The organism is Acidovorax sp. GBBC 1281 (genome assembly GCF_028473645.1).
Lineage (GTDB): Bacteria > Pseudomonadota > Gammaproteobacteria > Burkholderiales > Burkholderiaceae_C > Paracidovorax.
The window spans coordinates 4331232-4387546 of sequence record NZ_CP097269.1 but is presented as its reverse complement, the minus strand read 5'-3'; the positions used below and the strand labels follow the sequence as shown (position 1 = coordinate 4387546).

Sequence of the window (56315 nt, the reverse complement as noted above, 5' to 3'; positions counted from 1 at the left end):
GGCACCGTGTCGCCGGTGGGCGGGGCGCAGGCGGCGCTGCCGCTGTTCGCCGCGCTGCAGCGCGCCCAGCCGGGCGGCTATGCCGCGTGCATCGACGGTGGTGCCGAGCAGATCCTGTCCGTCTCGCCCGAGCTGTTCTTCGACTGGCGCGGGGGCTCGCTGCTGGCGCGGCCCATGAAAGGCACGGCGCCGCGCGGCGCCACGGCCGAGGACGATGCCGCGCAGGCCGCCGCGCTGCGCGCCTCGCCCAAGGAGCGCGCCGAGAACGTGATGATCGTGGACCTGCTGCGCAACGACCTCTCGCGCATCGCCGAGCCGCACAGCGTGCGCGTGCCCGCGCTGTTCCACACCGAGGCGCTGCCGGCCGTGTGGCAGATGACGTCCGACGTCGAGGCCAGCACCCGCGCCGGCACCACGCTGGCCGACGTGTTCGCCGCGTTGTTCCCGTGCGGCTCCATCACCGGGGCGCCCAAGGTGCGGGCGATGCAGGCCATCCACGCGCTGGAGCCCGCGCCGCGCGGCGTGTACTGCGGCGCGGTGGGCATCGTGCGGCCGGACGGTGAGGGCGCCGTGGCCGCCACCTTCAACGTGCCCATCCGTACCGTGACGCTGCGCGGCCAGGACGCGCGGTGCGGCATCGGCAGCGGCATCACCTCCGGCGCCCAGGCCGCGGCGGAGTGGCAGGAGTGGCAGCACAAGAGCGCCTTCCTGCAGCGCGCCAGCGCCCCGTTCGACCTGCTGGAAACCCTGGCGCTGGAGGACGGCGTGCTGCGCCACCGCGCCGACCACGTAGCGCGGCTGGCCGCCTCGGCCGCGCACTTCGGCCATGCCTTCGACGCGGCGCGCGTGCACGCCTGCCTGAACGCGCTGGCCCAGGCCCACCCCGCCGGGCTGTGGCGCGCGCGCCTGCTGCTCGATGCGGCGGCCCACCCGCGCGCCGAGGCCTGGGCGATGGCCCCCACTGCCGTGCCGGTGCGCCTGCAATTGGCCACGCGCCCGCTGGAAGGCGCGCACGGCGAATTCGTGCGCCACAAGACCACGCGCCGGGCGCACTACGACGCCTTCACGCCCGAGGCCGAGGGCGTGTTCGACACGCTGTTGTGGAACGAGGCCGGCGAGATCACCGAATGCACGCGTGGCTGCATCGCGGCGCTGCGGGCCGACGGCCGGTGGGTCACGCCGCCGCTGTCCTGCGGCCTGCTGCCCGGCGTGGGCCGCGCGGTGGCCCTGCGCGAAGGCCGGGTGACCGAGGCCGTGCTGCGCGTGGAGGAGGTGCCACAGGTGCGGGCCTGGGCGTTCGTGAACAGCCTGCGGGGCTGGCTGGACGCCACGCTGCAGGCCTGAAGCCGGCGGGGCCGAAGGCCCCTGGCTCTGGGTTGTGCTACTGATTTTGTAGCGGCATGCCCTAGTACTGATTGCGCTGGAGCCCTGTCAGGCTTCAAGGCAAATCAGGGGCTGCAGTCCGGGCCATCCCTCGGAGAACCGGTTCAGAGCGGGGCCAGGCCTGCTTCCTGAAACGAGCGGTAGATCTTGACCAGAAAGACGTGGATCTGGCCGTTGGAGGCGCTGATCCCCGGCAGCAAAGAAGCGAAGTCGAATTCAGGATGCTCTGCCGCGAAACGCAGGCTCGCGATGATGCCGGCGGTTTCGTCGGGCGTGTATTCCTCGGGCAGCGAGGCCAGCTGTTCGGCGGTCAGGCCCTGGAAGGCATCGAGGTCGCCGACGTAGTCGATCATGCTCAAGGGGATGCGAAGGAATTTGACGGTATCCATGTTTTTCTTTCCTGCTACTGAATCTTCTGGTCGACCACGAAATTGCTCAGGCCCTGGGAGCTGAGGTTGTGGGCCACTTGCTCCAGCTGGGCTGCGCTGGGGCGGTAGTGTCCGCTGTTGCGGGTCAGGGACTGGATCTCGCCGTTATGCACGGTGATCTCGCCCGCTCCTGCGACTGGCTGGCCGGCCAGGAAGCTCGAATGGTGGAACTTGCCGGGCGCATGGTAATTGGACGCATACAGGTTGCCATCGTGATCCATGACGAAGATCGCCTTGCCCGCGCCTCCGCCGAAGCATGCCGTCTTGCCGTTGCGGGTGTCGAACGGCTTGCCCTCCGCGTCAAAAATCTTTCCGTCTTTCACCGTCAGCTTGAATTGCTGCCGTTGCTCTGCATTGAGATAGGTGACGGACGTCGCCCACGTCTTGTTGCCCTGAAGGTGCTCGCCGTCGTACTCGGCAAAGAGGGCAACGTTGTGCTGGAACTTGGCCGTGGGCGGCACTGCGGGCGATGAAAGGCGCTTGTCCTCAAAGGGATCGACATGGGGCGTGGGCGGGTTGGCCGGATTCCAGATTTGCGGCGCTTCATGAACGGCCTGCGAGGGGGCAGGACCTGCCGTGGTGGCGCCTGGCAGCATGGAGGCCAGACCGACGGCGTGCTCGGCGGGAGGCCAGGGCGAATTCCCCGGTGCGCCCTGCAGGCCGTGGGGGGCTTGCTGCAGCACGGGGGCGAAAGCGGGCTGCGGACCGCCCGGGAACAGCGAAGCGAAGCCGGTGAAAGGCTGGTTTTGTGGCGGATGCAGCGGGTGTGCCGGCTGGGGCGGTGTCTGAAAGCCTGGGTGAAACGCCATGGTCGGGGCGGCCTGAGGCGGTGGATGACCCATCCAGGGCATCGCCAGCACAGGCTCTTCCTGTGGCGGCAGCGGCGCAGGTGCGGCCTGCGCTGGAAATCCTCCTTGCGGTGCGCTGGGTTGCGGCCGCGCCTGCGGCAACACCGTTGCGACGGCCCCGCCGTCCGGGAGCTGCGAGGTCGGTTTCATCGACTGCAGGACCGATGCGGCGCTGATGCGCCCCGGCGCGGTGCCGGCTGGCGCGGCAATGCTCGGCTTCTGGGCGGCAGAGAGCAATTTCATCGCATCGTTCAGCGAGATCTTGGCCCCACTGCTGAGTTTGATCTGGATGCGCGGCTGCAGGGAGGACGCGGTTTCCAGTTTGGGCCGGGGCCTGAGCGGCCCTGGCAATGGCGGCTCAGACGTGCCCGTAGCGGGCTTCTCTGGCTTGACGGCTGCCAGTTGTGCAGCCTGCAGCGCCGAAGGGCGTACCTGGGTGAGCCGGGTGGCGATCGCATTGGGTAGAGGTCTCATGGCAGCCCTGTGGCTTGGGTTTCCGAATGATCATCATCATCCGAGAAGCGCCATGGAATCTCTCGCAGGACCCGAATCTCCGATGGGGTTTGCGAAGCCGTCCTGACCCGGCAGGCGGGATGGCTCACCGGTGCGACCCACTCTCGCGCTTTGGACGGATCGCCCGGCGCAAAGTGATTTGCTACTTATTTTGTAGCAATATGCCCTAGTGTTGATTGCGCTGGAGCCCTGTAGGGCTCAAAGCCGCTTTTTCACGTAGGACCCGCGGTCCATGTCCACGATCTCCACGCTGAGCTGCACCATCACGCCTTCGGGCCGGGGCGTGAGGCGGCGCAGCACGTCGGCCACGCGGCCGGCGAGGTCCTGCTTGGTCTCGGGCGAGCGGCCGGACAGCAGGCGCAGTTGCGCATGCACGAACGCGCGGCCGGCGGGGGCGGTGCCGATCTCGAAGCGGTCGGTGCGCAGGAAGCGGGATTTGAGGTCCGCCTCGTCCAGGATTTCGGGACTGGCCGTCAGGGACCGGTTGAGTTCGGCCAGCATCTGGGCTTCCGGAAGGCCGGACAGGTTCTGGCTGACTTCGATGACGAGGTGGGGCATGGCGAATCTCCTGCGGGATGGATCAAGGGATGGAAGAAGAACGAAGGGCGGCGGTGCGGGAACCGGCGGCGGTCAGCCCCGCGGCGGCGCCAGTTCCAGCACGCAGCCGTCGCCCAGCGCCTCGCGCCACACGCGCACGCGGCTGGCGGGCGGCTGCATGCCATCGAGCGCCTGGGCGATGAAGCGGCACAGGTTTTCCAGCGTGGGCGTGCCCAGGCCCGGCACCTCGTCCAGCCAGTGGTGGTCGAGTTGCTCGCGCACGGCGGCCAGGCGCTCGCGCAGGTGGCCCAGGTCGATGACCATGCCGGTGGCGGGATCGCGCGGGCCGGTGACGGCCACCTCCGCGTGGTAGGTGTGGCCGTGGATGCGGCGGCTGCCCTCGGCCTCGATCTCGCGCTGCAAGGTGTGCGCGGCATCGAAGAAAAAGCGCTGGTGGACGGTGAACTGCATGGTCGGCGAACGGGCGGGAACGGGGCGAAAAAACGGTACGGAGGAAAAGGGCTCAGCGGATGCCCGTGAGCTTGTGGGTCTGCAGGCTCAGTCGCCACGCGGGGCGCTCCAGGCAGGCGGCGATGCAGCGCCCGGTGTTGGCGGCCTGCTCCGGGCCGTCCATGGGCTGCAGGAAGCGGTGCGTGAACTGCGTCTGCGACTCGAGCGCTGCCAGGTCGAAGCCGGGCTGGGGCCACACCAGCTTGAGTTCCTGCCCGCTGCGCTGCACCCAGGGCGCACCGGCCTTGGGGCTGATGCACAGCCAGTCGATGCCGGGCGGCGCGGCGACGGTGCCGTTGCTCTCCACGGCGATGCGAAAGCGTCGCGCGTGCAGGGCGTCGATGAAGGCCGGGTCCACCTGCAGCAGCGGCTCGCCGCCCGTCAGCACCACCAGGCGGTGCGCGGCATCGTGCGCGGGCCACTGCGCGGCGATCACGTCGGCCAGCGCGTCTGCGGTGGCGAACTTGCCGCCCAGGGTGCCGTCGGTGCCCACGAAGTCGGTGTCGCAGAAGCGGCAGACGGCGCTGGCGCGGTCTTCCTCGCGGCCGCTCCAGAGGTTGCAGCCCGCGAAGCGGCAGAACACGGCGGGCGTGCCGGCCTGGCCGCCCTCGCCCTGCAGGGTGTAGAAGATTTCCTTGACGCTGTAGGTCATGCCAGGGCCTCCACGGCGGCGGGCGCCAGCTCGGCCAGCGCCTGCAGCAAGCGGTCCACGTCGGCCTCGGTGTGCGCGGCCGACAGGGCGATGCGCAGGCGCGCCGTGCCCTCGGGCACGGTGGGCGGGCGGATGGCGGGCACCCACAGGCCGCGCTGGCGCAGGCCTTCCATGGCGGCCAGGGCCTCGTCGTTGGCGCCGATCACCACGGCCTGCACGGCGGTGCGCGAGTCGCCCAGCTGCCAGTGCGTGCCCTGCAGCAGCGGCGCGAGGCCGCCCCGCAGGCGCTGAACGAGGCGCGCGAGGTGCTCGCGGCGCGAATCCTCGGCCTCGATGAGCGCCAGGCTGGCCTGCAGCGCGCGCGCCAGCAGCGGCGGCGCGGCGGTGGCGAAGATGTAGCTGCGCGTCTTTTGCAGCAGCCATTCGATCAATGCGTCGTCGCCCGCGACGAAGGCGCCGGCCACGCCCGCGGCCTTGCCCAGCGTGGCCATGTACAGCACGCGCCGCGAGGCCTGCGCGCCGACCAGCCCTGCCTCGGCCAGCGCGCCGCGCCCCTGCGGCCCGAGCACGCCGAAGCCGTGCGCGTCGTCCAGCAGCAGCAGCGCGTCGTGGCGCTCGCACAGCGCCAGCAGCGCGGGAATGTCGGCCACGTCGCCGTCCATGCTGAACACGGCATCGGTGATGACCAGCTTGCGGCGCGCGGGGCTGCTGGCCAGCGCGGCCTCCAGCGCGGCCAGGTCGGCATGCGGGTAGCGGTGGATGCGGGCGCGCGACAGGCGGGCGCCGTCGATCAGGCAGGCGTGGTTGAGCGCATCGGAAAACAGCGCATCGCCCTCGCCCACGAGCGCGGGCACGATGCCGGCGTTGGTGGCGTAGCCCGCGTAGAAGTACAGCGCGCGCGGCAGGCCCACGAAGCGGGCGAGGTCGGCCTCCAGCGCCGCGTTGGCCGCGCTGTGGCCGCTCACCAGCGGCGAGCCGCCCGAGCCCACGCCGAACTCGCGCGCGCCCGCGCAGGCGGCCTCGGCCAGCGCGGGGTGGCCGGCCAGGCCCAGGTAATCGTTGCTGCAAAAAGCCAGCATGGGCGCGCCATCGACCAGCAGGTGCGCGCCGCCGGCCGGCACCACGGCGCGGCGCCGGCGGCGCAGGTGGGCGGCGTCGAGCGCGGCGATGCGTGCCGGAAACTCGTCGATCCAGGAGGCGGCGTCGGGGCGGGGGCTCATCGGGTCGTCCATGCGGCGGGAAGGTCGAAGGGCAGTGCACGGGCGTCCGGCACGGCCTGGTAGGGAATGTCGGCCAGCAGCGGGGCGCGCAGGCGCTGCGCGAGCCAGTCGAGGTTTTCTTGCGGCGCCCGCATGTGCGGGTCGATGCGGCTGGCGATCCAGCCGGCCAGCGGCAGGCCGCGCGCGCGCACGGCATCGGCCGTGAGCGCGGCGTGGCTGAGGCACCCCAGCCGCAGGCCCACCACCAGCACCACGGGCAGGCCCAGGGCCTGGGCGAGGTCGGCGCCGGTCTCGGTGTCCGACAGCGGCACGTGGAACCCGCCCGCGCCTTCGACGACGACCGCATCCGCCTGCGCCGCCAGCGCTTCGTAGCTGCGCACGATGTGCGCGATGTCGATGCGCGTGCCCGCGCGCTCGGCGGCGATGTGGGGCGAGAGCGGGTCGGGCAGCAGCACGGGGTTGTCCAGCGCCGCGGGCACCGCGATGGTGGAGGCGGCGCGCAGGGCGAGGGCGTCTTCGTTGGCGAGCTGGCCATGGTGCCATTCGGCGCCCGCGGCGATGGGCTTCATGCCCACGACGCGCGCGTGGTGGCGCGCCAGCGCGTGCAGCAGGCCGGCCGAGGCCAGGGTCTTGCCCACGCCGGTGTCGGTGCCGGTGACGAAGCAGGCGAATGCCGGGGTCGGGTTCATGGGGCGGTCTCCTCGGCCAGGGTGGCCTGCAGTGCGGCGAAGGCGGCATCGCCCAGGTGCTGCACGGCCTCGTCGTCTAGCACGTAGGGCGGCATGGCGTAGAGCGTTTTGCCGATGGGGCGCAGCACCAGCCCGCGCGCCATGGCGTGGCGGTGGTAGCGGCGCGAAAAATCGGGCAGGGAGGTCTCCACGTCCCACGCCCACACCATGCCCAGCCGGCGCGCATGGCGCACGCGCGGGTGCTGCGTGATGGGCGCGCAGGCGGCGTCGATGCGCCCGGCCAGCGTGGCATTGGCCGCGAGCGGGTCGAGCTGGTCGAACAGCTCCAGCGTGGCCAGCGCCGCGCGGCAGGCCAGCGGGTTGCCGGTGTAGGAGTGCGAATGCAGGAAGCCGCGGGCCACGTCGTCGTCGTAGAACGCGGCGTACACGGCCTCGGTGGTGAGCACGGCCGACAGCGGCAGCGTGCCGCCCGTGAGGCCCTTGGACAGGCAGATGAAATCGGGCCGGATGCCGGCCTGCTGGTGCGCGAACATCGTGCCGGTGCGGCCGAAGCCGGTGGCGATCTCGTCCACCACCAGGTGCACGCCGTAGCGGTCGCACAGCGCGCGGGCCTGGCGCAGGTATTCGGGATCGTGCATCGCCATGCCGGCGGCGCACTGCACCAGGGGCTCGACGATCAGCGCGGCGGTGCTCTCGTGGTGTTCGGCCAGCCAGACCTCCAGCGCCTGGGCCGCGCGCCGGGCCACATCCAGCGCGCTCTCGCCGGGCTGCGCGCTGCGCGCATCGGGGCTGGGCACGGTGGCTGCCAGGCGCACCAGCGGGGCGTAGGCCTCGCGGAACAGGGCGATGTCGGTCACGGCCAGCGCGCCCACGGTCTCGCCGTGGTATCCGCCGGCCAGGCCCACGAAGCGGCTCTTGCCCGGCCGCCCGGCGTTGCGCCAGCAGTGCGCGCTCATCTTGAGGGCGATCTCGGTGGCCGCGGCGCCGTCGCTGCCGTAGAAGGCGTGGCCCAGCCCGGTGAGCGCGCCCAGCCGCTCGGACAGCTCCACCACCGGCGCGTGCGTGAAGCCCGCGAGCATCACGTGGTCCAGCCGCGCGAGCTGGTCGGCCAGCGCGGCCTGGATGTGCGGGTGGCTGTGGCCGAAGAGGTTGACCCACCACGAGCTGATGCCGTCCAGGTAGCGCCGGCCATCGGTGCCGTGCAGCCACGGGCCGCGGGCGCTGGCGATGGCCACGGGCGGGTCGGCCTCGTGGCGCTTCATCTGTGTGCACGGGTGCCAGACGCTGGCCAGGCTGCGGGCGACGAGGGTGTCCTGGTTCATCGTGGGTGGCCTTTCACAGGGCCTGCGTGGGCACGTGGTGGCGCAGTTCCACCTGGCGGTTGGCGGCGTCCACGAACACCAGTTGCGGCTGGTGCGCGGCCACCTCGGCCTCCTCGACCTGGGCGAAGGCGGCGATGATGAGCAGGTCGCCCACGGCGGCGCGGCGCGCCGCCGAGCCGTTGACCGACACCATGCCGCTGCCGCGCTGGCCCTTGATGGCATAGGTGACGAAGCGCTCGCCGTTGTCGATGTTCCAGATGTGCACCTGCTCGTTCTCCACGATGTTCGCGGCGTCGAGCAGGTCTTCGTCGATCGCGCAGGAGCCTTCGTAGTGCAGCTCGCAGTGCGTGGCGGTGGCGCGGTGGATCTTGGATTTCAGCAGGGTGCGTTGCATGGCGGGAGGGGCGAAGAAAACAGGTAGAGCTTGCGGTGGGGCGGTGGGGCGGTCAGCGGACCGGCGGGACCAGGATGGTGGGCGCGGCCGGAGCGGCCCGCTCGGGGTAGTCGCGGCTGTAGTGCAGGCCCCGGCTCTCGCGGCGCATCTGGGCCGAGCGCACGATGAGTTCGGCCACCTGCACCAGGTTGCGCAGCTCCAGCAGGTCGCGCGTGACGTGGAAGTGGGCGTAGAACTCCTCGATCTCGGCCTGCAGCAGCGTGATGCGGTGCGCCGCGCGCTCCAGGCGCTTGTTGGTGCGCACGATGCCCACGTAGTCCCACATGAAGCGGCGCAGCTCGTCCCAGTTGTGGGAGATGACCACGCACTCGTCGGCATCGGTCACGCGGCTGTCGTCCCACGGCGGCACGTCGGGCACGGCTTCCGCGCTGGCGGCGGTGATGGCCTGGGCGGCCGCGCGCGCGAAGACCATGCACTCCACCAGTGAGTTGCTGGCCAGCCGGTTGGCGCCGTGCAGGCCGGTGCAGGCGGTCTCGCCGATGGCGAACAGGCCGGGCAGGTCGGTGCGGCCGGCCAGGTCGGTGAGCACGCCGCCGCAGGTGTAGTGCGCGGCGGGCACCACGGGAATGGGCTCCTTCGTGATGTCCAGCCCCAGCTCGGCGCAGCGCGCGAGGATGTTGGGAAAGTGCTCCTGGATGAACGCCGGGCTCTGGTGCGAGATGTCCAGGTGCACGCAGTCCAGGCCGTGGCGCTTCATCTCGTAGTCGATGGCGCGGGCCACCACGTCGCGCGGGGCCAGTTCGGCGCGCGGGTCGTGCTGCGGCATGAAGCGCGTGCCGCCGGCCGAGGGGGGCAGCAAGAGCCGCCCGCCCTCGCCGCGCACCGCCTCGGTGATGAGGAACGACTTGGCGTGCGGGTGGTACAGGCAGGTGGGGTGGAACTGGATGAACTCCAGGTTGGACACGCGGCAGCCCGCGCGCCAGGCCGCGGCGATGCCGTCGCCCGTGGCCGTGTCGGGGTTGGTGGTGTACAGGTACACCTTGCCCGCGCCGCCCGTGGCCAGGATGGTCTGCGGCGCGCGGAAGGTCACGACCTCGTCGGTGCCTTCATCCAGCGCATACAGCCCCAGGCAGCGCTGCGGCCCGCCGCGGCGCAGCTTGTGCGGGGTGATGAGGTCCACCAGCGTGTGCTGCTCGAACAGCGTGATGCCCGGCGTGGCGCGCACGGTGTCGATCAGGGTGCGCTGCACGGCGGCGCCGGTGGCATCGGTGGCGTGCACGATGCGGCGAGCGCCGTGGCCGCCCTCGCGTGTGAGGTGCAGGGCGCCGTCCTCCTGCGAGAACGGCACGCCCAGGCCCTGCAGCCAGTGGATGGCCTCGGGCGCGTTCTCCACCACGAAGCGCGTGGCGGCCAGGTCGCACAGCCCAGCGCCCGCCACCAGGGTGTCCTGCACGTGGGCCTCGTAGGTGTCGCCCTCGGCCAGCACGGCGGCGATGCCGCCCTGCGCCCAGGCGCTGGCCCCGTCCTGCAGCGCGCGCTTGGTGATGACCGCCACGCGGTGCGTGGGTGCCAGGTGCAGCGCGGCCGACAGCCCGGCCAGCCCGCTGCCGATGATGAGAACGTCGAAATCGTGGGATGGCATGGTGGTGCGTGTGGGCGTGTGGGGCGTTCGGGCCGGGGCGCCCGGCCGTGGCGGTGAAGGGCGGCGGCTCAGACCGGCGTGTACGCCAGCCGCACGTAGATGGGCGCGAACGCCTCGGCCTGGGTGATCTCGATCAGGGTTTCCTTGGCCAGTTCCAGCAGCGCGATGAAGGTCACCACCAGCACGGTGCTGCCTTTTTCGGGCTCGAACAGTTCCTCGAACTCCACGAAGCGCCGGCCCTGCAGCGTCTTGAGCACGGCGCTCATGTATTCGCGCACGCTCAGTTCCTCGCGCGTGATGCGGTGGTGCTGCACCAGCTTGGCGCGCCGCAGGATGTCGCGCCAAGCCTCCTGCAGGTCGGCCACGTGCACGTCGGGAAAGCGCGGCTGCAGGCTCTGCTCGATGTGCACCTGCGCCCGCAGGAAATCGCGCCCGTACTGCGGCATGCGCGAGAGACCGGCCGCGGCCAGCTTGATCTGCTCGTATTCGAGCAGGCGGCGCACGAGTTCGGCGCGCGGGTCCTCGGGCTCGGCGCTGCCTTCCTGCTTCTTGGGCGGCAGCAGCATGCGCGACTTGATCTCGATGAGCATGGCCGCCATCAGCAGGTACTCGGCCGCCAGCTCCAGGTTGCGGCTGCGGATCTCGTCCACGTACACCAGGTACTGGCGCGTGACGCCCACCATGGGGATGTCGAGGATGTTGAAGTTCTGCTTGCGGATGAGGTACAGCAGCAGATCGAGCGGCCCCTCGAACGCTTCGAGGAACACCTCCAGCGCATCGGGCGGGATGTACAGGTCGGTCGGCAGCGCGAACAGCGGCTCGCCATACAGGCGCGCCAGCGCCACCGCGTCCACGACCTGGGGGGAGGCGCCCTCGGCACCCCCAGCGGGCAGGGCGGGGGCGGAGGCCCTGTCCGCGGCGGTGCTCATGATCTGCTATTAAAAATATAGCTGCCCGCGCTACGTGCCATTGCGCTGGAGGCCTTTCGGGAGCGGATCAGCCCTGGGTCTGGTAGACGTAGGGCTTTTGCGGCACGCTGGCTTCGTCGTACTCGCCCCAGAGGCTGCGGTCCACGCGCTTGTCCCACAGCAGCGCACGGCCGGCCTGCTGCTGCGCGTCCAGTTCGGGCTTCTCGGTCTTGAGCTGGTTGATGAACTGGGTGGTGTCGGACTGGTAGTCGGGGCGGCGGAAGAAGGACATGGCGGTGGTGCAGTCACTGTAGGGAGGCGGCGATTTTAGCGGGCGCCGCCCTTGGCCGGGCGCCGCCGCCTCGGCGCGCTACAGTGCGGACCCCGACACTGCCCCGGAAAGGACCCCCCATGAACACCCCCCGATGGAGCGCCCCGGCGGCCCGGGCGCTGCGCGCCACCGGCCTGGCCTGCACGCTCGGCGTCCTGGCGGCCCTGCTCGCCGGCTGCGATCCGCAACGCATCAGCGAACTGGAGGAGGGCAGCTCCACCGAGGCCGACGTGCGCTCGCGCTTCGGCGAGCCCGAGCGCGTGTGGGACGAGCCCGGCGGTGCCCGCACCTTCGAATACAACCGCCAGCCGGCCGGCCACCAGAACTACATGATCACCATCGGCCCCGACGGCCGCATGAGCGCGCTGCGCCAGGTGCTGGCGCCGCACAACTTCGAGCAGATCGTGCCCGGCATGGCCATGGACGACGTGCGCCGGCGCCTGGGCAAGCCCATGAAGGCCATGACCTACGAGCGCAAGGGCGAAACCGCCTGGGACTGGCGCTGGAACGACGGCGGTAACCAGCCCATGATCTTCACTGTGTACTTCGACGGCCAGGGCCGGGTGCTGCGCAGCGGCAGCGCGCTGGAGATCCGCGAGGGGCGATAGCCCGGCGCCGGCACCGCCAGCACGGGCTGGCGCGTTGTTTGCATGGCCTGCCGGTGTTGGAGTAGCCTGTGACACCCATCCGCCCCGCCATGCCCGAAGCCCCCTTGCCACCCCCTGCGCCCCCGGCCTCGGCCGCGCCGCCGCCTTCCGCGCCGCTGTACCCCATGGGGTCGCTGCGCCACGGGCATTACGAAGACGTGCAGGCGCTCTTCGCCGGCACGCTGTTCGTGGCCATGGCGCTCATGCTGTTCGGCCAGGCGGGGCTGCTCATCGGCAGCACGGCGGGCATTGCCTTCTTGCTGCACTACGTGACCGACATCTCGTTCGGCAAGCTGTTCTTTGCCATCAACCTGCCGTTCTACTGGTTCGCCTGGACGCGCATGGGGCGGGAGTTCACCATCAAGACGTTCCTGTCGGTGGCGCTGCTGTCGGTGCTGACGGAGCTGTTTCCCCACGTCATGCACGTGGACTACCTGAACCCGCTGTTCGCCGCCGTGCTGGGCGGGCTGCTGCTGGGCACGGGCTGCCTGTTCCTCGCGCGCCACAAATCCAGCCTGGGCGGCGCCACCATCGTCTCGCTGTACCTGCAGCAGCGCTACGGAGTGCGCGCCGGCAAGGTGCAGATGGCAATCGATTGCACCGTGGTGCTGCTGGCGCTGGTGATCGTGCCGATCGAGCGGGTGGCGTATTCGGTGCTGGCGGTGGTGGTGATGAGCGGGTTTTTATGGATCAGCCACCGGCCGGGGCGGTACGTGGGGCATTGAGCGCCAGCCTGTCACGCTTGCGACCGAGAGACGCCTCCTCTTGGCCCACTCCATCGGCGAAGCAAGTTTTTTCCAAGTTTCAAGTGGTCCTCGCCATGGAGGCATGGCGGTATCAAGCCGCGGTTACCCCCTGGTCACATGACGGTGACCCGAGTCGTAAGAAAGCCAAGGAATCCCCCTCATGCCGCCGTTTCAATTGCCTTTGTTGCTATATTTTCAATAGCATTTGAAGTGAGCCCGTTGCTCTGTACGGGGCCGCTAACGCCGTGGTTGCCCACGCCGCAGGCGGATCGGATGCCGGAGCCAAACCCTCCGGTGCCATCCCTCGAAAAAAAAGCCTGGGGCCGGCCAGCCCCAGGCTTTTCTGCTCATCGCAAGTCCGTTCACTGCCAATGCGCGGCAACGACCTTCCATGGCCCATCCTGCGCCGCCGCCACGCCCCTGGCGTCGATGGCGGCAGGTGGAGCGAACTGCGCCATTGCGTCCGTCAGCAGTTGGGCCTGGCGGTCCACTGATGCGGATGCACCATCCATCTGCACCGTTTGGAACAACGGTTTCCACTGAATCGCTGCGAAAGAATCCAAGGGTGCGACGCTCCAGCCGGTCGGCGCCACTGCGTCGATCAATGGCTCTTTCTCCTGCGGCTTCAGGGTCACGAAGTCCGCATCGTCCAAGCCAGTGAACGCGTAGGGCTTGTTGACGCCGGCCATGGAAACGCCATCGTCGAACACATACGGCTTTTCGCTGTTCAACTCCATCGAGTCGGAGGCAATGGCATCCTTGTTCGCTTGCGTCGCCGCGGAGGCTGACAGTTGGGTTTCAATCGCTGAAAGATCCCACGTCGTGCCATCGGCGAACTGGAACCGCTGCACCGAGCTGTAGGGCGCGCCGGGATCGTCGCCATAGAAAAATCCCTGGATGGTCACCTTGTCGGCCGTGCCGTTGATCGACACCTCCAGCGAATAACCGCCGTGCACGGTGTCGTGGACCTGGCGCAGCCCCAGGTCAGCGGCGGTCACGCCGTCCTTGAACTGCAGCACGCCGGGCTTGCCGTCGCGAACACCGCTCTTGAACGCAATGGTGTCCTGGCCGTCGCCCCGGCCGAAGCGGTAGGTGTTGGAGCCCGTGCCGCCCTCCAGCCAGTCGCGGCCCGCGCCGCCGTCGATTACATCGTCGCCCGCATCGCCATAGAGGCCGTCATCGCCATCGCCTCCGATCATCGTGTCGTTGCCGTCACCGCCCCACAGGTTGTCGTTGCCCGAGCCGCCATTGAGGGTGTCCGCTGCTGCCGTGCCGACGAGGCTGTCATCCGAAGCCGTGCCCGCGAACAACTGGGCCTTGATGCCGGCCATGTCCCACGATGAGCCATCGGCGAACTGGAACCGCTGCACCGAGCTGTAGGGCGAGTCGGGATCGTCGCCATAGAAGAACCCCTGGATGGTCACCTTGTCGGCCGTGCCGTTGATCGACACCTCCAGCGAATAACCGCCGTGCACGGTGTCGTGGACCTGGCGCAGCCCCAGGTCAGCGGCGGTCACGCCGTCCTTGAACTGCAGCACGCCGGGCTTGCCGTCGCGAACACCGCTCTTGAACGCAATGGTGTCCTGGCCGTCGCCCCGGCCGAAGCGGTAGGTGTTGGAGCCCGTGCCGCCCTCCAGCCAGTCGCGGCCTGCGCCGCCGTCCAGCGTGTCGTCGCCCGCATCGCCATAGAGGCCGTCGTCGCCATCGCCTCCGATCATCGTGTCGTTGCCGTCACCACCCCACAGGTTGTCGTTGCCCGAGCCGCCGTTGAGGGTGTCCGCTGCTGCCGTGCCGACGAGGCTGTCATCCGAAGCCGTGCCCGCGAACAACTGGGCCTTGATGCCGGCCATGTCCCACGATGAGCCATCGGCGAACTGGAACCGCTGCACCGAGCTGTAGGGCGAGTCGGGATCGTCGCCATAGAAGAACCCCTGGATGGTCACCTTGTCGGCCGTGCCGTTGATCGACACCTCCAGCGAATAACCGCCGTGCACGGTGTCGTGGACCTGGCGCAGCCCCAGGTCAGCGGCGGTCACGCCGTCCTTGAACTGCAGCACGCCGGGCTTGCCGTCGCGAACACCGCTCTTGAACGCAATGGTGTCCTGACCATCACCCTTGCCGAAGCGGTAGGTGTTGGAGCCCGTGCCGCCTTCCAGCCAGTCGCGGCCCGCGCCGCCGTCGATGACATCGTCGCCTGCCTCGCCATAGAGCCCGTCGTCGCCATCCCCGCCCAGCAGCGTGTCGTTGCCGGCGGCGCCCCACAGGTTGTCGTTGCCCGAACCGCCACGAAGAGTGTCGGCTGCGTTGGTGCCGAAGAGGGTGTCGGCCGAGGCCGTGCCCGCGAATAACTGGGCCGTGATGGTGGCAATGTCCAACGCCGAGCCATCGGCGAACTGGAACCGCTGCACCGAACTGTAGGGTGCGTCGGGATCGTCGCCATAGAAGAACCCCTGGATGGTCACCTTGTCGGCCGTGCCGTTGATCGACACCTCCAGCGAATAACCGCCGTGCACGGTGTCGTGGACCTGGCGCAGCCCCAGGTCAGCGGCGGTCACGCCGTCCTTGAACTGCAGCACGCCGGGCTTGCCGTCGCGAACACCGCTCTTGAACGCAATGGTGTCCTGACCGTCGCCCCGGCCGAAGCGGTAGGTGTTGGCGCCCGCGCCACCTTCCAGCCAGTCCCGGCCCGCACCTCCGTCCAGGGTGTCGTCGCCCGCATCACCGTACAACCCGTCATCGCCATCCCCACCCAGCAGCGTGTCGTTGCCGGCACCGCCCCACAGGTTGTCGTTGCCCGAGCCGCCGTGCAACTGATCGTCGCCCGCATCCCCATGCAGAGCGTCGGCGCCCTCGCGGCCCATCAACACGTCGTTGCCGTCGCCGCCGCGCAGCGTGTCATTGCCAGCGCCGCCATCCAGTTGGTCGTCACCCGCGCCCGCCGCGAAGGCATCGTCGCCCGCGCCGCCCAGATAGATATCGCTGCGTGCCGATCCTTCGGCCGCACCGGACAGGATCACGCCCAGCCCGCTCAACTCCCCGCGCAACGCATCACCGGCCGGCAGGGCCTCGACCCACTGCGACAGCATGCCCAGCCCATCGAATCCCACGGCGGTGAGCAGCTTGCCCTGGTAGCGGTTCAGCTCCACCAGGTCGATCAGCCCCTCACGCTCGCTGCCCGTCTTGCGGGCATCCAGCATGGCAGACAGCCCGGTGGTGTCGAAGCCGACGCCTTGGTCGTCAATGGTGAGCGCCACGCTGTCCAGGTAGGGCTTGAGGCGCGTCTGCACGACCAGGGCGCCATAGACGCTTTCGCGCAGTTCGTCGTAGCTTTGGTTGAGCAAGGCGGCCTGGGGGGCGGAAAGGGTGGCCGTGTAGCGACTGATGCCATCCGACTCGCCGCCCGAGCCGCCGCCGCCCGGGGACGCCGCGCCGCCCCCACCGCCACCGGAGCCGGTCTGGAACGGAATCTGGAAGAACTTGGTGCCGTTGAAGACCTCCAGCACGTTCATCCGGCGCAGCAATTGGCGACCGGCTTCGCCCAGGATTTCATCTGACTGGCCCGTGCCGCCGGCCTGGGGGTTGGGCACCATCATGCCGGCCACGGAAGTCAGGTTCAGCATTGCCGTGGTGACGTAGGTCGGGTCGGCATCGGGCTTGTCGGCGGTGACCAAACTGCCATGGCCGTCCGATACCAAGTCATAGCTTGCAATGCCGTGGATGAGTTTTCCCGAGGTACCGGCCCAGTCGGCGAGCAACTCGTCGATCAGCGCCATCTGCGCATCCCGCGTGCCCGCTGCCGCGAACCGCCCCACGCTGTCCTGCAGGCCCTGCGCCGCCTCGCCGGGCAAGCTCATTGCCTCGCGCAGATCACGCACCCAACCACTGCCGCCCATCTGGGGCAAGGCGCCCGCCGCCGCCGTCACGGCCGGGTCGTCGGTGAACTCGCGGTAGAAGTTGTTGGAGGCTAGTGTCCTGTCCCGTTAATTCGCCCGCATAGTCTGGCGAGTTTTTCGAGGATGGAGTCTGCTGTAGCTGTCCAAGTAAACGGCTGGCAGGACTGGTTGTAATTCGCGATGAATGTGTCGATCTTGTTGATCAGATCCTTCACGCTGGTGAACGAGCCACGGCGGATTGCCCGCGTGGTGATGATCGAGAAGAAGCGCTCGACCTGATTGAGCCAGCTTGAATAGGTCGGAACGAAGTGCATGTGCCAGCGAGGCCGCTCGGCCAACCAAGCGCGCACCTTTGGATGCTTGTGGCTGGCGTAGTTATCAGCTATGCAGTGCACATCCAGTTCGTCGGGCACTGCCTTGTCGATGGCGCGCAGGAAGGCAAGGAACTCTTGATGACGATGCCGGGGCCGGCACTGCGCGATCACTTGGCCATTCATCACGTTCAGGGCCGCGAACAAGGTGGTGGTGCCGTGGCGCACGTAGTCGTGCGTGACACCTTCGACATAGCCAAACCCCATTGGCAGCATCGGCTGCGTACGCTCCAAAGCTTGGCATTGGCTCTTCTCGTCCACGCACAGCACCAGCGCGTTGTCAGGTGGGTTCAGGTACAGCCCCACAACGTCGCGCAGCTTCTCGATGAACAGCGGATCGGTCGACAGCTTGAAGCTGTCGGCCCGGTGCGGCTTGAGGTTGAAGGTCTGCAGATAGCGCGCCACCGTGCTCTTGCTGATGCCCGTATCGGCGGCCAGCGTGCGGGTGCTCCAGTGGGTACCCCCATCAGCAGGCTTGGTGTGCAACGTCTTGGTAATCAACTCAGCAACACGCTCGTCATCTACCGTGCGGGGGCGACCCGGGCGCAACTCGTCGTAAAGCCCTGCAATGCGATGGCGCGCATAGCGCCCGCGCCACTTGGTGACAGTGCTACGACTGATCCCCAGAGCCTGCGCAACCGCGGTGCTGGCTTTATCTGTGCCTTCGCAAGTCAGCACGATGCGCGCCCTGAGCGACAACGCCGCTGGCAGCGAACGTGATCGCGCCATGGACGTCAGTTCCGCGCGCTCCACTTCACTAAGCGCAATTTCTGTTCGGGTCGTTGCATTGGGCATGGCGGCACCTCAAGGATGGCCCGAAACCATGCAGCTATCGTGCCTGCGAATTAACGGGACAGGACACTAGCAGCAGGCTACCGGTGACCTCGGCCACGCCGCTCGCGCCGGTGGTGCCGTCGGTGCGGGTGAAACTGCCGCTCAAGGGCTGGGTGTTGCCGTTGCCCAGGTTCACATTGCTGGCAGTGCCCGCCACGCCGATGCGGGCGATGCCCAGGTCGGCCAGGGTGTGCAGTTCGCCCGCCTGGGAGATTCCATCCTGGTTGGTGTCCTTCCAGATGCGCAGTTGCGAATACACCGCATCGTTGGCGTCGATCACCTTGTCGCCGTTGCCGTCCTCTGCGGCCAGGGCTTCGTAGCCGTTGGCATAGGCCAGCGTTCGGCCATAGATGTCCACGGGTTTCAAGGTCTGGTCGCCGAACAGTTCGCGCCCGGAATCGATGACCCCGTTGCCGTTGCGGTCCAGCACGACGAGGCCGTCGTCGCCCTTGATCCAGCCGGTGGCGTTGCGCGTGCCGTCGCCGTCGTGGTCGAACAGGATGGGGCGGGCGGGGTCGATGCCGACGGCTTCGATGCCGTCTCCGTCCAGGTCCAGGACCAGGGGGTCGCGGGGGGTGACCCAGTTGCGGGCGCTCAGGTACAGGTCGTTAGCGATCCAGGCAATCATGCCGCCCACATCCGCTAGCGTGCCGCCCCAATCGGCGAGGGTGCCGGACCATGCCTTGGAGAACACCTCGGTAAAGCGCCCGATCTGGGCCCAGTTGGCCACGCCGGGCACCTTGTCGATCCAGTCCTGCGCCATCTGCCGGATATCCGCATCGGGCGACACGCTGGCGTGGCCCACGGTGTTGGCCAGCCCGGTGCTGATCAGCAAAGCGTCGATGCCATCGCCTCCGGTGTCCCGGATGCGGGTCCACAGCTCTTCCACCGCCTGGTCACCCTGCTGGCGGCGGATGATTTCCATGGGGACGTTCAGGGTCCAGTTTTCCAGGGTGAGGCCGCTTTCTTTGAAGGCATCTTCATGAAATCTGGCTGTCTCACTAAAACGGACGTCTCTGCTCAAAATCCCTTCTTTATCTGCGATATCGATCAGCGTATTAATATATCCAAGCGACATATCCATGCGAATCTTGTCGATTTGGGCGGGCGTCAGATTGCGGCAGGCATCGCCGCCCAATCCGATCATGGCCGTGCCGCCCAGATAATCCAGGGCCGACTGCCCAGTAATGGTGTTGCCGGTGGCGACGCCCAAGGCCCAGCCTGCGTAGTTGTAGCCCTGAGAATAGAGATCGGAATACACCTCCCGAGCGGCGCTCACGCCTCCCGCATTGATGGCACTGCGATACGACGTCAATTGCGAAACTGTCAGGTTGTTCATGACTTGCTTTTTGAAATATAAAAATCACTTCTGCTCGTTCACTGCAAAACCCAAAACGGTCTTTTTGACCTTTTCCTGAATCTGCTGCCATTCGGGGAGCAAGCCACGCCGATAACTCACGGTGACCGATGCATGCATTTCCGGGTCCAACTCAAAATGATGAGTGCATGGGGCTGATGGAATTTCTCGATTGCTACAAGAAATATAGGTCGTTACTTGGTCTTCGTTGTTTTTCTTGAAAAAAATGTCCTTAGCATTTTCATGCTCTCGATGGAATTTTCCGGTTTCAGTATTCATTCCTGGATGTGCATAAACTTCCAATCCGTGTTCATCTTCTTTTAGTTTTTCATAAATATTCCACCAATGCTTGGCATCGGATTCGGATGATCTATTTTGGACGCCCTGCGCCATTCGATTAATTCCTCCGGCATTTTTATAATCTTCCCCAGAGCTAAGACCTACTCTAATCCACTGGTCTGTTGCCAGCCTCCTTTTTCTATAGTCATCCCATAATTCAGGCGTACTCTTGCCCACCATGTCGGGATAGCGCACATCAAAGCCGAAACTTCTGATCTTGGAATCCGGTGTTCTGACAGGTTTCGGCCCCTTCCGATTTTCTCCCCAACCGGGGTCACCGTCATATTCCACGTACTCCGCAAAATACGGCGGAATCGCCACGGGCACCCCACCCAGATTCGCGCGCACCGTGCGGTCGGTGTATTGCGCCGCCGCCATTTCCGGTGGCTGAAAGCCTGCGGCAAAGGCGTTGTTTCCGACTCTGGCCAACCGCCATGCCACATAGCCCATGTACAGAATCATCAACGCCAGCACGACGATGATCCATCGCCCCTTGCGCGGCACCTTGCTTTTCTTAAAAACCGAATCCATTACCAGAACTCCCTTTCACGTTGAAACACCGTTGAGAAATTATTCAAGATTCACATTCCTTCCGTTTCATCGAAACCCGATTTCAAAGCACTGGCGGTCAACCCGCAAGGCTTTGAAACCGGTTCCAGTTCACAAGGCGCTCGGATTTTCCGCGTTCGTCCGGGTGTTTTCGAGGTTTTTTGCATGAAATCCCTTTCATCCCGGCGTATCGATTGCCTACCTTGCTCTTTTTTCGATAGCAATTTCCTAGCATGAGGCGCCAGCGACGCCGATAGGGGGGGCCGGACCCACCGGGACACCGCGCAACCATGACGCGCTTCCAGTGGCTGGGATGTTCATGTGAACAATAAATTACGTTACTTTGAAGTCTACATCCTTTGCGTTGCATCGAAACCCATTTCAAAGCCCTGTCGGCCTGCCTGCAAGACTTTGAAATGGGCTCTCGTTTGCTTTTTGCATGAAATCCCTCTCATGCCGGCGTATTGATTGCTTGTTTTGCTCCTCTTTTGATAGCAATCTGATATGGGCTGCGCCGCCTCGCCGGGCAATCTCATCGCCTCGCGCAGATCGCGCACCAAGCCGCTGCCGCCCATCTGAGGCAAGGCACCCGCCGCTGCCGTCACCGCCGGGTCGTCGGTGAACTCGCGATAGAAGTTGTTGGAGGCCAGCAGCAGGCTGCCGGTGACCTCGGCCACGCCGCTAACCCCGGTGGTGCCATTGGTGCGGGTGAAGCTGCCGCTCAAGGGCTGGGTGTTGCAATTGCCCAGATTCACGTTGCTGGCGGTACCTGCCACGCCGATGCTGGCGATGCCCAGATCGGCCAGGGTGTGCAGCTCGCCCGCCTGGGAAATCCGGTGCTGGTTGACGTGCTTCTAGATGCGCCGTTGCTAATACACCGCATCGTTGGCGTCGATCAACTTGCCGCCGGTGCCATCTTCCGCTGCTAGGGCCATTGGCGTAGGCGAGCGTTTGGCCGTAGCTGTCCACGGGTTTTAGAGTCTGATCGCCGAAGAGTTCGCGCCCAGAGTCGATCAGGCCGTTGCCGTGGCGATCCAGCACGACCAAGCCGTCGTCGCCCTTGATCGAGCCGGTGGGTTGTGCGTGCCGTCGCCCTCATGGGGCTACCAGGGTTTAAGTTGGCTTCTGGTTTTCCGGCGAGTTAGATGACAGAACTGCCTGGGCCCGCTCAGCGAACGCGCATACCTGGCGTGGCGCCAGGCCAGGGTTCCAGCACGTGGATACCCGGATGGGCCTTCTCATCACCATGGCTGGCGGCCAGCACCATGCCCTCGCTGATGCCGAACTTCATCTTGCGCGGGGCGAGGTTGGCCACCATCACGGTGAGCTTGCCGATCAGGTCGGCGGGCTGGTAGGCGCTGGCGATGCCGCTGAACACATTCCGGTGGCGGCCTTCGCCCACATCGAGCGTCAGGCGCAGCAGCTTGGTCGAGCCTTCGACCGGCTCGCAGTTCACGATCTGCGCGATGCGCAGGTCGATCTTGGCGAAGTCGTCGATGGTGATGGTGGGCGCGATCTCCTCGCCGCCGGGCACGGTCTTTTCGGGCTCAGGCGCCGCGGGCGGCTCGAACAGGGCGTCGAGTTGCTTCACGTCCACGCGCTGCATCAAATGCTGGTAGGTGCCGATGGTGTGGCCGGCGCCCAGCAGCGTCTGCGCATCGGCAAAGGCGAGCGGCGCGACGTTCAGGAAGGCTTCGACCTGCGCGGCCAGGGCGGGCAGCACGGGCTTGAGGTAGATGGCGAGCACGCGGAAGGCCTCGATGCAGGTCGTGCACACGTCCTGCAGGCGCGCGTCCATGCCGTCCTGCTTGGCCAGTTCCCAGGGCTTGTTTGCGTCCACGTACTCGTTCACGCGGTCGGCCAGCAGCATCACCTCGCGCAGGGCGCGGGCGGTGTCGCGCTTTTCGAGGGCCTCGGCGATGGTGCCGCCCTGGCCCGCCAGCGTGGCGAGCAGGGCCTGGCCGTCGCCGCTCATGGCGCCCAGCTGGCCGCCGAAGCGCTTGGCGATGAAGCCTGCCGCGCGCGAGGCGATGTTGACGAACTTGCCGATCAGGTCGCTGTTGACCCGGGCCATGAAGTCTTCGGGGTTGAAGTCGATGTCCTCGTTGCGGCCATTGAGCTTGGCGGCGATGTAGTAGCGCAGCCATTCGGGGTTCATCGACAGGCCCAGGTACTTGAGCGGGTCCAGGCCCGTACCGCGGCTCTTGCTCATCTTCTCGCCGTTGTTCACGGTGAGAAAGCCGTGCACGCAGATCTTGTCGGGCGTCTTGCGGCCGCTGAACTTCAGCATGGCGGGCCAGAACAGGGTGTGGAAGGTGACGATGTCCTTGCCGATGAAGTGGTACTGCTCAAGCAGCGGGTCGGCCATGTAGGCCTCGTAGTCTTCGCCGCGCTTTTCCAGAAGGTTCTTGAGCGAGGCGAGGTAGCCCACGGGTGCGTCCAGCCACACGTAGAAGTACTTGCCCGGCGCATCGGGGATCTCGATGCCGAAGTAGGGCGCGTCGCGGCTGATGTCCCAGTCGCCCAGGCCCTCGCTGGTGCTGCCGTCCGGGTTGGTGCGCACGGTGAACCATTCCTTGACCTTGTTGGCCACCTCGGGCTGCACGTGCACGCCGTTCTGCGTCCATTCCTGCAAAAAATCGACGCAGCGCGGGTCGGAGAGCTTGAAGAAGAAATGCTCCGAGCTTTTCAGCACCGGCTTGGCGCCCGACAGCGCCGAGAAGGGCTGGATGAGGTCGGTGGGCGCATAGACGGCGCCGCAGTTCTCGCAGTTGTCGCCGTACTGGTCCTTGGCATGGCACCGGGGGCATTCGCCCTTGATGAAGCGGTCGGGCAGGAACATGTTCTTCTCGGGGTCGAAGAACTGCTCGATGGTGCGCGTCTCGATGAGGCCGTTGGCCTTGAGGTCGCGGTAGATCTGCTGGGCGAGCGCGTGGTTCTCGGGCGCGTCGGTGTTGTGCCAGTTGTCGAACGCGATGTGAAAACCGTCCAGATAGGGCTTGCGGCCGGCGGCGATGTCGGCCACGAACTGCTGGGGCGTCTTGCCGGCCTTCTCGGCCGCGATCATGATCGGCGCGCCGTGGGCATCGTCCGCGCCCACGAAGTTCACCTGGGCGCCCTGCATTCTTTGATACCGCACCCAGATGTCGGCCTGGATGTATTCCATGATGTGGCCGATGTGGAAGTTGCCGTTGGCATACGGCAGGGCGGTGGTGACGAAGATCTTGCGTGCGGTCATCGGGTGCGGGCGTTCGGGGTGGGCCGCGAAAAACGCGGACAAGCCGCGGATTTTAGGCGCTCGCCCCGGCCCGCGCGGCCTGGGCTGCCCGCAGGGGCCTCATGGCCGCTCGCGCGGCGTCACCCGGGGCTCCAGCGGCTGCGGCCGGTACCCGGGCAGGAACCGGCACTCGCCGCCGAACGTCGCCTGCACGCCCGGGCATTGCGCGGCGATGCCCGCCGGCGTGGGGGGCGGGCCGCCGCGCACCCACTGGCCGAGCGCCGCCAGCAGCGTGGGATAGGCGGCATCGGTCAGGTAGCTGTGGGATTTGTCGGCCGTGAAGGTCTGCACCAGGTGGCCGGCCGTGCCGGCGCGCTCCATCGTGCGGCGAAAGCTGTCCTCCATCTCGACGAAGGCGGTGGGATCGTCCACGCCGTGCACGGTCAGCACCGGCACCGGGATGCGCCCGTCGGGGTCGGTGTCGCGCGCGAAGGTGGCCACGGCCTGCGGATCGGCGCGGTAGCGCTGCACGCTGCGGTTGAGCGCGGCATCGTCGCTCGAGCCGGTGTACACCGCGCCCCGGTTGCCGAAGGGGTTGGCGCCGCCGGTGCGCCGCTGCACGATGTCCTGGAAGTGCCAGGTGGCCCAGTTCAGGTGGCCGTGGATGGCGCTTTCGCGGATGCGCACGGTCTGCACGATGGTCTGGACGCGCGACTGCTGCGCGGCCGTGCGCTGCGCCGCGGGCCGGTCCAGGCCCAGGCAGCCGTCCACGCGGCGTTTCAGTTCGGCGGGTTTCAGCGTGGCATCGGGCAGCAGGCCCATCCACAGCGGGTACTGGGCTTCGGCGGGCAGCGGGTGGTTGGCGCACAGCGCCTGGTAGATCACCCGCAGGTCGAGCCGGAAGTCGTACGCCCGGCTGCCGCCGGCCAGCACGCCGCTGGTGAGCAGTACACCGTCGTAGGGGCGTTTGCCGTGGCCGTCGTCGGTGAAGAGCGATGCGCCCACGGCGGCCACGCTGGCGCCCCACGACTGGCCGTGCAGCAGCGTCATGCGCGGCGCGGCCACGTGCTGCACGAAGATGCGCCGCAGCCGCTCGGTGTCTTCGGCCGCGGCATGCACCGCCACGCCGCCCTGGCGGTAGGTGGAGCCGGCCCAGGCGTAGCCGGCGCGCGGCACGACGGCCCAGCGCTCCAGGTCTTCCTCCGTGCGCGACAGGCGTGGAGCGCCGAGCGTGGGGCCGCCGTGGGCGTGCAACACCAGCGTGCCGTTCCAGTCCGCGGGGATGGCGATCAGGTAGTGGGCGCCGGCCGAGTCCTGCCCGCTCAGGCAGCGCGTGGCGGCGGGCAGGCCTTTGGGGCACGGGGTGGGGGCGGGTGGGGCTTCGGCCGTGGACAGCGGTGCCGCGGCAGGAGCGGCGGCAGCCGCCTTCGGGCCGGCCGGCGGATGCGTGCAGCCGGCGGTCAGCGCGGCGATCGCGGCCGCCGCCAGGCTGGTGCGGGCCGTGCGGGCGATGGCCGATGGAAAGTGGGGGCGGGGCGCAAAGGGCATCGGTTGTCTCCGATAGGAGGGGTGACTCCGGGCCGGGTGTGCGGGCTCAAACGGCAGGCGCCCGCACCGCGTTGCCCGCGTCGGCCCAGCCGAAGAATCGGCAGATCTCGCTGCGGCGCGCCAGGGCGTCCGCCCGGCCAAGGGCCATGAGTTCGCGCGTGTAGCCGGCCTCGAACAGCAGGTAGCTGGCCAGCGCGGCGCCGCGCACGTCCTGCATGTTGGAGGTCACGCCCAGGCCGCCCAGCAGCGTGCGGATGGGGCGGGGCAGCTCGCCCACGTAGCGGGCGGCCACCGCATCCAGGCGCTGCGAAGGCGCGATCACCAGCAGTTCCAGCGGGCGCAAGGGGCTGTGCGCGCGCACTTCGGGCGGGATGAGGGACAGCGTCTGGTTGATGCGCTGGGCGCGCTCCACATCCACCGACAGGGCATCCAGGAAGATGTTGGACAGCGTGTGCCCGGCGATCTGCGCGAGCGACGGGTAGGCCGGCGCATCGCTGTGCAGCGCCTCTCCCGCCGGTTCGTGCATGCGGCCCGCGCCCACCACCAGGATGCGTTCGGCGCCCAGATGAATGGCTGGCGCGATCGGGGCGGACTGACGCATCGATCCGTCGCCGAAGTATTCGGTGTGGCCGTCGATGCCCAGCGCCGTGGCGGGAAAGACGAACGGAATGGCCGACGACGCCAGCAGGTGGTCGTGCGTGATGCGGTCGCGCGTGGCCTTGCGCTGCGAGCGCACCCAGGGCTGCTGCGCCTGCGCGGCCTCGAAGAAGGTCACGTGCTCGCCCGAGCTGTAGCTGGAGGCGGTGATGGCCAGCGCCTGCAGGTGCCCCTGGCGGATCAGCCGGGGCAGCCGCACCAGCGGCACCAGTTGCGTGAGCAGGCCGGTGAGCGGCGAGTTGTCCAGCAGCGAGCGCGGCCGCATGCGCCGCCAGCGCGCCAGCAGCCAGCCCAGCGACATGAGGGTGAGCCAGCCCGCGCCGCTGCGCATCACGCTCAGCGAGTCGGCCCGGTACACCTGTTGCGCGTGGAAATTGCGCCACACGCGGGCGATGCGGCGCACGGCCCGGTCGAACTGGTCCGCCCCGCAGGCGAGGGCGGCCGCGTTGATGGCGCCGGCCGAGGTGCCGGTGATGATCGGAAACGGGTTGGGTTCGCGCCCCGCGCCGCACGCCATGCGCAGGTCGGAGATCGCCTCCAGCACGCCCACCTGGTAGGCCGCGCGGGCCCCGCCGCCGGTCAGCACCAGGCCGATGGGGCGGGACGAGACGGGTTTGGCGGCGGGGGCAGCGGCGGAAGAGGGCATGGCGGGCCTCGGCGGATCGGTGGTCGTACCCGGCGTCGGATCACCGGGCGGTTGCGGTGCGGGGCGCCTTCAGCAGCAGGGCGGCCAGGGCCTCCCCCTCCATCAGCGTGATGCCGTGCTCGCGGGCATAGCCGCGGGCGTTGTCGCTCACCGTGCCCTGCATCGCGATGTAGGTGCTGGCCGGCACGTCCTGCGCCCGGGCGGCCGCCTGCAGGTCGCGCAGCGGCTCGATGCCATGGGTGGCGGCCTTCCAGCGGCGTGCGCTCACCAGGGCCGTCTGGCCCGCTTTCTCCAGGTGGAAATCGGCTTGCAGGCCGGTGAGGCGGCGCACCGCGTAGCCCTCGGCCTGCCAGGCGCGCTCCAGCGCATCCGCAAAGGTGCGCCAGGGCATCTCCGCCGCCTGCCCCAGCACGGCCTGCACCCGCGCGCTGCTGGGCGCGCGCCACTGGCGCCAGGCGGCCAGGCAGCCCACGCCGAAGATCGGCAGGGCGCCCACCGCGGCGTACGGGGCGATGTGCGAGGGCAGCAGGGCGCCGCACACCAGCGCGATCAGACCGGCCACCGACCAACTGATCCACCAGGGCGAACGCAGCAGGATCGCGAACAGGGAGTTGGGGGCCATCTTGAGTTTCACGGGAATCCTTGTGCTGAACGGGTGGGCAGGCGCGGCAACCGTGCATTGTCCTCGGCCCTGCGGGGTTGGAAGATCAGGGAATAGACTACCGGCCCCTCAAGGAGTTATTGGCATGGCAGTCACAGAACAGGCGCTGTTGGCGGCGCTCGCGAGCGTAAGCGATCCGCACACCGGCAAGGATTTCGTCAGTGCGCGGGCGGTGCGCAACGTGCGCATCGCCGGTGGCGACGTGGCGTTCGACGTCGAGCTGGGCTACCCGGCCAAGAGCCTGGTGCCCGAACTGGAACGCCAGTTGACCGCGGCGGCCCAGGCCGTCGCCGGCGTGGAGCAGGTGGCGGTGCGCATCACCAGCCAGGTCGTCGCCCATGCGGTGCAGCGCGGCGTGCAGTTGCTGCCGCAGGTCAAGAACATCATCGCCGTGGCCTCCGGCAAGGGCGGCGTGGGCAAGAGCACCACCGCCGCCAACCTGGCCCTGGCGCTCGCGGCCGAGGGCGCCAGCGTCGGCGTGCTGGATGCCGACATCTACGGCCCCAGCCAGCCCATGATGCTCGGCATCGAGGGCAAGCCCGAAAGCGCCGACGGCAAGACCATGGAGCCGATGCGCAACCACGGCGTGCAGGTGATGTCGATCGGGTTCCTGATCGATGCCGACCAGGCCATGATCTGGCGCGGCCCCATGGCCACCCAGGCGCTGGAGCAGCTGCTGCGGCAAACCAACTGGAAGGACCTGGATTACCTCATCGTGGACATGCCGCCCGGCACCGGCGACATCCAGCTCACGCTGAGCCAGCGCGTGCCCATCACCGGCGCGGTGATCGTCACCACGCCGCAGGACATCGCGCTGCTGGATGCCAAGAAGGGCATCAAGATGTTCGAGAAGGTGGGCGTGCCCATCCTTGGCATCGTCGAGAACATGGCGGTGCACGTGTGCAGCCAGTGCGGCCACGCCGAGCACATCTTCGGCGAGGGGGGCGGCCAGCGCATGGCGGCCGAATACGGCATGGCCTACCTCGGCGCGCTGCCGCTGGACATGCAGATCCGTCTGCAGGCCGACACCGGCGCCCCCACCGTGGTGGCCGACCCCGACGGCGAGGTGGCCCGCATCTACAAGAAGATGGCGCGCGACGTGGCGGTCAAGGTGGCGCAGCAGGCCAAGGATTTCTCGTCGAAATTTCCCACCATCTCCATCAGCAAGACCACCTGATTCGGCCGCTGCCGTACGGCCGGCCGTTTCGCCTGCACTGCTGTCCTTTCTGCTTCCTGACAGCGCGGAAAAACATGTCGCGTTGTGTGCAATGTGTCTTGACGTAGCTCAAGCAATGCGCTGACACTGGTTTGAGAGCCCGTGCCAGGGTGGCGCGCGGACGTCGAGAAAGAGCACAGCAGAGAGGAGTGGCATGTCATCCACACAACCCGGTTTTCTGGACAAGGAACGCATCATTGCCGGTCCCGGCTTCAACCGGTGGCTCGTTCCTCCGGCGGCCTTGGCGATCCACCTTTGCATCGGCATGGCTTACGGGTTCTCCGTGTTCTGGCTGCCGCTGTCCAAGGCCCTCTCCACAGCCGGCACCGGCGCCGCCTGCCCCAAGGACATGAGCTTCTTCGCTGAGCTGTTCGCCTCCGGCTGCGACTGGCGCGTGGCCACACTGGGCTGGATGTACACCCTGTTTTTCGTGTTCCTGGGCTGCTCTGCCGCCATCTGGGGCGGCTGGCTTGAACGTGCCGGTCCGCGCAAGGCGGGTGTCGTGTCCGCGGTGTGCTGGTGCGGCGGCATGCTGCTGTCGGCGCTGGGCATCCACCTGCACCAGTTCTGGCTGATGATCCTCGGCTCGGGCGTCATCGGCGGGATCGGCCTGGGGCTGGGCTACATCTCGCCGGTGTCCACGCTCATCAAATGGTTTCCCGACCGGCGGGGCATGGCGACCGGCATGGCCATCATGGGCTTCGGCGGCGGCGCGATGATCGGCTCTCCCCTGGCGGTGGACCTGATGAAGCGGTTTTCCACCCCCACCGACGTGGGCGTGATGCAGACCTTCGTGGTGATGGCGCTCCTGTATTTCGTCTTCATGATGGCCGGCGCCCTGGGCTACCGCGTGCCCGCCACGGGCTGGAAGCCGGCCGGCTGGACCCCGCCGCCGCCCAGCGCCAACACCATGATCACGCAGCGCCACGTGCACGTGAAGCGCGTGTGGGGCATTCCGCAGTTCTGGCTGGTGTGGGTCGTGCTGTGCATGAACGTGAGCGCGGGCATCGGCGTGATCGGCATGGCCTCGCCCATGCTGCAGGAGGTGTTCGGCGGCGCGCTCATCGGTGTGCCGCAGAAATTCGGCGAACTCGACAAGGCGCAGCTCGCGGCCATCGCCGCCGTGGCCGGCGGCTTCACCGCGCTGCTGTCGCTGTTCAACATCGGCGGCCGGTTCTTCTGGGCCAGCCTGTCGGACAAGCTGGGCCGCAAGATGACCTACGTGGTGTTCTTCGTGCTGGGCGGCCTGCTGTACGCCAGCATCCCCAGCTCGGCCGGGGCCGGCAGCAAGCTGCTGTTCGTGGGGGCGTTCTGCATCATCCTGTCGATGTACGGCGGCGGTTTCGCCACGGTGCCGGCGTACCTGGCCGATCTGTTCGGCACGCAGTTCGTGGGCGCCATCCACGGCCGCCTGCTCACCGCCTGGGCCACCGCGGGCATCCTGGGCCCGGTGGTCGTCAACTACATGCGCGAATACCAGCTGGGCCTGGGCCTGCCGCGTGAGCAGGTCTACAACCAGACCATGTACATCCTGGTGGGCATGCTGGTCATCGGCCTGATCGCCAACCTGCTGGTGCGCCCGCTGGCCGACAAGTGGTTCATGACCGATGAAGAGCTGGCGCACGAGAAAAAGCTCGCGCACGAGAAATCGCTGGCGGCCGAGGTGGGATCGGGCACCGGGGCCGGCAGCTCCACCAGCCCGGCACTGGTGGCGTTCGCCTGGGCTGCGGTGGGCATTCCCCTGGCCTGGGGCATCTACAAGACCCTGGTGAGCGCGGCCAAGTTCTTCCAGTAAGGGCCGGGCACCATGGTGCTGCCAGGCTCCCTTCACCGGCGGATCAACGCCGCCGCGGCGCGGTTCGCCACCGAGCACGCCGGCAGCTTCACGCTGGAGCCACCGCAGGGCGGCGCCGCGCAGGCGCCGCTGCTGCGCTGTGCCGGGCGCCTGCTGAACGGCGACTTCTCGGTGGCCGACCGCTTTACCGCGCAGACCGGCGTGCGCGCCACCGTGTTCGCCCGCCAGGGCAACGACTTCGTCCGCATTGCCACCTCGGTGCGCAAGCAGGACGGCGAGCGCGCGGTGGGTACGCTGCTCGACCGCTCCCACCCGGCCTATGCCAACCTGCTCGCGGGGCGGGCCTATGCCGGCTACGCCACGGTGTTCGGCCGGCAGAACATGACCCGTTACGACCCGGTGCGCGATGCGTCTGGACACGTTGTGGGCGTGCTCTACGTGGGCCTGGATGTCAGCGAGATTCCCGCGTTGAACCTGGCGGGCCGGCTGGCCCTGCTGGTGCTGGCGGTGCAGTACGCGCTGTGGGCGCTGGCCTGGCTGGTGCTGGCGCCGCTGCCTGCCAGTTGGGTGGCGGTGGTGGCGGGCCTGCCGCTGCTGGCGGCTGCGGCGATCTACGGCATGGTGCAGCGCGGCATTGCCCGGCCCGTGGCGCAGGGGCGCGCGGCGGCGCAGCGCATCGCCGCCGGCGACCTCACCACCCAGATGCACGTGGCCCGGCGCGACGAGGTGGGGCAGATGCTGCAGGCCATCAACGGCATCGGCGTGGGGCTGGCCGGGCTGGTGGGCAACGTGCGGCGGGGTGCGGACGGGCTGCGCCTGTCCACCAGCGAGATCGCGGCCGGCAACGGCGATCTGGCCACGCGCACGGAGCAGCAGGCCGGCGAGGTCAACAGCGCCGCCTCGGCGCTGGAGCAGCTCACGGCCACGGTGGGGCAGAACGCCGAGCACGCGCGGCGCGTCAACGGGCTCATGGGCGCGGTGTCGCAAGCGGCCGGGCAGAGTGGCGCGGCGGTGGACCGGGTGGTCGCCACCATGGGCGACATCCGCGAGGGCGCGCATCGCATCCGCGACATCATCGGCATCATCGATGGCATCGCCTTCCAGACGAACATCCTGGCGCTGAACGCCGCGGTCGAGGCCGCCCGCGCGGGCGAGCAGGGCCGGGGCTTCGCGGTGGTGGCGGGCGAGGTGCGGGCGCTGGCCCAGCGCTCGGGTGACGCCGCGCGGGAGATCCGCGGCCTCATCGCCGCCTCGGTCGAGCGGGTGGACGCGGGGGGCGGCCTGGTGGACGATGCGCGCCAGTCCATGCAGGGCATTGCCCACTCGATCGCCGAGGTCACGCACCTGATCGAAGGCATTGCCGCAGCGAGCGGCCAGCAAAGCAGCGGCATCGACGGCATCCACCAGAGCGTCGCCCGCATCGAGCAGATGACCCAGCAGAATGCGGCGCTGGTGGAGGAGGCCGCGGCCGCCGCCCTGCGCATGCGCGAGCAGGCCGCGGCCCTGGCCGACGCGGCAGCCACCTTCAAAACGCCCTAGCATGGTGGCCGCTGCGGAACGCCGCGTGCGCGGCGGTGTCCAACCCGGTCGCTTCCTCGGGAGCCCACCCCTTTCGCCGTTCGTTTCGCCGATGAGCAGGAGACCACGATGACCGACAAGAAAATCGAGTTCTACAAAGGCCCGGCTGGCGGCTGGGGCGCGCTGCGCTCCGTCGGCCGCGCGCTGCAGTACCAGGACATTCCCCTCAAGGGGGCCAAGACCCTGCTGTCGGCCAACCAGCCCGACGGGTTCGACTGCCCCGGCTGCGCCTGGCCCGACCGCAACCATGCCTCCACCTTCGAGTTCTGCGAGAACGGCGCCAAGGCCGTGGCGGCCGAGGCCACCGCCCGCCGCGCGGGGCCGGAGCTTTTCGCCCGGCATTCGGTGGCCGCCCTGGCCGAGCAGAGCGACTTCTGGCTGGAAGACCAGGGCCGGCTCACCCACCCTATGGTGTACGACGCGGCCAGCGACCACTACGTGCCCATCGGCTGGGACGATGCCTTCGCGCTCATTGCCCGGCACCTGAACGCGCTGCCCAGCCCGAACGAGGCCATCTTCTATACCTCGGGCCGCGCCAGCAACGAGGCCGCCTTCATGTACCAGCTGTTCGTGCGCGAATACGGCACCAACAATTTTCCCGACTGCTCCAACATGTGCCACGAGCCCAGTGGCAGCGCCATGCGCCCGCAGATCGGCGTGGGCAAGGGCACGGTCACGCTGCAGGACTTCGAGGAGGCCGACGCCATCTTCATCTTCGGGCAGAACCCCGGCACCAACCACCCGCGCATGCTGGGCGAGCTGCGCGCGGCCCACAAGCGCGGCGCGAAGATCGTGAGCTTCAACCCGCTGCGCGAACGCGGCCTGGAGCGCTTTCAGGACCCGCAGAACAAGATGGAAATGGCCACGCTGGGCTCCACGCCCATCAGCACGCATTACTTCCAGCTGCGCGTGGGGGGCGACCTGGCCCTGGTCAAGGGAATGATGAAGCACCTGATCGAGATCGAGGACCGCGACGGCGGCGTGCTCGACCATGCCTTCATCGCCGAGCACACCACCGGCATCGACGGCCTGCTGGCCGATCTGCGCGCCGAATCGTGGCCTTTGCTCGAAGAGGAGTCCGGCCTGCCCGAGGCGCAGATCCGCGCCGCAGCCGAGGTGTACCGCAATGCCCAGCGCGTGATCGCCTGCTGGGGCATGGGCATCACCCAGCACATGCACTCGGTGGCCACCATCCAGATGATCGTCAACTGGCTGCTGCTGCGCGGCAACATCGGCCGGCCCGGCGCGGGCCCGTGCCCCGTGCGCGGCCACAGCAACGTGCAGGGCGACCGCACCATGGGCATCTGGGAAAAGCCCCCGGCCGCGCTGCTGGACAAGCTGCAGGAGGTGTTCGGCTTCGAGCCCCCGCGCGAGCCCGGCGTCGATACCGTGGAAGCCATCCAGGCCATGCTGGACGGCAAGGGGCGCGTGTTCTTCGCCCTGGGGGGCAACTTCGCCGCCGCCACGCCCGATACCTACGAGACCTGGAAGGCGCTGCGCCGCTGCGACCTGACGGTGCACGTGACCACCAAGCTCAACCGCAGCCACATCGTGCACGGGCGCGAGGCGCTCATCCTGCCGTGCCTCGGCCGCACCGAGATCGACATGCAGGCCGGCGGCCCGCAGGGCGTGACGGTGGAGGACTCGATGAGCATGGTGCACCTGTCCATGGGCATCAATCCGCCGGCCTCGGACCAGCTGCTGTCCGAGCCCGCCATCGTCGCGCGGCTGGCCGCGGCCACGATCGGCGCGCGCAGCCGCACCCCGTGGCTGTGGCTCATCGAGGACTACGCCCGCATCCGCGACAAGATCGAAGCCGTGTTCGCCGACTTCAAGGACTTCAACCAGCGTGTGGCCGTGCCCGGCGGCTTTCGGCTGCGCAACACCGCCAGTGAGCGCGTCTGGGCCACGGCCGGCCGCAAGGCCAGCTTCGTCGCCCACCCCGTGCCGGTGGACACGCCCTCGCACCAGGCCCGCGCGCTGCGGCGCGACACCGTCGTGTTCACGCTGCTCACCACGCGCTCGCACGACCAGTACAACACCACCATCTACGGCCACGACGACCGCTACCGTGGCGTGTTCGGCCAGCGGCGCGTGGTGTTCATCCACGAGGAGGACATTCGGTCCCTCGGCCTGAAGGACGGCGACTGCGTGGACATCCAGACCGTGTGGAGCGACGGCCAGGAGCGCCGCGCCGACCGCTTCAAGCTCGTGGCCTACGACATTCCCCGCGGCAACCTCGCTGCCTACTACCCCGAGACCAATCCGCTCGTGCCCCTGTCGTCGGTGGCGCTGAACGCGGGCACGCCGACCTCCAAGTCGATCCCCGTGGTGCTGGTGCCGCATGCGGCCGGGGCGGCAGATGCTGCAGACACGGGTGCCGCCGCGGAACCTGCGGCCGTGGCGGCCATTTGACGCCGTCCGTGCCGGTGGGCCATGACGGCGGGCTCTCGCCCGCGCTGCTGTCGGCGCTGGCCGAACTGGACGATCCGCAGGGCGTCTCCATGCCGCGCCTGGCCAAGCACCTGGGGTTGCCCGGCAGTGCCGTGCTGCGCGGGCTGCACTTGCTGAGCGGCGCGGCCGTGGGCGGCCAGCCGGGCCCCGGCTGGGTGCGCGTGGCGCAGGACGACAGCCGCTGGCTGGCCTGGCTGACCGATGCGGGGCGCCAGCAACTCGCGAACATGGGAGGGGCGCAAGAATCTTCCGGCCCCGAGGGCCTGGACGACGAAGGCCGCCCTCTGCCCACGCCGCTGGCCACCCGCAGCGTGCAGCGCCATCCCTGCCCGCCGGGTGCTGTGCCTGCCGTGTGGGAGGACGACGCGGTGGCCGCCGAAGTACCGGTGGCCCTGGTGTTCAACGGCCTCTCGCACGCCGTGATGATGGCCACGCCCGCCGACCTGCATGCCTTCGCCCTCGGCTTCGCTCTGAGCGAGGGGATCATCGACCAGCCGGGCGACTGCCACGGCATCGAGGTGCATGCGCTGCAGGCGCCCGCCGGGGTCCCGGCCGGCACGGCCACCGCGTGCGAGGTGCGGGTGGACATCACGGCGCGTTGCTTCGCGCGCCTGAAAGACAAGCGCCGCTCGCTCGCGGGCCGCACGGGTTGCGGCGTGTGCGGCATCGACAGCCTGCAGGCGCTGGACCTGGTGCCCGAACGCGTCACCGCGCGCGCCTGGGCCGGTGCGCTGCCCGCCGACGCGATATTGCGCGCCGTGGCTGCCATGCCCGCCCGGCAGTCGCTCAATGCCGCGGCGGGCGCCGTCCATGCCGCCGGCTGGGCCACGCCAGGCGGCGAGCTGACCGACCTGCTCGAAGACGTGGGCCGCCACAACGCCCTCGACAAGCTCATCGGCCAGTTGGCCACGCAGGGCCGGCTGGGGGAGGACGGCTTCGTCGTCATGTCCAGCCGCGCCAGCTACGAGCTGGTGCGCAAGTGCGCCCGGCTCGACATTCCCCTGCTGGCCGCCGTGTCGGCCCCCACCTCGCTGGCCATCGACCTGGCGCAGCAGGCCGGCATCACGCTGTGGGGGCTGTGCCGCCCGCCGCGGGCAGTGCGGTACGGGGGCGCGGACGGATAGGACGAAAGAGGGTCATGGAGCCAGTCGACCGATCCGCTCGGCCGCCAGGGCGACATGCGATTGCAGGGCGGCAAGGCAAGGTCCGAAGCCACCGCTGAGGCCTTCGGCCTTCTCCAGGCGCTGCACGAAGTCCTGGGCCAGAGGCAGGGCGTGGAGCCATGCCCGGGCAGGGACTTGATGACCCACGTTCAGCTCCAGCGTGCGCTGCGGAAGATCCCCGCCGGCCGTCGGTGCGAAGGCCATGGGCGTCATGTCGTAAGCGGGTGCCAGCTGGTAGGGGCGGCCCTGTTCCGACATGAACGAAAGATTTCCACTGTGCATGTCGGTATTGCCGATCAGGGTGCCGAAAGCCCAGAGCAGGCAGGCCCCCTCCAACGCTTCGGGCACGATGATCCGCGCGCGTGCCAATGCCTGCGCGATGTCTGGCCATCGGCCACCATGGCCCACGAATTCCGCGTCCAGCGCCGCGAGAGAGTGCAGCGCGCGGCGACCCAGGGCCCCCACCCGGTCGAAACGCTGCACTTCGAGAAACCGCTGCGTGCCATGGTCGATGACACGGGTGAGCGATGCGGGGATGCCCGCGTCTCCCAGCACCTGCAGCGCGATGTGTTCCGCCAGCAGGAGGTCGCGCCAGCGCTCGCTCACCAAGCTCGGCAGCGAGGCGGAGAACTTGACGATGGTGTGCACGGCCGGCCCGGTTTCCGGTTGCACATAGGCGGTGAATTTCGGTTGTTCACCCGCTGCGGACGACCCCTGCAATTCGCCGCGCGTTGCCGCTGCCGCAAGTTCCACATAGGCCTGGGGTCTCCGAGCCGCTGGGATGGGCACCGGGGCTGGCGCATTGACGAACTGCTCGCGTGCCGCCGCTCCCAAAAGAAGGTTGCCCGGCAGGTCGTCTCCCTGGAGCAGGAGCGCGCGCAACGCATGGGTGTCCCCCCAGTCGTTCAGCCGTTCCGGTAACCCGAGACGCGCCCCGTGGCGCTGGTTGAAGGCACGCCCCAGATAACCCTGAGGGCGCATGTCGAAGATCCACCAGGGCAAGCCGTCGCTGTGAACGCGCTGACCATCGGCCTGCACCATCACGAAGCCTTCCGCAGCCACCGGAATCAGCGTGCCCAGTTCTTGGACCTTGCCCTCGGCAGAGACGCGGTACACCGAAGCCTGCAAGGCCGCACGGGTACGGTCCCGAAGTGAATATTGAATAGATCTCGCAGCCCCGATCTGCACGACCTCATCGCCCAGTGCCTTGAGGGCGCGCGACACCGTGGGCTGGCTGGTGCCCAAGAATTCCATGAGGGAATGCGCTGTCTTGGGCCCTTGGCGAAGCATCGTCTGGATTTTGGCGGAGTGATCCCCGGCTGCGGATGGCATGCTTCTCAGACTATCTGATTTGAATGATTTTATGAATAGATAAATGAGAATTTCAGATGCTGCAAGCGGGCATGCATCTGATTCAACGCGGTACCACGAGTTTCACGCGATCTGTGTCGGTTCCCACAGTGACCGTGAGGCAATCGTTTGACCATTCCGGATCAAGATAAGCACCGTCCGAAAAGTCCGATCGACCGAACGCCTTGCCGTCTCTGTCCGTTAATTCGACATACCCCGCGCCGCCGCTGTATTTGTAGACATCCAGCCGATAGGTTCCATTGCCGCAGATATCGGTATGCACCAGCCTCGCCTTGTCGAAGGTTTCAGTCAACAGAAAAAGGGCTGCGACCACGGTGGCTGCGAGGACACCGAAGAGGATGGCAAGACGGCAAGCTTGTCGGCGCCAGCGTCGAGCCTTCTGACTGCGAGGTCCGTTGATGGGAGATAGGTCTTTCATCTCAGGGAACTTTGAAAAACCACGTGATTGGAGCACTCAACTTTTCCCAATGGACGTTTGAGAAAATCAGAAAATCGCCCCCGCGTTGATGGACCGCCCGCCACCGGCGAAAGCTCGCATTTTCTACCATCGCTAAGCGAGGCATGGGAGCCATTCCCACCTCGTCTGTGCTCCAGTTGCCAAGAGGTTGATCTTCTGTGAAGTCATAGCAGTCCCGGATGGCTTTGTTGCACAAATCGCGATGCTGATGCCCGTAGACTGACTGCGTGACAGAGACGAAGAACAGGCAGCGGAGCAAGTACCGCACGACGAACTGGAAGGCGTACAACGCGGCGCTGAAAGCGCGAGGCTCGTTGACGATGTGGCTAGTGTCCTGTCCCGTTAATTCGCAGGCACGATAGCTGCATGGTTTCGGGCCATCCTTGAGGTGCCGCCATGCCCAATGCAACGACCCGAACAGAAATTGCGCTTAGTGAAGTGGAGCGCGCGGAACTGACGTCCATGGCGCGATCACGTTCGCTGCCAGCGGCGTTGTCGCTCAGGGCGCGCATCGTGCTGACTTGCGAAGGCACAGATAAAGCCAGCACCGCGGTTGCGCAGGCTCTGGGGATCAGTCGTAGCACTGTCACCAAGTGGCGCGGGCGCTATGCGCGCCATCGCATTGCAGGGCTTTACGACGAGTTGCGCCCGGGTCGCCCCCGCACGGTAGATGACGAGCGTGTTGCTGAGTTGATTACCAAGACGTTGCACACCAAGCCTGCTGATGGGGGTACCCACTGGAGCACCCGCACGCTGGCCGCCGATACGGGCATCAGCAAGAGCACGGTGGCGCGCTATCTGCAGACCTTCAACCTCAAGCCGCACCGGGCCGACAGCTTCAAGCTGTCGACCGATCCGCTGTTCATCGAGAAGCTGCGCGACGTTGTGGGGCTGTACCTGAACCCACCTGACAACGCGCTGGTGCTGTGCGTGGACGAGAAGAGCCAATGCCAAGCTTTGGAGCGTACGCAGCCGATGCTGCCAATGGGGTTTGGCTATGTCGAAGGTGTCACGCACGACTACGTGCGCCACGGCACCACCACCTTGTTCGCGGCCCTGAACGTGATGAATGGCCAAGTGATCGCGCAGTGCCGGCCCCGGCATCGTCATCAAGAGTTCCTTGCCTTCCTGCGCGCCATCGACAAGGCAGTGCCCGACGAACTGGATGTGCACTGCATAGCTGATAACTACGCCAGCCACAAGCATCCAAAGGTGCGCGCTTGGTTGGCCGAGCGGCCTCGCTGGCACATGCACTTCGTTCCGACCTATTCAAGCTGGCTCAATCAGGTCGAGCGCTTCTTCTCGATCATCACCACGCGGGCAATCCGCCGTGGCTCGTTCACCAGCGTGAAGGATCTGATCAACAAGATCGACACATTCATCGCGAATTACAACCAGTCCTGCCAGCCGTTTACTTGGACAGCTACAGCAGACTCCATCCTCGAAAAACTCGCCAGACTATGCGGGCGAATTAACGGGACAGGACACTAGATGAGGGCATGCAGTGGTTTGGCACGCCGACCGGCAGGCGTGGACGCAGCCGAACCTTCTCGGACGCAGCAATCCAGTTCTGCCTGAGCATCAAGTGCCTGTTCGGCCAGCCCTTGCGACAGGCGCTGGGCATGGTGCAGAGCCTGCTGCGGCTGGCAAAGCTGGACTGGCCGGTACCTGACTTCAGCACTGTTTGCCGGCGCCAAAAGACCTTGCAGGTCGAACTGAGCTACCAGCGAACCAACTCGCCGCTGCAGTTGCTGGTGGACAGCACCGGCATCAAGTTCCTGGGCGAAGGAGAGTGGAAACGCAAGAAGCATGGTGCTGAATACCGGCGCGAATGGCGCAAGGTCCATCTGGGCATCGACGCGCAGACGCTGGAAATACGCGCCATCGAGGTGACCAGCAACGCCATTGGGGATGCGCCGATGTTGCCCGGGTTGCTGGCTCAGATTCCCACTGACGAATCCATCGAAAGCGTCAGTGCCGATGGCGCCTACGACACGCGCGCCTGCCTGGACGCCATTGCCGAGCGGCACGCGATGGCGGTGATCCCGCCCCGCAAGAACGCCAGCCATTGGAAGAAGTCGAGTCCGGGCTCGGCGCATCGTAATGAGGCCATTCGGGCGTGCCAGCGCCTGGGTCGCGGCATTTGGAAGAAGTGGAGCGGCTACCACCGGCGCAGCCTTGTGGAGACGAAGATGCACTGCTTCAAGCGACTGGGCGAACGGGTGATCGCGCGCACGTTCGACCGCCAGGTTGTGGAGCTGCATGTCCGCGTGGCCTTGCTCAATCGGTTCAGTCAGATCGGCCGTCCTCACACCGTGTCGGTGACTGCTGTGGCATAGGTCCGTCTGGGGTTGGGGTCATGCCGTCTGCAATTCGATTTGTGCAACAGCGCCGTCCCGGATGTAAAAGCCCAGACTATGAATGTCAATTTGGTGCGTGAATGGACCGCGTTGCTGGTGCAGTGGCATCACGATCCCTTCTGCGGCAGCGTGCAAGGTGAACGCGCCCAGTGCGCAGTAAAGATCGTCAATCGGGTCCGTTAACTTCTCGAATCCATTGCTGCTGACGACGCGGGAGTTCAGGTGTGCAGTCTCATGCAAATCGACCGCCGGCATGCCCGAGCCGAAAACCATGGGGTGTGTTCCCAGCTTGCCAGCCCGCTGCAATCTGCCAAAAAGTCTGTCTTGAGAAGCAACAAGGCTTTTTGCCAAGAGTTGTCCTTGGATGGCGCGCTTGAGTTCCTCCAACTTTTCCTGCGTTCTTCCGAACGATAGGGCCCAGGACATGGGGACTGTCGTTGTGTCCAAATAGTGTGCGCTTACCGTCCGATGATCCAACTGGCTTTGTGAGGGGTCTTTCCATGCAGGGGGCATTGCAAATGCCGGGTGGGTGAACCATCGCTTCATCAGCGCTGCGCCGACGCGAAAACCGTTTCTCTCCATTGCATAGGGCAAATCGACCAACTGCAAATTCCGAAGGCACTGCGCCGCAGGGTAACTCGCGTCCAAAGCGATTCGGTCGCCAACGGCGCGGCTGAGGCTCAACGCGGTTTCATTCCAACTCATTGATAACTCCCTTTTTGATCTTGATTGGTTGCCAGAAGGTTGCGGATGAGTCACGTTCTGACGGCGCGGATCATAAGGCGTCATCGGGGTCTTCTTCCCCATCCATCCACCCTGGGTGCCACGAAACTCCAAATCCCCTCGCCCTGAGCCCCTTCCCACCCGAAGCCCAACCCATTTGCGCTAACGTCGCTCCCCATGAATCTGTCCTTCTTCCGAATTGGCTGGCGCACGTTGTGGCGCGATCTGCGGGCTGGCGAATTGCGCCTTCTCATCGTGGCGGTCACGCTGGCCGTGGCGGCCCTTACTTCGGTGGGGTTCTTTGCTGATCGGCTGCAGGGCGGGTTGCAGCGCGATGCGCTGCAGCTGCTGGGCGGCGATGTGGTGGTGGCCAGCGATAACCCCACGCCGGCGGCGTTTGTCGAACGGGCGAAGGCTGCAGGCCTGTCCACGGTGACGACGCTGGGCTTTCCCACCATGGGCCGCGCGAGCGATGCGCAGGGCGGCGCCAGCCGGCTGGTGGCGCTCAAAAGCGTGGAGCCGGGCTACCCGCTGCGTGGCAGCCTGCAGGTGGCGGATGCGGCCGGCGCACCCGCGCGGGCCACACGCGACATTCCGGCGCCTGGCGAGGTGTGGGTGGATGCGCCGGTGCTGGGCTCGCTGGGCCTGCAGATGGGCGATTCGCTGCTGCTGGGCGACGCGCAGTTGCGCATTGCCCGCATCATCGCCATCGAGCCCGACCGGGGCGCGGGCTTCATGAGCTTTGCGCCGCGCGTCATGGTCAATGCGCTGGACCTGCCCGCCACCGGGCTGGTGCAGCCGGCCAGCCGGCTCACCTACCGCTTCGCCGTGGCGGGCGAGGCGCGGGCGGTCAAGCAGTTCGGCGACTGGGCGGCCGAGGCGGTGAAGGCCCCCGAGGTACACGGTGTGCGCGTGGAATCGCTGGACAGCGGCCGCCCCGAGATGCGCCAGACGCTGGACCGGGCGCAGAAATTCCTCAACCTCGTGGCGCTGCTCGCGGCGCTGCTGTCGGCGGTGGCCGTGGCGCTGGCGGCGCGCGGCTTTGCCAACGAGCACCTCGATGCCGCCGCGCTGCTGCGCGTGCTGGGCCAGAGCCAGCGCACCATCGCGGGCGGTTACGTGGTCGAGTTCGCGCTGATCGGGCTCTTTGCCAGCGCACTGGGCGTGCTGCTGGGCTACGCCGTGCACCACGTGTTCGTGCTGTTGCTGGCGGGGCTGGTGGAAACGGCGCTGCCCGCGCCCAGCCTGTGGCCGGTGGCGTTCGGCCTCGGGATGGGCCTCACGCTGATGTTCGCCTTCGGGCTGCCGCCGGTGCTGCAGCTGTCGCAGGTGCCGCCGCTGCGCGTGATCCGGCGCGACCTGGGCGGCCTGAAACCCGCCTCGCTGGCGGTGCTGGGCGTGGGCGTGGCCGGGTTCGCCGCGCTGCTGCTGGCGGTCAGCAGCGACCTGAAGCTGGGACTGATCGCCGTGGGCGGTTTCGCGGGGGCGGTGCTGCTGTTTGCCGGACTGGCCTGGGGCGCGGTGAAGCTGCTGCGCCGCAGCGTGAACGAGGCCACGGCCCCGCGCTGGCTGGTGCTGGCCACGCGGCAGATCTCGGCCCGGCCGGTGTATGCGGTGGTGCAGGTCAGCAGCCTCGCGGTGGGGCTGCTCGCGCTGGTGCTGCTCGTGCTGCTGCGCACCGACCTTGTCGAAAGCTGGCAGCGCTCCACCCCGGCCGATGCGCCCAACCGCTTCGTGATCAACGTCATGCCCGACCAGTCGGAGGCTTTTCAGAAAGCGCTGCGCGACGGCGGCGTGGCGCAGTACGACTGGTACCCCATGATCCGCGGCCGGCTGGTGGCCATCAACGGGCGCGAGGTGGGCCCGGCCGACTACACCGACGACCGCGCCAAGCGCCTGGTGGACCGCGAGTTCAACCTGTCGAACGCCGAGCAGGCGCCCACCCACAACCCCGTGGTGGCCGGCCGCTGGACGCCGGGCGAGAAGGATGCGGTGAGCGTCGAGGACGGCATCGCCGAGACGCTGGGCCTCAAACTCGGCGACACGCTGCGCTTCGACATCGGCGGGGTGATGAGCGAGGCGCGCATCACCAGCCTGCGCAAGGTGGACTGGGGCTCGCTGCGCGCCAACTTCTTCGTGATGTACACGGTGGGCCAGCTGCCGCCCGAGCTGCCGGTGACCTACTTGGCGGCGTACCGCGCGCCGGCCACGCCGGGCTTCGACAACACGCTGGTGCGGGCGTTTCCCAACATTACCAACGTGGACATGAGCGCCACGCTGGCCCAGGTGCAGGGCGTGCTCGCGCAGGTGATCCGCGCGGTGGAGTTCCTCTTCGGCTTCACGCTGGCCGCGGGGCTGGTGGTGCTGTTCGCCGCCGTGACGGCCACGCGCGAGGAGCGGGCGCGCGAGTTCGCCATCATGCGGGCCGTGGGCGCGCGCGCCAGCCTGCTGCGCCAGGTGCAGCGGGCCGAACTGGCCGGCGTGGGGCTGCTGGCGGGCTTTCTCGCCAGCGTGGTGGCGGTGGCGGTGGGGTGGGCGCTGGCGCGCTACGTGTTCGACTTCGCCTGGACGGCCACGCCGTGGGTGCCGATCATCGGCGCACTGGCCGGGGCCGTGCTGGCGCTGGCCGCGGGCTGGTGGGGCCTGCGCGATGTGCTGCGCCGCCCGGTGGTGGAGACGCTGCGCCGCGCGGCGGAGTAGCGCAAGAGAGCCTGAGCAGCGCAGCGCAGCGGCGCCGCTATGCCGCCCGCGCGAACGGCGTGAGGATATCCGACAGGAACTGCTGCGCTCGCGGGTGCTGCGGGCGGCCGAAGAAGTCGGCCGGCGTGGCGCGCTCCAGCACGCGGCCTTCGTCCATGAAGAGCACGCGGTCGGCCACCTCGCGGGCAAAGCCCATCTCGTGCGTTACGCAGACCATGGTCATGCCGCCCTCGGCCAGGTCGCGCATGGCTACCAGCACCTCGCCCACCATCTCGGGGTCCAGCGCGCTGGTGGGCTCGTCGAACAGCATGAGCGGCGGCTCCATGGCCAGGGCGCGGGCGATGGCCACGCGCTGCTGCTGGCCGCCCGACAGTTCGCTGGGCCAGGCCTGCGCCTTGTGCGCCAGGCCCACGCGGTCCAGCAGGGCCAGGGCCCGCTGCTCGGCCGCCTGGCGCGACAGGCCACGCAACTGGATGGGCGCCAGCGTGCAGTTGTGCAGCACCGACAGGTGCGGAAACAGGTTGAACTGCTGGAACACGAAGCCGATGCGCGAGCGCAGTGCGTTCACGTCCACGCCCGGCCCGTGGATGGGCTGCCCGCCGATCAGGATGCGCCCGCCCTGGATGGGTTCGAGCCGGTTGAGCGTGCGGATCAGCGTGGATTTGCCCGAGCCCGAGGGCCCGCACACCACCACCACCTCGCCCTGGGCGATGGTTTCGGTCACGTCCACCAGGGCGTGGTAGCTGCCGTACCACTTGTTCACGCCGTGCAGTTCGATCATGTCGTTCGGAGTCCGGAAGAAGAGGAGGAGGCCGCGCGCCGCGCCAGCCGGCGCTCCAGCGCGTAGGCCAGGCGCGACAGGCCGAAGCACAGCACGAAGTAGGTCAGGCCCAGGATGCCGAACACTTCGGCCGGCCGGATGAAGACCTGGGTGTTGATCTGCGTGGCGATGAAGGCCACCTCCGTGAGCCCGATGATGTAGCCCAGCGAGGTCTCCTTGATGGTGACGACGAACTGGTTCACCAGCGAAGGCAGCATGTTGCGCAGCGCCTGCGGCAGCACCACCCGGCGCATGGCGCGGGGGTACGACAGGCCCAGGGCGCGGGCGCATTCCATCTGCCCGCGCGGCAGGCCCCGGATGCCGGCGCGCACGATCTCGGCCAGGTAGGCCGCGTTGAACACCACGAGCGCGACCAGCATGGTGGTGAACTGGTCGGTCTTCACCCCCGTCACGCTGGGCAGGAAGAAATAGGCCCAGAACACCACCATCAGCAGCGGCGTGCCGCGCACCACGAAGACGACGGCCGTCACCGGCCAGCGCACCGAGCGCCACGGGCTCACGCGCGCCAGGCCGAACAGCACGCCCAGCGGCAGCGCCAGCAACAGGGCGCCCGCCGCCAGCAGCAGCGTGAGCGCCAGGCCGCCCAGCGGGCCATTGGGGTACTGGCCGACGAGAAAGTACAGCCAGTAGGTGTCGAAGAGTTCGCGCATGCTTTTTGGGGGAAGGTTCAGACCGTCCGCACGGGGTAGCGATGGTGGTACCAGCTCGCCAGGCCCGTGATGAGCAGCGACACCGTGAGGTAGGCGGCGCTCGCGAAGGCGAACGCCTCGATGCTGCGGAACGTGGCGCTTTCCACCTTGGCCGCCTGGTACATGAGTTCGGCCACGCCGATCACGGTGGCGATGGAGGTGTTCTTCCAGAGGTTCAGTGCCTGCGAGATGAGCGGCGGCACGGTCACGCGCAGCGCCTGCGGCAGCACCACGCGCCGCATGGTGGCAAGGAACCCGAGGCCGAGTGCGCGCCCTGCCTCCATCTGCACCGTGGGCACCGCGCGGATGCCGCTGCGGATGTCCTCGGCCATGAAGGCCGCGGTGTACAGCGAAAGCGCGACGACGGCCGCGGCCGCCTCGGCATGGCCGCTGTCGTACAGCCACTGCTTCGCGGCCTCGGGCAGCAGCTCGGGCGCGCCGAAGTACCAGAACAGCATGTGCGCCAGCAACGGCACGTTGCGCATGCCCTCCACGAAGGCGAAGCCGGCCCAGCGCAGGGGCGCCACCGGCGCCAGGCGCAGGAGCGCCACGACCAGGGCCAGGGGCAGGGGCAGGGCCAGCACCAGCGAGACGGCCAGCAGCTGCAGCGACAGCAGCAGGCCGCCCACCATCATGAGGTGGTACTTGCCGCTCAGCAGCAAGGAGTAGTCAAACAAAGGCATGCATGCCAGTCATTCGGAAAACGCCGCACGCGGGGCATGCGGGCGCGGCGGCTCGCCACCGGGGTGCCTGCCACAGGGCGGCCCGCATGCGCCAATGGCATGCCTGCCGCCTGTGTGCTGCCCCCGGCGGCCATGCCACCATGGGTGCGTCCCTCAGCCGTCGATCTTGTCCGATTCGAACTTGAAGGGGCGGGTGGTGAATTGGATCTTGGTGCCGGGGCCGTACCACTTGAAGAAGATCTTCTCGGCCTCGCCGGATTTCTCCAGCTCGCGCAGCGTGTCGTCCACAATGGATTTCACGGCGGTCTCGCCCTTCTTGATGCCCAGCGCCAGCGGCTCCACGCTCAGGTTGGTGGGCAGGATGGCGTAGTCCTTGTTGCGCTCGCCCAGCTTGCCGAAGTCGTCGATCAGCGAGGACTCGTCGTTCACGTAGCCCACGCCCTTGCCTTGCTGCAGTGCGAGGAACGCCTGCTGCGTCGTCTCGAACGTCACCACCTCCACGGTGGGCACGGCCTTGCGCACGTTGGGCTCCTGCGTGCCGCCCTTGACCGTCACCACACGCTTGCCGGCCAGGTCCGCCACGTCTTTGATGCCGCTGGCCTTCTTGACCAGCACCTTCTGGCCGGTGACGAAGGTGGTCAGCGAGAAATCGATCTGCGCCTCGCGTTCCTTGTTGTGGGTGAGCGATGCGGCCAGGATGTCCACGTGGCCCTGCTGCAGTTCGGGAGTGCGCGCGGCCACGGCCAGTTGCTTGAACACGGGCTTGACGCCGATCTTCCTGGCGATCGCCTTGCCCAGGTCGATGTCGTAGCCGATCAGCTCGCGCGTCTTGGGGTCGATGAAGCTGTTGGGTTCGTCGGTGCCCAGCACGCCGACGACCAACTCGCCCTTTTTCTTGATGTCGGCCAGCTGGTCGGCGTGGGCCATGCCCGATACGGCGAACGCGGCGGCGACCAGGGATGCGATGAAGCGGATGCGCATGGTGTTCGTTCTCTCTCTCCGATGGATGAAGCCCGAAGGCTATGCCTGCCACGGGCAGAGAGGAACGTCGCTTTTTTCATAATCAAACTCGCCGAACGCGCTTGGCTCGGCGGCGGCTTCAGTGCGGCAGCCCGGCGCGCCTGGGGATGCGCGGCGCCCGGGGTCAATCCGGCGCGGGTGCGGGCGCCGCCTGGAACAGCCGCTCGCCGATGAAGTCCACGAACGCCCGCACCTTGGGCGACAGCTGCCGGCTCGACGGCCACAGGGCCGAGAACTGCCCGGTGTGCACCAGGTGCGTGGCCAGCACCTGCCGCAGTTCGCCCCGCTCGATGGCATCCCGGGCCAGGAAGTCGGGCATGTACGCCACGCCCATGCCGGCGATGGCGGCACCGCGCATGGCCTCCATGTTGTTGCACACCAGCTCGGTGGGCAGCGGCTGCGGCAGGCCGGGCAGCACCCAGTCGTGCAGCTTGCCGCCGCTGGGAAAGCGAAAGATCAGACAGGCGTGCTGCGCCAGATCGGCCGGCACCTGCGGCGTGCCGCGCCGCGCCAGGTACTGCGGCGAGGCCACCAGCACGAAGCGAAACGGCCCCAGCCGGCGCGCGACCAGGCCCGAGTCGGGCAGATCGCCGCTGCGGATGACCACGTCCAGGCCTTCCTCCACCACGTCCACCAGGCGGTCGTTGAAGTCCAGCTCCAGCTCCACGTCGGGGTAGAGGGCCTTGAACTCGGGCAGCACCGGCAGCAGAAAGCGGTAGCCGATGACTGGCAGGCTCACCCGCAGGCGCCCGCGCGGGGCCTGCGCGGCCGCCTGCATCATCGCGCGGGCGTCCTGCAGCTCGTCCAGGATGCGGCGGCAGCGCTCGTGAAAGAGCGCGCCCTCCTGCGTGAGGCGCACCTGGCGCGTGGTGCGCTGGAACAGCCGCAGGCCGAGCTGCTGCTCCAGCCGCGCGATGTTCTTGCCCACGGCCGAGGCTGAGATGCCGAGCGCGCGCCCGGCCTGCGCAAAGCTCGACAGATCGGCTGCGCGCACAAACGATTCGAGTCCGCTGAAGCTGTCCATAGTGGGGTGGCAGTGGGGTGGATGGGATCGGATTGCCAACCCAGGGTTGGCAGTCTGGGGATGCTAGGGTCTATTTTCATCACATTGCATCGCTTTTATCGTTGGTGCGTGCGGGTGTCCTGAAGCCACCGGCACCCTCGTCCACCCCCTGAAAGCCGCTGTCCCCGCCATGTCCCCTGCCCACGCCCCCACCCCTGCGCACGCCACGGGGCCTGCGCGCCCCGCGTCCCTTCAACTCCTGGCCGTGTGCCTGGCCGCGCTGGCCATGCCCTTGAGCTTCACCGGCCCGGCCGTGGCCCTGCCCGCGTTGCGCGATGCATTGGGCGGCAGCCCGGTGCAGCTGGCCTGGGTCACCAACGCGTTCATGCTGGGCTTCGGCGCCACGCTGATGGCCTGCGGCGCGCTGGCCGATGCCTGGGGGCGCAAGCGGGTGTTCCTGTGCGGGGTCGGCGTGGTGGCGCTCAGCGCGCTGGGGCTGGCATGCGCCGGCGGCATCGTGGCCTTCAACCTGTGGCGCGTGCTGCAGGGCGTGGGCGCCGCGGCGGCGCTGGCCGGGGGCACGTCGGCCCTGGCGCAGGCCGTGCAGGGTCCGGCGCGTGCGCGGGCCTTCAGTTGGGTCGGCACGGCCTTCGGCGTGGGGCTGGCCTTCGGGCCCCTGCTGGCCGGGTGGCTGCTGGGGCACGGCGGCTGGCGGGCCGTGGCGCTCAGTGTGGCCGGGGTGGCGCTGGCCGCGGGCGCGGCCGGTGCGCGGTTCCTGCAGGATTCGCGCGATCCGGGCGCGGCCGGCGTGGACTGGCCAGGCGCGGTCCGCTTCACGGCGGCGCTGGCCCTGCTGACGCTGGGCGTACTGCAGGCACCCGGAAGCGGCTGGGCCAGCCTGCCCGTGGTGGCGGCGCTGGCGGGCGCCGCGGCCATGGCCCTGGCCTTCGTGCGCGCAGAGCGCCGCGTGCGGCACCCCATGCTGGACCTGTCGCTGTTCCGCTACCCGCGCTTCGTGGGCGTGCAACTGCTGGCGGCGGCTCCGGCCTATGCCTATGTGGTGCTGCTGGTGCTGCTGCCGGTGCGCTTCATCGGCATCGAGGGCCTGGGCGCGATGGCGGCGGGGCAGCTGATGCTGGCCCTGTCGGCGGCCATGCTGTGCGTGCCGCTGATGGCGGGGTGGCTCGCGCGCTGGTTGTCGGCGGCGGCGCTGTCCGCCGGGGGCCTTGCCCTGTGCGCGGCGGGGTTGTGGTGGCTGAGCGGTTGCGCGCCGGGCTCGCCGGTGGCGGCGCTGGTTTGGCCCCTGGTGCTGATCGGCGTGGGCATCGGCCTGCCCTGGGGGCTGATGGACGGGCTGGCCGTGAGCGTGGTGCCGCCCGAGCGCGCGGGCATGGCCACCGGCATCTTCAACACCGTGCGCGTGGCCGGCGAGGGACTGGCGCTGGCCCTGGTGAGCGCCGGGTTCGCGGCCCTGCTGGCCTCGCAGTGGCCGCAGGTGCCGGCGGCCGATGCGGCGCGCGCCGCGCAATCGCTGGTGGCGGGGGACCTGCCCCACGCCCGGGTGCTGCTGCCCCAGCTCTCGCAGGCCCAGCTGCTGCAGGGCTACGGCCACGCCTTCGCCGCCTTGCTTCGCGTGCTGGCCGGGGTGACCGTGTTCACGGCGGTGGCGGTGTTCGCCTGCCTGCGGGCGGGCGGCTCGCGCGGGCAGGCGCTTTCTACAATCGAGGGCTAGCCCTGCAACCCGCCGCCCGCCGACATGTCTCCACCCGAATCCCCGCCCGCTCCCGCCACCACGCCCTTCGAATGGATCGGCGGCGAGGAGAAGGTCCGCACGCTCGTGGACCGCTTCTATGACCTCATGGACCTGGAACCCGGCTACGCCGAACTGCGCGCCGCGCACGGCAGCACCCTGGCCGACGCGCGCGACAAGCTGTTCTGGTTCCTGTGCGGCTGGCTCGGCGGGCCCGACCATTACCAGAGCCGCTTCGGCCACCCGCGCCTGCGCGCGCGGCACCTGCCGTTCTCCATCGGCATCAAGGAACGCGACCAATGGGTCGCGTGCATGGACCAGGCCATGGGCGAGACCGGCGTACCCGCCGAACTGCGAACGCGCCTGCGCGAGAGCTTCATGGGCACGGCCGACTGGATGCGCAACCGCGGCGGGTGATGCCACCGGGTTGTTGTGGTTTGCTATGTTTTTTATAGCAATATGCCCTAGTATCGCTTGGTCTGGTGGGCCATATGGCTCGGCACCTTCCTGCCGGGCCGGACCTGGCGGCGGCGGTTGCGTAGGGGGGCACGGCCGCGGGCTGAAGCGCGCGGGCCAAGCGGGGGCGCGGCGCATCGGCGCAGGCCGGTGGCGCGTCACGACAGTGTCAAACGGCGCCATGACACTCTCGCCTTTACCCAACCCCCAGGCCATTGCATGCTGGATACCCTCCCACGCCAAGACCTCCCGCCGGCCACCCGCCGGACTGCCCTTGCTGCCTTCACCGCGATCGCGGCCGCCTCCCTGCTGGCCGCCTGCGGTGGCAGCGACGGCGACAACCACGCCGGCGCCACCGCCACGCTGGCCGTGCTGGAGACGACTGGGAACCTCTCAAAACCCATCCGGTCCCTTGTTGATCGAGAATGCGTGCTCCATCCTTTGCCATGATCACTCCCCGTAGCGCCCTGAAGTTCGACCTGTTCGCTGAGGCCTCGCGCCAACACAAGAGAGATGAGGTGGGCGATCCGCTGCAGGTGATCGCGCGGCACATCGACTTCGCAGAACTGGCCCGGCTGGTGGATGCCTTGATCGAACGCGGGGGTGGCCGCCGGGGCGGTCGGCCCGCCTACCCCACCGAGGTGATGGTGCGCATCCTGGTGTTGAAGCGGCTGTACAACCTGTCCGATGAGCAGATGGAGTATCAGTTGCTGGACCGGGGGAGCTACCAGCGGTTTTGCCTGTTGCAGGATGCGATGAACGTGCCGGACCGCAACACGATCTGGCGCTTTGGCGAGCGCCTTGGCGTGGGCGGGGCAACGGCCTTGTTCCAGGGGGTGGATGCCCAACTGCAGCGCCACGGCTACATCGCCCGGGGCGGGCAGGCCATTGATGCCACGCTGGTGCCCGCGCCCCGACAGCACATCGGCCAGCAGGAGCGGCGAACGCTGGCACAAGGCGGGCAGCCGGACTGGAGCCAAGCGCGACGCAGGCAAAAGGATGTGGAGGCCACGCACACGAAGAAGCACGGCAAAAGCCACTTCGGCTACAAGCTCAGCGTGAGCGTGGACCTCAAGCACGGCTTCATCCGCCGCCTCGCCACGGGCACGGCCAGCGAGCACGACGGGCACCACTTCGATGAGGTGCTGGACATGCACAACACCGGGCGGGCAGTGCATGCGGACAAAGCCTACCCGAGCCGCCAAAGGTGCCAGATGCTGAAAGTGCTGGGATTCGTGGATGCGATGCAGCGCCGTGCGCAGGCGGGCCGACCACAGAGCGAATGCCAGAAGGGGCGCAACCAGCGCATCGCAAAGAAACGAGCCAAGGTGGAGCACGTGTTCGCCGGTATCCGCCACCTGGGGGGCAAGTTCGTGCGCACCATCGGACAGGCGCGCGCCACGGTGGGGATGACGATGATGGCCGCCTGCTACAACATGAAGCGACTGGCCTGGTTCCTGCATCGGGGCGTGGATGCTTTCTTCAAGCCCGCCACTGGCAAGGCACAAGTGCGCCTGCAAACGGTGAAAGCCTGAGCCACCGGGCCTGCAAGGCCCCTCATGCACCCAGGCGCAGACCGTTGCTGGGCCTCATCACGCTCAAACGGCTACTGGCGCCCACTCCTCCCTATTCGGATTCGTCAAACATGGGGTTGTGAGAGGCTCCCGACTGACCTGCACTTCAACGTGCGCAGCTACGACTACTTCAAGCTCGCCGAAGACAAGAGCTACGGCTTCGAGCGCACCGCCACGCTGGTGCGCCAGGCGCGCAAGGAGTTCGCCAACACGCTGCTGGTCGACAACGGCGACACCATCCAGGGCACGGCGCTGGCCGACTACGAGGCGGTGGTCAAGGCCATCCCCTGCACGCAGCAGCTGTCCATGTACAAGGCCATGGGCGCCCTGGGCTTCGATGCCGGCACGCTGGGCAACCACGAATTCAACTATGGCCTGCCTTTCCTCAACCAGGTGCTGGGCGGCGGCATGGAGGTCGATGGCGTCGATGCCGCGCAAAAATGCGCCGGCGCCGGCTACCCCGCCGTGCTGGCCAACGTGTACAGCAGCAAGACCAAGAAGCCGCTGGTGCAGCCCTACACGATCTTGGAGCGCACGCTGGTCTCCAAGGGGGCGGACGGCAACGAGATCAAGCTGCCCATCAAGGTGGGCGTGATCGGCTTCACCACGCCCGGCATCATGAACTGGGACAAGCGCTACCTGGACGGCAAGGTGTACACGGAAGGCGCCGTCGAGGCCGCGCAGAAGTACGTGCCCGAGCTGCGCGCCAAGGGCGCCGACGTCGTCGTGGCGCTGCTGCACGGCGGGCTCGATGCGGGCGCCTACTCGGCCACCATGGAGAACCCCGGCCTGTACCTGTCCAAGGTGGCGGGTATCGACGCCATGGTCATGGGCCACCAGCACAGCGTGTTCCCCGACACCGCCGCCACGCCGGCCTATTCGCAGGCGGGCGTGGACAACAAGGCCGGCACCATCAACGGCGTGCCCGCCGTAATGGCCAGCTCCTGGGGCAAGGCGCTGGGCGTGATCCAGCTCGCCCTGAAATGGGACGGCACGGCCTGGGCCGTGGACAAGGCCGCCACCCGGAGCGAGCTGCGCAACATCCAGGGCAAGAACGCCTCGGGCGCCACCGTGTACGTGGACGCCGACCCCACCGTCGCCCCGCTGGTGGAGAAGCAGCACCAGGCCGCCATCGCCTATGTGAAGACGCCCATCGGCAGCACCGACTTCCGCATGAGCACGCTGTTCGCCGACGTGGGCGACCCCGGCGCGATCCAGATCGTGAACCAGGCCCAGCGCGACTACGTGGCCGCCTACGTGGCCGCCAACCTGCCGCAGTACGCGCAACTGCCCGTGCTGTCGGTGAGCGCGCCGTTCAAGTCGGGCTTCCAGGGCGGAACCGACTACACCGACGTGGCCACCGGGCCGCTGGCGATATACAACGCCGCCGACCTGTACCTCTACCCCAACACCGTGTACGCGGTGAAGGTGAACGGCGCCGACATCCAGGGCTGGCTGGAGGCCGCTGCCAAGCGCTTCAACCAGATCGACCCGGCCAAGACCGCCGAGCAGCCACTCATCAGCACCTTCCCCGGGTACAACTTCGACATGTTCACCACGGCCGACGTGCAGTACGAGATCGACGTCACGCAGCCCACCGGCCGCCGCATCAGGAACCTCACCTACAAGGGCCAGCCCATCAATGCGGCGCAGGAGTTCCTGATCGCCACCAACAACTACCGCGCCACCAGTGGCAAGAGCTTCATCGACAAGCTGGACGGCTCGGGCACCATCTGGGCCTCGCCGGACGCCAACCGCGACGTGGTGATCGACTACATCCGCAGAAACGCCAACGTCACCCGCGCGGCCAACGGCGCCGCCAAGAGCTGGCGCTTCACCAAGGTGGCCACGGCCGGCCCGGTCGTGTTCAGCTCCGGCGCCAACGCGCTGCCCGTGGCGCAGGCGGCGGGCCTGGCCAACATCACGCTGCTGGCGGCAGACGACGGCTCGGGCAAGGGCACCTCCAAGTACCGGCTCGACCTGTCGAAGTAGAAAACGCCAGCGCAGGGCGAGGCACACCTCCGCTGCCTGCCCTATTGCTATGTTTTCAATAGCAATATGCCGGCGATTCCATTGTGCTGGCAGGCTTTTTGGCGATCAGTGCGTTGGCAGGCCGGGGCTGCTGCGCCGCAGCACCGGCTGCAGCAGCACCACCAGCGCGCCCGCTCCGCCCTCGGCCGGGCGCGCCTGCACGAAGGCCAGCACCTCCTTCTTTTGCACCAGCCAGCTCTGCACGCGGCCCTTGAGCACCGGCGTCTTGCCGGGCGAGCCCAGGCCCTTGCCGTGCACCACGCGCACGCAGCGCAGGCCGGTGCGGTGCGCCAGTCGGATGAACTCGCCCAGGGCCTCGCGGGCCTCGTCGGTGCGCAGGCCGTGCAGGTCCAGCTGCCGCTGGATGCTCCAGTGGCCCGCGCGCAGGCGGCGCGTCACCTCCGGGCCGATGCCGCTGCGGCGGTAGCTCATCTGGTCGTCCACGTCCAGCAAGGTCGTCACGTCGAACTCGTCGCTGATCGATTCCATCAGCACGCGCTCTTCGTCCAGCGCGCGCTGCACGGGCAACGGCTCGGGCGGCGCGGCCCGGTGCCAGCGCCGGTCGTGCTGCCCGCGCAGGGCCTGCACCGGGCCCACCGCGGTCTCGAACAGCATCAGTTCGGCGCGCGCGCGGCGCGCGGCCTCCAGCCGCTCGCGCTGCAGCCGCGCCTCGCGCTCGGCCGCCTCCGCCAGGGCCTGGCGCAGCGGCTTCAGATCCTGGAAGGACTTCGCTTTCATGCGCCGGTTGTACCCCAAGTGCGGCCGCCCCCTGCGACGCGCGGGCAGTGCCCCGGGACCGCCGCGGGCCTTGCCCGCCGCCCCCGGTCACACCCAGCGGTCGTTCGGCGCCGTGCGCTCGCCCCCGCTGTCGCCCGTGTTCAACACGCCGCGCGGCTCCACCAGCATCAGCCACACCTCGCCCAAGGCGCAGGGCCGGTGCTCGGTGCCCCGGGGCACCACGAACATCTCGCCGGCGTTCAGCTCCAAGTCGCCGTCGCGCAGTTCGATGCGCAACCTGCCTTGCACCACGAAGAACGCCTCGTCGGTATCCGCATGGCAGTGCCAGATGAACTCGCCGTCGATGCGGGCCAGCTTGAACTGGTAGCCGTTCATCTCGGCCACCACGCGGGGTTGCCAGAGCGCATCGATCAGCGAGAACTTGTGCGCCAGGTTGATCGCCGCGTGGCTGGCGGGGGCCGATGGCACGTTGGCGGTGAAGGGGGCGGTGGCGGTGGAGGGGGTCGTGGCTTTTGGCATGCGGGGGCTTTCTGGTCGAAGGGAAAGCGCCCAGGTTAGGCAACTCAGGCCCCCGCGTCTTGCACGATCGTGCACGCATCGGCCGGGCCGGCCTGCATGCGCAGCCATCGGGCCGGCGGCACCCCGAACGCCTGGGTGAACCGCCGCGTCATGTGGCTCTGGTCGAAAAAGCCCGCCGCATCGGCCGCCTGCGCCGCACCCAGGCCCTGGCGCATGAGCGCGCGCGCCAGGTCCAGGCGCCGCAGCGTCAGGTAGCGGTAGGGGCTGGTGCCGAACAGCGCCCGGAAGTCGCGCGAAAGGCGCCAGCGGTCCTGGCCGCTGGCGCGTTCCAGGTCGGCCAGCGTCACCGGCGTTGCCGCGCGCACATGGTCGTGCAGGAACTGACGCGCGCGCTCGGCGGCGGCGGCATCGCAAACCCCGCGGCGGGAGGGCTGGCCGGCCGCCGCGCACAGGCCCTGGGCCAGGTCGAACAGCGCGTCCTGCTCCTGCAGCGGATCGAGCGGCCCATCCATGCGGTGCAGCAGCGCCTGGATGGGCGCTGCCAGCCGCGGGTCGTCGCTGACGCCGCCGGCCACGAAGGGCAGCGCCCGCCCGCCCAGCATGGGCTGCAGCAGCGCGGGCGGCACGTACACCATGCGGTAGCGAAAGCCCTCGCCCGTGCCGGCATGGCCGTCGTGCAGCTCATCGGGGTGCAGAACCATGCTCTGCCCCGGCAGGCTGTGGCGGCCCGCGCGCTGGTAGCGAAAACTCTGCACACCCGCCAGCGTGCGCCCCAGGGCATACGTGTCGTGCCGGTGCGGCGCATACCCGTGGCCCTGGAAATACGCCTCGATGCACGGCAAGCGATCGCCGTCGCCCGCCTGCACGACCCAGTCCCGGCGCGTGGGCAGTCCGTCGGCGCTCATGGCTCGGATCGCGCGGGCGCGGGCTCGGGCGCGGGATTGGGCGGCGGCACCGCGGCCGCGTCCCGGTACTCCGCCGCGATGAACTGCGTGGCCTGCGCGGGATTGAAGTTGTCGTCGCTCACGAACACGATCACCCGCCCACCCCCGGCCAGCGGCGGGCCCCAGGCCATGCCCTCCAGGTTGTCCAGCGGGTCCGCGCCCAGTTGGTCCAGGTCGGCCACCAAGGCTTTGGGCACGGCGGTGTGGTTGCGCGCGCCTTCGGTCTGCAGCGCCTCCAGCGCGAGCGTGTTGCTGCCCGCGCGCGTGTCGATGCGGTACAGCCGCGCGGAAAAACCCGCACCCGCGCTGTAGCTGCGCTCCAGCACCAGCAGGTGGTGCGGCCCGTCGGCGAGCACCTCGCTCACGCCGTTCAGCTGTGGTCCCCACGGGATGCGCCGTGCGCTCGGCACCGCGTCCGGCACATAGGCGATCTGCCGCAGGGGCCGGCCACTGGCCACGTCCATCGCCGTGATGCGCAGCGGCCCGCCCGGGGCCTCGGGCGTGGGACGCGGGCCGTCCTGGACCCAGGCCGTTTCCATGGCCAGCCAGGCCGTTCGGCCGTCCGGCGACAGCGCCAGTCCTTCCAGCGTGGCATTGGCGCGCGGCCCGCGCCGGAAGTCGGGCACCCGCCCGAACACCGTGGGCAAGGGCAGCTCGCGCACCCAAGCGCCATCGGCCCGGTGTTCGCGCCACTGCGGGCCGAAGCCACGCGCGAAGTCGCCCTCGCTGGTCCACAAAAAAGTGTGCCCGCCCGGCAGCCAGCGCACCGCTTCGGCATCGGGCACGTCCACATCGGGCGCGGCCTGCCGCGGCGAAGGGTAGGGCGCGCCACTGGCCTGGCGCAGCGGTGCGGTGCCGGTGATCGCGGGGGTCTCCAGGTGCGTGGCGGTGTAGCGCAGCGTCGCGGTGTAGATGCGCGCCGGCTGCAGGGCCGAGCGGTCGTCGCTGATGAGCAGCCAGCGGTCCTGCACCGGGTCGTAGTCGATGCCCGAGATGCCGCCGAAGGTCGTGCCCAGCACCTCGGTGCCGGGGGCGATGGCGGCGGTGCCGATCAGGCGCAGCGCGGCAGGCGCAGCCGCGTCTTGCACCCGGTGGCCCTGCGCGCCGGTGCATGCGGCAAGCGCAGCCGCGGCGGCCATGGCGCAAGCGGCGCATGCGGCGCACCAGCCCCGTGGGCTGCGAGGCAGTCGTCTGAAAAGGGTGTCGGGCATGGCGCGCAGATTAGAGCGTGTTATGAACTTTGCTCCGTGAGAGCGAAGCCAAGGGTAGAGTTTGCAGATGCCCCGCAAGCCCTACCCAACAGACGTCAGCGATGAAGAATGGAGCTTCGCTGCGCCTTACCTGACCCTGATGGACCAGCACGCGCCCCAGCGCGAGCATGATCTGCGAGAAGTCTTCAACGCGCTGC

The 56315-nt window shown here is 68.2% G+C and carries 49 protein-coding genes and 3 pseudogenes (2 of these 52 cut by a window edge); 18 read left to right on the top strand and 34 right to left on the bottom strand.

Annotation, left to right across the window (positions count from 1 at the left end; translation table 11 throughout):
* Positions 1-1344 carry the 3' portion of an aminodeoxychorismate synthase component I gene (gene pabB / locus M5C96_RS20560; RefSeq protein ID WP_272564998.1) on the top strand. 444 nt of this gene lie to the left of the window's left edge, so only the last 1344 of its 1788 coding nucleotides appear in the window; its start codon lies off the left edge, out of view; it ends in the stop codon at positions 1342-1344.
* A 143-nt stretch (positions 1345-1487) separates the two neighbouring features.
* Here pabB and M5C96_RS20555 read toward each other — a convergent pair whose 3' ends face one another.
* From M5C96_RS20555 to M5C96_RS20500, 12 genes are all read right to left on the bottom strand, one after another.
* Positions 1488-1772 (bottom strand): hypothetical protein, encoded by a 285-nt coding sequence (locus tag M5C96_RS20555; protein ID WP_272564997.1) that lies wholly within the window; start codon positions 1770-1772, stop codon positions 1488-1490.
* A 14-nt stretch (positions 1773-1786) separates the two neighbouring features.
* Positions 1787-3133, bottom strand: coding sequence for a hypothetical protein (locus M5C96_RS20550; RefSeq protein ID WP_272564996.1), 1347 nt, complete (start codon positions 3131-3133; stop codon positions 1787-1789).
* Between the two features lie 237 nt (positions 3134-3370).
* Entirely contained in the window at positions 3371-3730 is a 360-nt protein-coding gene (locus M5C96_RS20545) for a 5-carboxymethyl-2-hydroxymuconate Delta-isomerase (RefSeq protein WP_272564995.1), read from the bottom strand.
* Between the two features lie 72 nt (positions 3731-3802).
* Complete coding sequence (locus M5C96_RS20540) at positions 3803-4180, bottom strand: 6-carboxytetrahydropterin synthase (RefSeq protein ID WP_272564994.1); 378 nt, start codon at positions 4178-4180, stop codon at positions 3803-3805.
* Positions 4181-4232: 52 nt separating this feature from the next.
* Positions 4233-4871, bottom strand: coding sequence for a 7-carboxy-7-deazaguanine synthase (gene queE / locus M5C96_RS20535; RefSeq protein ID WP_272564993.1), 639 nt, complete (start codon positions 4869-4871; stop codon positions 4233-4235).
* Complete coding sequence (bioF, locus tag M5C96_RS20530; protein ID WP_272564992.1) at positions 4868-6091, bottom strand: 8-amino-7-oxononanoate synthase; 1224 nt, start codon at positions 6089-6091, stop codon at positions 4868-4870. The genes queE and bioF overlap by 4 nt, the downstream gene beginning before the upstream one ends.
* Complete coding sequence (gene bioD / locus M5C96_RS20525) at positions 6088-6780, bottom strand: dethiobiotin synthase (protein ID WP_272564991.1); 693 nt, start codon at positions 6778-6780, stop codon at positions 6088-6090. Before bioD ends, bioF begins: the two co-directional genes overlap by 4 nt.
* The gene (gene bioA, locus M5C96_RS20520) at positions 6777-8102 is read right to left on the bottom strand and encodes an adenosylmethionine--8-amino-7-oxononanoate transaminase (protein WP_272564990.1); all 1326 of its coding nucleotides are present in this window, start codon (positions 8100-8102) and stop codon (positions 6777-6779) included. The genes bioD and bioA overlap by 4 nt, the downstream gene beginning before the upstream one ends.
* A gap of 13 nt (positions 8103-8115) precedes the next feature.
* On the bottom strand, positions 8116-8496 hold the full coding sequence (gene panD, locus M5C96_RS20515; protein ID WP_272564989.1) for an aspartate 1-decarboxylase: 381 nt from the start codon (positions 8494-8496) through the stop codon (positions 8116-8118).
* Between the two features lie 52 nt (positions 8497-8548).
* Positions 8549-10138 (bottom strand): L-aspartate oxidase, encoded by a 1590-nt coding sequence (gene nadB / locus M5C96_RS20510; protein ID WP_272564988.1) that lies wholly within the window; start codon positions 10136-10138, stop codon positions 8549-8551.
* Between the two features lie 68 nt (positions 10139-10206).
* On the bottom strand, positions 10207-11067 hold the full coding sequence (locus M5C96_RS20505; RefSeq protein ID WP_272564987.1) for a segregation and condensation protein A: 861 nt from the start codon (positions 11065-11067) through the stop codon (positions 10207-10209).
* A gap of 67 nt (positions 11068-11134) precedes the next feature.
* The gene (locus M5C96_RS20500) at positions 11135-11338 is read right to left on the bottom strand and encodes a DUF3460 family protein (RefSeq protein ID WP_272564986.1); all 204 of its coding nucleotides are present in this window, start codon (positions 11336-11338) and stop codon (positions 11135-11137) included.
* 119 nt (positions 11339-11457) lie between these two features.
* Here M5C96_RS20500 and M5C96_RS20495 point away from each other — a divergent pair, with 119 nt between their 5' ends.
* Together M5C96_RS20495 and M5C96_RS20490 are read left to right on the top strand one after the other, a co-directional pair.
* Positions 11458-11985 carry an outer membrane protein assembly factor BamE gene (locus M5C96_RS20495; RefSeq protein WP_272564985.1) on the top strand — a complete coding sequence of 176 codons (528 nt, stop codon included), beginning with the start codon at positions 11458-11460 and terminating at the stop codon, positions 11983-11985.
* A gap of 89 nt (positions 11986-12074) precedes the next feature.
* Positions 12075-12749 carry a YitT family protein gene (locus M5C96_RS20490; protein WP_442867329.1) on the top strand — a complete coding sequence of 225 codons (675 nt, stop codon included), beginning with the start codon at positions 12075-12077 and terminating at the stop codon, positions 12747-12749.
* A gap of 383 nt (positions 12750-13132) precedes the next feature.
* Here the strand turns inward: M5C96_RS20490 and M5C96_RS20485 are convergent, their stop codons facing one another.
* From M5C96_RS20485 to M5C96_RS20445, 9 genes are all read right to left on the bottom strand, one after another.
* Positions 13133-16624, bottom strand: coding sequence for a calcium-binding protein (locus M5C96_RS20485; RefSeq protein WP_272564984.1), 3492 nt, complete (start codon positions 16622-16624; stop codon positions 13133-13135).
* Positions 16625-16734: 110 nt separating this feature from the next.
* Positions 16735-17829, bottom strand: a complete 1095-nt coding sequence (locus M5C96_RS20480; RefSeq protein WP_272563777.1) for an IS630 family transposase — start codon at positions 17827-17829, stop codon at positions 16735-16737.
* 34 nt (positions 17830-17863) lie between these two features.
* On the bottom strand, positions 17864-19207 hold the full coding sequence (locus M5C96_RS20475) for a hypothetical protein (RefSeq protein WP_272564983.1): 1344 nt from the start codon (positions 19205-19207) through the stop codon (positions 17864-17866).
* A gap of 24 nt (positions 19208-19231) precedes the next feature.
* Positions 19232-20095, bottom strand: a complete 864-nt coding sequence (locus tag M5C96_RS20470) for a hypothetical protein (protein WP_272564981.1) — start codon at positions 20093-20095, stop codon at positions 19232-19234.
* Positions 20096-20463: 368 nt separating this feature from the next.
* Entirely contained in the window at positions 20464-20889 is a 426-nt protein-coding gene (locus M5C96_RS20465; RefSeq protein WP_272564980.1) for a hypothetical protein, read from the bottom strand.
* Positions 20890-21281: 392 nt separating this feature from the next.
* A complete protein-coding gene (gene metG / locus M5C96_RS20460) occupies positions 21282-23351 on the bottom strand; it encodes a methionine--tRNA ligase (protein WP_272564979.1) in 2070 nt (689 codons plus the stop codon).
* Between the two features lie 99 nt (positions 23352-23450).
* On the bottom strand, positions 23451-24878 hold the full coding sequence (locus M5C96_RS20455) for a hypothetical protein (RefSeq protein ID WP_272564978.1): 1428 nt from the start codon (positions 24876-24878) through the stop codon (positions 23451-23453).
* A 46-nt stretch (positions 24879-24924) separates the two neighbouring features.
* Positions 24925-26181 carry a patatin-like phospholipase family protein gene (locus M5C96_RS20450; RefSeq protein WP_272564977.1) on the bottom strand — a complete coding sequence of 419 codons (1257 nt, stop codon included), beginning with the start codon at positions 26179-26181 and terminating at the stop codon, positions 24925-24927.
* A 40-nt stretch (positions 26182-26221) separates the two neighbouring features.
* Positions 26222-26803, bottom strand: coding sequence for a restriction endonuclease (locus tag M5C96_RS20445; RefSeq protein ID WP_272569793.1), 582 nt, complete (start codon positions 26801-26803; stop codon positions 26222-26224).
* 124 nt (positions 26804-26927) lie between these two features.
* Between M5C96_RS20445 and apbC the strand changes: the two genes are divergently transcribed.
* From apbC to fdhD, 5 genes are all read left to right on the top strand, one after another.
* Positions 26928-28019 (top strand): iron-sulfur cluster carrier protein ApbC, encoded by a 1092-nt coding sequence (apbC, locus tag M5C96_RS20440; protein WP_272564976.1) that lies wholly within the window; start codon positions 26928-26930, stop codon positions 28017-28019.
* A gap of 193 nt (positions 28020-28212) precedes the next feature.
* Positions 28213-29853, top strand: a complete 1641-nt coding sequence (locus tag M5C96_RS20435) for an OFA family MFS transporter (RefSeq protein ID WP_272564975.1) — start codon at positions 28213-28215, stop codon at positions 29851-29853.
* A 12-nt stretch (positions 29854-29865) separates the two neighbouring features.
* Positions 29866-31392, top strand: coding sequence for a methyl-accepting chemotaxis protein (locus M5C96_RS20430; RefSeq protein ID WP_272564974.1), 1527 nt, complete (start codon positions 29866-29868; stop codon positions 31390-31392).
* Positions 31393-31500: 108 nt separating this feature from the next.
* Complete coding sequence (locus M5C96_RS20425) at positions 31501-33846, top strand: FdhF/YdeP family oxidoreductase (protein WP_272564973.1); 2346 nt, start codon at positions 31501-31503, stop codon at positions 33844-33846.
* 266 nt (positions 33847-34112) lie between these two features.
* A complete protein-coding gene (gene fdhD / locus M5C96_RS20420; protein ID WP_442867402.1) occupies positions 34113-35009 on the top strand; it encodes a formate dehydrogenase accessory sulfurtransferase FdhD in 897 nt (298 codons plus the stop codon).
* Between the two features lie 12 nt (positions 35010-35021).
* On the opposite strand, the gene yjjJ is transcribed toward fdhD, so the two are convergent.
* The 3 genes from yjjJ to M5C96_RS26935 all read right to left on the bottom strand — a co-directional run bounded on the left by yjjJ (position 35022) and on the right by M5C96_RS26935 (position 36967).
* Positions 35022-36302 (bottom strand): type II toxin-antitoxin system HipA family toxin YjjJ, encoded by a 1281-nt coding sequence (gene yjjJ / locus M5C96_RS20415; RefSeq protein ID WP_272564971.1) that lies wholly within the window; start codon positions 36300-36302, stop codon positions 35022-35024.
* A 160-nt stretch (positions 36303-36462) separates the two neighbouring features.
* Complete coding sequence (locus M5C96_RS20410) at positions 36463-36837, bottom strand: hypothetical protein (RefSeq protein ID WP_272564970.1); 375 nt, start codon at positions 36835-36837, stop codon at positions 36463-36465.
* Position 36838: 1 nt separating this feature from the next.
* The gene (locus M5C96_RS26935; RefSeq protein WP_284428178.1) at positions 36839-36967 is read right to left on the bottom strand and encodes a DUF6402 family protein; all 129 of its coding nucleotides are present in this window, start codon (positions 36965-36967) and stop codon (positions 36839-36841) included.
* Between the two features lie 136 nt (positions 36968-37103).
* On the opposite strand from M5C96_RS26935, the pseudogene M5C96_RS20405 reads away from it, so the two are divergent.
* The 3 genes and pseudogenes from M5C96_RS20405 to M5C96_RS20395 all read left to right on the top strand — a co-directional run.
* A pseudogene (locus tag M5C96_RS20405) lies at positions 37104-37205 on the top strand (IS5/IS1182 family transposase); the annotation flags it as partial.
* 67 nt (positions 37206-37272) lie between these two features.
* Positions 37273-38367 (top strand): IS630 family transposase, encoded by a 1095-nt coding sequence (locus M5C96_RS20400; RefSeq protein WP_272563777.1) that lies wholly within the window; start codon positions 37273-37275, stop codon positions 38365-38367.
* Positions 38364-39215 (top strand): annotated as a pseudogene (locus M5C96_RS20395) (IS5 family transposase); the annotation flags it as partial. The gene M5C96_RS20400 and the pseudogene M5C96_RS20395, both read left to right, overlap by 4 nt.
* Positions 39216-39233: 18 nt before the next feature.
* Here the strand turns inward: M5C96_RS20395 and M5C96_RS20390 are convergent.
* Complete coding sequence (locus tag M5C96_RS20390) at positions 39234-40025, bottom strand: DUF6402 family protein (RefSeq protein ID WP_272564969.1); 792 nt, start codon at positions 40023-40025, stop codon at positions 39234-39236.
* 111 nt (positions 40026-40136) lie between these two features.
* Here M5C96_RS20390 and M5C96_RS20385 point away from each other — a divergent pair, with 111 nt between their 5' ends.
* On the top strand, positions 40137-42659 hold the full coding sequence (locus tag M5C96_RS20385; protein WP_272564968.1) for an ABC transporter permease: 2523 nt from the start codon (positions 40137-40139) through the stop codon (positions 42657-42659).
* A 37-nt stretch (positions 42660-42696) separates the two neighbouring features.
* Here the strand turns inward: M5C96_RS20385 and M5C96_RS20380 are convergent, their stop codons facing one another.
* From M5C96_RS20380 to M5C96_RS20360, 5 genes are all read right to left on the bottom strand, one after another.
* Complete coding sequence (locus M5C96_RS20380) at positions 42697-43440, bottom strand: amino acid ABC transporter ATP-binding protein (protein ID WP_272564967.1); 744 nt, start codon at positions 43438-43440, stop codon at positions 42697-42699.
* On the bottom strand, positions 43437-44150 hold the full coding sequence (locus tag M5C96_RS20375; protein WP_272564966.1) for an amino acid ABC transporter permease: 714 nt from the start codon (positions 44148-44150) through the stop codon (positions 43437-43439). Before M5C96_RS20375 ends, M5C96_RS20380 begins: the two co-directional genes overlap by 4 nt.
* Before the next feature lie 17 nt (positions 44151-44167).
* The gene (locus tag M5C96_RS20370; RefSeq protein ID WP_272564965.1) at positions 44168-44872 is read right to left on the bottom strand and encodes an amino acid ABC transporter permease; all 705 of its coding nucleotides are present in this window, start codon (positions 44870-44872) and stop codon (positions 44168-44170) included.
* Between the two features lie 153 nt (positions 44873-45025).
* Positions 45026-45853, bottom strand: a complete 828-nt coding sequence (locus M5C96_RS20365) for an ABC transporter substrate-binding protein (protein WP_272564964.1) — start codon at positions 45851-45853, stop codon at positions 45026-45028.
* Positions 45854-46016: 163 nt separating this feature from the next.
* Entirely contained in the window at positions 46017-46916 is a 900-nt protein-coding gene (locus M5C96_RS20360) for a LysR family transcriptional regulator (protein ID WP_272564963.1), read from the bottom strand.
* 265 nt (positions 46917-47181) lie between these two features.
* On the opposite strand from M5C96_RS20360, the gene M5C96_RS20355 reads away from it, so the two are divergent.
* The 5 genes and pseudogenes from M5C96_RS20355 to M5C96_RS20335 all read left to right on the top strand — a co-directional run.
* Positions 47182-48627, top strand: coding sequence for an MFS transporter (locus M5C96_RS20355; RefSeq protein WP_272569792.1), 1446 nt, complete (start codon positions 47182-47184; stop codon positions 48625-48627).
* Between the two features lie 24 nt (positions 48628-48651).
* Positions 48652-49062 carry a group II truncated hemoglobin gene (locus M5C96_RS20350; protein WP_272564961.1) on the top strand — a complete coding sequence of 137 codons (411 nt, stop codon included), beginning with the start codon at positions 48652-48654 and terminating at the stop codon, positions 49060-49062.
* A 258-nt stretch (positions 49063-49320) separates the two neighbouring features.
* On the top strand, positions 49321-49551 hold the full coding sequence (locus M5C96_RS20345; protein WP_272564959.1) for a hypothetical protein: 231 nt from the start codon (positions 49321-49323) through the stop codon (positions 49549-49551).
* Entirely contained in the window at positions 49551-50636 is a 1086-nt protein-coding gene (locus M5C96_RS20340; RefSeq protein ID WP_272569564.1) for an IS5 family transposase, read from the top strand. Before M5C96_RS20345 ends, M5C96_RS20340 begins: the two co-directional genes overlap by 1 nt.
* A gap of 132 nt (positions 50637-50768) precedes the next feature.
* Positions 50769-52667 (top strand): annotated as a pseudogene (locus tag M5C96_RS20335) (bifunctional 2',3'-cyclic-nucleotide 2'-phosphodiesterase/3'-nucleotidase); the annotation flags it as partial.
* Positions 52668-52772: 105 nt separating this feature from the next.
* Here the strand turns inward: M5C96_RS20335 and M5C96_RS20330 are convergent.
* From M5C96_RS20330 to M5C96_RS20315, 4 genes are all read right to left on the bottom strand, one after another.
* Positions 52773-53444 (bottom strand): Smr/MutS family protein, encoded by a 672-nt coding sequence (locus tag M5C96_RS20330; protein ID WP_272564958.1) that lies wholly within the window; start codon positions 53442-53444, stop codon positions 52773-52775.
* A gap of 87 nt (positions 53445-53531) precedes the next feature.
* Positions 53532-53963 carry a cupin domain-containing protein gene (locus M5C96_RS20325; RefSeq protein WP_272564956.1) on the bottom strand — a complete coding sequence of 144 codons (432 nt, stop codon included), beginning with the start codon at positions 53961-53963 and terminating at the stop codon, positions 53532-53534.
* 44 nt (positions 53964-54007) lie between these two features.
* A complete protein-coding gene (locus tag M5C96_RS20320) occupies positions 54008-54868 on the bottom strand; it encodes an AraC family transcriptional regulator (protein ID WP_272564955.1) in 861 nt (286 codons plus the stop codon).
* On the bottom strand, positions 54865-56046 hold the full coding sequence (locus M5C96_RS20315; RefSeq protein ID WP_272564954.1) for an esterase-like activity of phytase family protein: 1182 nt from the start codon (positions 56044-56046) through the stop codon (positions 54865-54867). Before M5C96_RS20315 ends, M5C96_RS20320 begins: the two co-directional genes overlap by 4 nt.
* A gap of 139 nt (positions 56047-56185) precedes the next feature.
* Between M5C96_RS20315 and M5C96_RS20310 the strand changes: the two genes are divergently transcribed.
* Positions 56186-56315: the 5' portion of an IS5 family transposase gene (locus M5C96_RS20310; RefSeq protein WP_272563729.1), read on the top strand. It continues 683 nt past the right edge of the window; 130 of the gene's 813 nt are visible here — the first part of the coding sequence; the start codon lies at positions 56186-56188; the stop codon falls past the right edge of the window.

Coding starts and splice junctions, on each gene's coding strand:
- M5C96_RS20400 (WP_272563777.1), top strand. CDS start 37,273: ATGCCCAATGCAACGACCCGAACAGAAATTGCGCTTAGTGAAGTGGAG.
- M5C96_RS20390 (WP_272564969.1), bottom strand. CDS start 40,025: ATGACGCCTTATGATCCGCGCCGTCAGAACGTGACTCATCCGCAACCT.
- M5C96_RS20430 (WP_272564974.1), top strand. CDS start 29,866: ATGGTGCTGCCAGGCTCCCTTCACCGGCGGATCAACGCCGCCGCGGCG.
- M5C96_RS20365 (WP_272564964.1), bottom strand. CDS start 45,853: ATGCGCATCCGCTTCATCGCATCCCTGGTCGCCGCCGCGTTCGCCGTA.
- M5C96_RS20380 (WP_272564967.1), bottom strand. CDS start 43,440: ATGATCGAACTGCACGGCGTGAACAAGTGGTACGGCAGCTACCACGCC.
- M5C96_RS20470 (WP_272564981.1), bottom strand. CDS start 20,095: ATGGATTCGGTTTTTAAGAAAAGCAAGGTGCCGCGCAAGGGGCGATGG.
- M5C96_RS20495 (WP_272564985.1), top strand. CDS start 11,458: ATGAACACCCCCCGATGGAGCGCCCCGGCGGCCCGGGCGCTGCGCGCC.
- M5C96_RS20435 (WP_272564975.1), top strand. CDS start 28,213: ATGTCATCCACACAACCCGGTTTTCTGGACAAGGAACGCATCATTGCC.
- M5C96_RS20410 (WP_272564970.1), bottom strand. CDS start 36,837: ATGAAAGACCTATCTCCCATCAACGGACCTCGCAGTCAGAAGGCTCGA.
- M5C96_RS20345 (WP_272564959.1), top strand. CDS start 49,321: ATGCTGGATACCCTCCCACGCCAAGACCTCCCGCCGGCCACCCGCCGG.
- M5C96_RS20330 (WP_272564958.1), bottom strand. CDS start 53,444: ATGAAAGCGAAGTCCTTCCAGGATCTGAAGCCGCTGCGCCAGGCCCTG.
- M5C96_RS20455 (WP_272564978.1), bottom strand. CDS start 24,878: ATGCCCTTTGCGCCCCGCCCCCACTTTCCATCGGCCATCGCCCGCACG.
- M5C96_RS20555 (WP_272564997.1), bottom strand. CDS start 1,772: ATGGATACCGTCAAATTCCTTCGCATCCCCTTGAGCATGATCGACTAC.
- M5C96_RS20540 (WP_272564994.1), bottom strand. CDS start 4,180: ATGCAGTTCACCGTCCACCAGCGCTTTTTCTTCGATGCCGCGCACACC.
- M5C96_RS20445 (WP_272569793.1), bottom strand. CDS start 26,803: ATGGCCCCCAACTCCCTGTTCGCGATCCTGCTGCGTTCGCCCTGGTGG.
- bioD (WP_272564991.1), bottom strand. CDS start 6,780: ATGAACCCGACCCCGGCATTCGCCTGCTTCGTCACCGGCACCGACACC.
- M5C96_RS20505 (WP_272564987.1), bottom strand. CDS start 11,067: ATGAGCACCGCCGCGGACAGGGCCTCCGCCCCCGCCCTGCCCGCTGGG.
- M5C96_RS20450 (WP_272564977.1), bottom strand. CDS start 26,181: ATGCCCTCTTCCGCCGCTGCCCCCGCCGCCAAACCCGTCTCGTCCCGC.
- M5C96_RS20480 (WP_272563777.1), bottom strand. CDS start 17,829: ATGCCCAATGCAACGACCCGAACAGAAATTGCGCTTAGTGAAGTGGAG.
- M5C96_RS20545 (WP_272564995.1), bottom strand. CDS start 3,730: ATGCCCCACCTCGTCATCGAAGTCAGCCAGAACCTGTCCGGCCTTCCG.
- nadB (WP_272564988.1), bottom strand. CDS start 10,138: ATGCCATCCCACGATTTCGACGTTCTCATCATCGGCAGCGGGCTGGCC.
- M5C96_RS20350 (WP_272564961.1), top strand. CDS start 48,652: ATGTCTCCACCCGAATCCCCGCCCGCTCCCGCCACCACGCCCTTCGAA.
- M5C96_RS20370 (WP_272564965.1), bottom strand. CDS start 44,872: ATGCCTTTGTTTGACTACTCCTTGCTGCTGAGCGGCAAGTACCACCTC.
- fdhD (WP_442867402.1), top strand. CDS start 34,113: ATGGGAGGGGCGCAAGAATCTTCCGGCCCCGAGGGCCTGGACGACGAA.
- M5C96_RS20325 (WP_272564956.1), bottom strand. CDS start 53,963: ATGCCAAAAGCCACGACCCCCTCCACCGCCACCGCCCCCTTCACCGCC.
- apbC (WP_272564976.1), top strand. CDS start 26,928: ATGGCAGTCACAGAACAGGCGCTGTTGGCGGCGCTCGCGAGCGTAAGC.
- M5C96_RS20425 (WP_272564973.1), top strand. CDS start 31,501: ATGACCGACAAGAAAATCGAGTTCTACAAAGGCCCGGCTGGCGGCTGG.
- M5C96_RS20550 (WP_272564996.1), bottom strand. CDS start 3,133: ATGAGACCTCTACCCAATGCGATCGCCACCCGGCTCACCCAGGTACGC.
- M5C96_RS20475 (WP_272564983.1), bottom strand. CDS start 19,207: ATGAACAACCTGACAGTTTCGCAATTGACGTCGTATCGCAGTGCCATC.
- yjjJ (WP_272564971.1), bottom strand. CDS start 36,302: ATGGAATTCTTGGGCACCAGCCAGCCCACGGTGTCGCGCGCCCTCAAG.
- bioF (WP_272564992.1), bottom strand. CDS start 6,091: ATGAGCCCCCGCCCCGACGCCGCCTCCTGGATCGACGAGTTTCCGGCA.
- M5C96_RS20360 (WP_272564963.1), bottom strand. CDS start 46,916: ATGGACAGCTTCAGCGGACTCGAATCGTTTGTGCGCGCAGCCGATCTG.
- M5C96_RS20355 (WP_272569792.1), top strand. CDS start 47,182: ATGCCCTTGAGCTTCACCGGCCCGGCCGTGGCCCTGCCCGCGTTGCGC.
- metG (WP_272564979.1), bottom strand. CDS start 23,351: ATGACCGCACGCAAGATCTTCGTCACCACCGCCCTGCCGTATGCCAAC.
- M5C96_RS20385 (WP_272564968.1), top strand. CDS start 40,137: ATGAATCTGTCCTTCTTCCGAATTGGCTGGCGCACGTTGTGGCGCGAT.
- M5C96_RS20500 (WP_272564986.1), bottom strand. CDS start 11,338: ATGTCCTTCTTCCGCCGCCCCGACTACCAGTCCGACACCACCCAGTTC.
- M5C96_RS26935 (WP_284428178.1), bottom strand. CDS start 36,967: ATGGTAGAAAATGCGAGCTTTCGCCGGTGGCGGGCGGTCCATCAACGC.
- queE (WP_272564993.1), bottom strand. CDS start 4,871: ATGACCTACAGCGTCAAGGAAATCTTCTACACCCTGCAGGGCGAGGGC.
- bioA (WP_272564990.1), bottom strand. CDS start 8,102: ATGAACCAGGACACCCTCGTCGCCCGCAGCCTGGCCAGCGTCTGGCAC.
- M5C96_RS20315 (WP_272564954.1), bottom strand. CDS start 56,046: ATGGCCGCCGCGGCTGCGCTTGCCGCATGCACCGGCGCGCAGGGCCAC.
- M5C96_RS20485 (WP_272564984.1), bottom strand. CDS start 16,624: ATGAGCTTGCCCGGCGAGGCGGCGCAGGGCCTGCAGGACAGCGTGGGG.
- M5C96_RS20320 (WP_272564955.1), bottom strand. CDS start 54,868: ATGAGCGCCGACGGACTGCCCACGCGCCGGGACTGGGTCGTGCAGGCG.
- M5C96_RS20490 (WP_442867329.1), top strand. CDS start 12,075: ATGCCCGAAGCCCCCTTGCCACCCCCTGCGCCCCCGGCCTCGGCCGCG.
- M5C96_RS20375 (WP_272564966.1), bottom strand. CDS start 44,150: ATGCGCGAACTCTTCGACACCTACTGGCTGTACTTTCTCGTCGGCCAG.
- panD (WP_272564989.1), bottom strand. CDS start 8,496: ATGCAACGCACCCTGCTGAAATCCAAGATCCACCGCGCCACCGCCACG.